Source organism: Candidatus Cloacimonadota bacterium, assembly GCA_034722995.1.
Lineage (GTDB): Bacteria > Cloacimonadota > Cloacimonadia > JGIOTU-2 > JGIOTU-2 > JAGMCF01.
The window spans coordinates 1-57,671 of sequence record JAYEOL010000032.1 but is presented as its reverse complement, the minus strand read 5'-3'; the positions used below and the strand labels follow the sequence as shown (position 1 = coordinate 57,671).

At 35.7% G+C, this 57,671-nt stretch carries 49 protein-coding genes, 3 tRNA genes, 3 rRNA genes and 2 pseudogenes (1 of these 57 running past the window's edge); 26 read left to right on the top strand and 31 right to left on the bottom strand.

Going from position 1 to position 57,671, the window contains the following annotated elements; all coding sequences use genetic code 11:
• From U9R23_04420 to sucC, 23 genes and pseudogenes are all read right to left on the bottom strand, one after another.
• Window positions 1-171, bottom strand: partial view of a hypothetical protein gene (locus tag U9R23_04420; protein ID MEA3475667.1) — the start only. The gene continues 177 nt to the left of window position 1, outside the view; the window shows 171 of its 348 coding nt (coding positions 1-171); its start codon is at window positions 169-171; its stop codon lies beyond the left edge, outside the window.
• Between the two features lie 38 nt (window positions 172-209).
• Window positions 210-2,951, bottom strand: a complete 2,742-nt coding sequence (locus U9R23_04415) for an N-6 DNA methylase (GenBank protein MEA3475666.1) — start codon at window positions 2,949-2,951, stop codon at window positions 210-212.
• 388 nt (window positions 2,952-3,339) lie between these two features.
• Window positions 3,340-3,579, bottom strand: a complete 240-nt coding sequence (locus tag U9R23_04410; GenBank protein ID MEA3475665.1) for a GIY-YIG nuclease family protein — start codon at window positions 3,577-3,579, stop codon at window positions 3,340-3,342.
• Window positions 3,580-3,760: 181 nt separating this feature from the next.
• A tRNA-Ala gene (locus tag U9R23_04405) sits at window positions 3,761-3,836 on the bottom strand.
• An 82-nt stretch (window positions 3,837-3,918) separates the two neighbouring features.
• Window positions 3,919-4,371 (bottom strand): hydrogenase maturation protease, encoded by a 453-nt coding sequence (locus tag U9R23_04400; protein MEA3475664.1) that lies wholly within the window; start codon window positions 4,369-4,371, stop codon window positions 3,919-3,921.
• A gap of 318 nt (window positions 4,372-4,689) precedes the next feature.
• Window positions 4,690-6,150: a Ni/Fe hydrogenase subunit alpha gene (locus tag U9R23_04395; protein MEA3475663.1), complete on the bottom strand. Its 1,461-nt coding sequence runs from the start codon at window positions 6,148-6,150 to the stop codon at window positions 4,690-4,692.
• 177 nt (window positions 6,151-6,327) lie between these two features.
• Window positions 6,328-7,329 (bottom strand): annotated as a pseudogene (locus U9R23_04390) (oxidoreductase).
• A gap of 113 nt (window positions 7,330-7,442) precedes the next feature.
• Window positions 7,443-7,814: pseudogene (locus tag U9R23_04385) on the bottom strand (four helix bundle protein).
• A 156-nt stretch (window positions 7,815-7,970) separates the two neighbouring features.
• On the bottom strand, window positions 7,971-9,638 hold the full coding sequence (locus U9R23_04380; GenBank protein ID MEA3475662.1) for an FAD-binding protein: 1,668 nt from the start codon (window positions 9,636-9,638) through the stop codon (window positions 7,971-7,973).
• Between the two features lie 146 nt (window positions 9,639-9,784).
• A complete protein-coding gene (locus U9R23_04375; GenBank protein ID MEA3475661.1) occupies window positions 9,785-10,477 on the bottom strand; it encodes a 4Fe-4S dicluster domain-containing protein in 693 nt (230 codons plus the stop codon).
• 81 nt (window positions 10,478-10,558) lie between these two features.
• Window positions 10,559-12,952 carry a hydrogenase iron-sulfur subunit gene (locus tag U9R23_04370; protein MEA3475660.1) on the bottom strand — a complete coding sequence of 798 codons (2,394 nt, stop codon included), beginning with the start codon at window positions 12,950-12,952 and terminating at the stop codon, window positions 10,559-10,561.
• A gap of 147 nt (window positions 12,953-13,099) precedes the next feature.
• Complete coding sequence (locus U9R23_04365) at window positions 13,100-13,543, bottom strand: GxxExxY protein (GenBank protein ID MEA3475659.1); 444 nt, start codon at window positions 13,541-13,543, stop codon at window positions 13,100-13,102.
• Between the two features lie 139 nt (window positions 13,544-13,682).
• Complete coding sequence (locus U9R23_04360; GenBank protein ID MEA3475658.1) at window positions 13,683-14,561, bottom strand: CoB--CoM heterodisulfide reductase iron-sulfur subunit B family protein; 879 nt, start codon at window positions 14,559-14,561, stop codon at window positions 13,683-13,685.
• A 155-nt stretch (window positions 14,562-14,716) separates the two neighbouring features.
• Window positions 14,717-15,124, bottom strand: a complete 408-nt coding sequence (locus U9R23_04355) for a 4Fe-4S dicluster domain-containing protein (GenBank protein MEA3475657.1) — start codon at window positions 15,122-15,124, stop codon at window positions 14,717-14,719.
• Window positions 15,125-15,126: 2 nt separating this feature from the next.
• Window positions 15,127-15,663 (bottom strand): 2-oxoacid:acceptor oxidoreductase family protein, encoded by a 537-nt coding sequence (locus tag U9R23_04350; protein MEA3475656.1) that lies wholly within the window; start codon window positions 15,661-15,663, stop codon window positions 15,127-15,129.
• A gap of 156 nt (window positions 15,664-15,819) precedes the next feature.
• Window positions 15,820-16,758, bottom strand: a complete 939-nt coding sequence (locus U9R23_04345) for a thiamine pyrophosphate-dependent enzyme (GenBank protein MEA3475655.1) — start codon at window positions 16,756-16,758, stop codon at window positions 15,820-15,822.
• The gene (locus U9R23_04340) at window positions 16,751-17,905 is read right to left on the bottom strand and encodes a 2-oxoacid:acceptor oxidoreductase subunit alpha (protein MEA3475654.1); all 1,155 of its coding nucleotides are present in this window, start codon (window positions 17,903-17,905) and stop codon (window positions 16,751-16,753) included. Before U9R23_04340 ends, U9R23_04345 begins: the two co-directional genes overlap by 8 nt.
• Entirely contained in the window at window positions 17,889-18,221 is a 333-nt protein-coding gene (locus tag U9R23_04335; protein MEA3475653.1) for a 4Fe-4S binding protein, read from the bottom strand. Before U9R23_04335 ends, U9R23_04340 begins: the two co-directional genes overlap by 17 nt.
• Window positions 18,222-18,340: 119 nt before the next feature.
• A complete protein-coding gene (locus tag U9R23_04330; GenBank protein ID MEA3475652.1) occupies window positions 18,341-18,904 on the bottom strand; it encodes a methyltransferase domain-containing protein in 564 nt (187 codons plus the stop codon).
• 209 nt (window positions 18,905-19,113) lie between these two features.
• Window positions 19,114-19,674: a Fe-S-containing hydro-lyase gene (locus U9R23_04325; protein ID MEA3475651.1), complete on the bottom strand. Its 561-nt coding sequence runs from the start codon at window positions 19,672-19,674 to the stop codon at window positions 19,114-19,116.
• Between the two features lie 202 nt (window positions 19,675-19,876).
• Window positions 19,877-20,722, bottom strand: a complete 846-nt coding sequence (locus U9R23_04320; GenBank protein MEA3475650.1) for a fumarate hydratase — start codon at window positions 20,720-20,722, stop codon at window positions 19,877-19,879.
• A gap of 115 nt (window positions 20,723-20,837) precedes the next feature.
• Window positions 20,838-21,704 carry a succinate--CoA ligase subunit alpha gene (gene sucD / locus U9R23_04315; protein ID MEA3475649.1) on the bottom strand — a complete coding sequence of 289 codons (867 nt, stop codon included), beginning with the start codon at window positions 21,702-21,704 and terminating at the stop codon, window positions 20,838-20,840.
• A gap of 9 nt (window positions 21,705-21,713) precedes the next feature.
• Window positions 21,714-22,850, bottom strand: coding sequence for an ADP-forming succinate--CoA ligase subunit beta (sucC, locus tag U9R23_04310; protein MEA3475648.1), 1,137 nt, complete (start codon window positions 22,848-22,850; stop codon window positions 21,714-21,716).
• Between the two features lie 280 nt (window positions 22,851-23,130).
• On the opposite strand from sucC, the gene U9R23_04305 reads away from it, so the two are divergent.
• The 26 genes from U9R23_04305 (at window position 23,131) to U9R23_04180 (ending at window position 49,101) form a co-directional block, all read left to right on the top strand.
• Window positions 23,131-24,108, top strand: a complete 978-nt coding sequence (locus tag U9R23_04305; GenBank protein MEA3475647.1) for an NAD(P)-dependent oxidoreductase — start codon at window positions 23,131-23,133, stop codon at window positions 24,106-24,108.
• Window positions 24,099-25,880, top strand: a complete 1,782-nt coding sequence (locus tag U9R23_04300) for a hypothetical protein (GenBank protein ID MEA3475646.1) — start codon at window positions 24,099-24,101, stop codon at window positions 25,878-25,880. Before U9R23_04305 ends, U9R23_04300 begins: the two co-directional genes overlap by 10 nt.
• A gap of 31 nt (window positions 25,881-25,911) precedes the next feature.
• A complete protein-coding gene (locus tag U9R23_04295; protein MEA3475645.1) occupies window positions 25,912-26,103 on the top strand; it encodes a DUF6485 family protein in 192 nt (63 codons plus the stop codon).
• A gap of 3 nt (window positions 26,104-26,106) precedes the next feature.
• Complete coding sequence (locus tag U9R23_04290; GenBank protein ID MEA3475644.1) at window positions 26,107-26,772, top strand: SatD family protein; 666 nt, start codon at window positions 26,107-26,109, stop codon at window positions 26,770-26,772.
• 253 nt (window positions 26,773-27,025) lie between these two features.
• On the top strand, window positions 27,026-27,754 hold the full coding sequence (locus U9R23_04285; GenBank protein ID MEA3475643.1) for a DUF3307 domain-containing protein: 729 nt from the start codon (window positions 27,026-27,028) through the stop codon (window positions 27,752-27,754).
• A gap of 2 nt (window positions 27,755-27,756) precedes the next feature.
• Window positions 27,757-28,965, top strand: a complete 1,209-nt coding sequence (locus U9R23_04280; protein ID MEA3475642.1) for a bifunctional 3,4-dihydroxy-2-butanone-4-phosphate synthase/GTP cyclohydrolase II — start codon at window positions 27,757-27,759, stop codon at window positions 28,963-28,965.
• Window positions 28,966-29,062: 97 nt separating this feature from the next.
• On the top strand, window positions 29,063-29,791 hold the full coding sequence (locus U9R23_04275) for a TPM domain-containing protein (protein ID MEA3475641.1): 729 nt from the start codon (window positions 29,063-29,065) through the stop codon (window positions 29,789-29,791).
• Complete coding sequence (locus U9R23_04270) at window positions 29,791-30,360, top strand: hypothetical protein (protein MEA3475640.1); 570 nt, start codon at window positions 29,791-29,793, stop codon at window positions 30,358-30,360. The genes U9R23_04275 and U9R23_04270 overlap by 1 nt, the downstream gene beginning before the upstream one ends.
• Before the next feature lie 164 nt (window positions 30,361-30,524).
• Window positions 30,525-31,766 (top strand): TolC family protein, encoded by a 1,242-nt coding sequence (locus U9R23_04265; protein MEA3475639.1) that lies wholly within the window; start codon window positions 30,525-30,527, stop codon window positions 31,764-31,766.
• Between the two features lie 124 nt (window positions 31,767-31,890).
• Window positions 31,891-33,027, top strand: coding sequence for an efflux RND transporter periplasmic adaptor subunit (locus U9R23_04260; GenBank protein ID MEA3475638.1), 1,137 nt, complete (start codon window positions 31,891-31,893; stop codon window positions 33,025-33,027).
• Window positions 33,028-33,089: 62 nt separating this feature from the next.
• On the top strand, window positions 33,090-35,552 hold the full coding sequence (locus U9R23_04255) for a C10 family peptidase (GenBank protein ID MEA3475637.1): 2,463 nt from the start codon (window positions 33,090-33,092) through the stop codon (window positions 35,550-35,552).
• Between the two features lie 44 nt (window positions 35,553-35,596).
• Window positions 35,597-35,782, top strand: a complete 186-nt coding sequence (locus tag U9R23_04250) for a hypothetical protein (GenBank protein ID MEA3475636.1) — start codon at window positions 35,597-35,599, stop codon at window positions 35,780-35,782.
• Window positions 35,742-36,188 (top strand): nucleotidyltransferase, encoded by a 447-nt coding sequence (locus tag U9R23_04245; GenBank protein MEA3475635.1) that lies wholly within the window; start codon window positions 35,742-35,744, stop codon window positions 36,186-36,188. The genes U9R23_04250 and U9R23_04245 overlap by 41 nt, the downstream gene beginning before the upstream one ends.
• Window positions 36,189-36,229: 41 nt before the next feature.
• Window positions 36,230-37,684, top strand: coding sequence for an NADP-dependent malic enzyme (locus tag U9R23_04240; GenBank protein MEA3475634.1), 1,455 nt, complete (start codon window positions 36,230-36,232; stop codon window positions 37,682-37,684).
• A 160-nt stretch (window positions 37,685-37,844) separates the two neighbouring features.
• The gene (locus U9R23_04235; GenBank protein ID MEA3475633.1) at window positions 37,845-38,330 is read left to right on the top strand and encodes a hypothetical protein; all 486 of its coding nucleotides are present in this window, start codon (window positions 37,845-37,847) and stop codon (window positions 38,328-38,330) included.
• Window positions 38,331-38,606: 276 nt separating this feature from the next.
• Window positions 38,607-38,921, top strand: coding sequence for a 4Fe-4S binding protein (locus U9R23_04230; GenBank protein ID MEA3475632.1), 315 nt, complete (start codon window positions 38,607-38,609; stop codon window positions 38,919-38,921).
• Entirely contained in the window at window positions 38,908-40,065 is a 1,158-nt protein-coding gene (locus tag U9R23_04225) for a 2-oxoacid:acceptor oxidoreductase subunit alpha (GenBank protein MEA3475631.1), read from the top strand. Before U9R23_04230 ends, U9R23_04225 begins: the two co-directional genes overlap by 14 nt.
• Window positions 40,062-40,946, top strand: a complete 885-nt coding sequence (locus U9R23_04220; protein ID MEA3475630.1) for a thiamine pyrophosphate-dependent enzyme — start codon at window positions 40,062-40,064, stop codon at window positions 40,944-40,946. The genes U9R23_04225 and U9R23_04220 overlap by 4 nt, the downstream gene beginning before the upstream one ends.
• A gap of 29 nt (window positions 40,947-40,975) precedes the next feature.
• Complete coding sequence (locus tag U9R23_04215; protein MEA3475629.1) at window positions 40,976-41,515, top strand: 2-oxoacid:acceptor oxidoreductase family protein; 540 nt, start codon at window positions 40,976-40,978, stop codon at window positions 41,513-41,515.
• Window positions 41,516-41,716: 201 nt separating this feature from the next.
• Window positions 41,717-42,094, top strand: coding sequence for a four helix bundle protein (locus tag U9R23_04210; GenBank protein ID MEA3475628.1), 378 nt, complete (start codon window positions 41,717-41,719; stop codon window positions 42,092-42,094).
• Window positions 42,095-42,509: 415 nt separating this feature from the next.
• Window positions 42,510-42,905: a methylmalonyl-CoA epimerase gene (gene mce / locus U9R23_04205; protein ID MEA3475627.1), complete on the top strand. Its 396-nt coding sequence runs from the start codon at window positions 42,510-42,512 to the stop codon at window positions 42,903-42,905.
• A 524-nt stretch (window positions 42,906-43,429) separates the two neighbouring features.
• The gene (locus tag U9R23_04200; protein ID MEA3475626.1) at window positions 43,430-44,980 is read left to right on the top strand and encodes a carboxyl transferase domain-containing protein; all 1,551 of its coding nucleotides are present in this window, start codon (window positions 43,430-43,432) and stop codon (window positions 44,978-44,980) included.
• Between the two features lie 6 nt (window positions 44,981-44,986).
• Complete coding sequence (locus U9R23_04195; protein ID MEA3475625.1) at window positions 44,987-45,571, top strand: OadG family protein; 585 nt, start codon at window positions 44,987-44,989, stop codon at window positions 45,569-45,571.
• Between the two features lie 25 nt (window positions 45,572-45,596).
• Entirely contained in the window at window positions 45,597-46,034 is a 438-nt protein-coding gene (locus U9R23_04190; GenBank protein MEA3475624.1) for a biotin/lipoyl-containing protein, read from the top strand.
• Window positions 46,031-47,149, top strand: a complete 1,119-nt coding sequence (locus U9R23_04185; GenBank protein MEA3475623.1) for a sodium ion-translocating decarboxylase subunit beta — start codon at window positions 46,031-46,033, stop codon at window positions 47,147-47,149. Before U9R23_04190 ends, U9R23_04185 begins: the two co-directional genes overlap by 4 nt.
• A 221-nt stretch (window positions 47,150-47,370) precedes the next feature.
• The gene (locus tag U9R23_04180) at window positions 47,371-49,101 is read left to right on the top strand and encodes an NFACT family protein (GenBank protein ID MEA3475622.1); all 1,731 of its coding nucleotides are present in this window, start codon (window positions 47,371-47,373) and stop codon (window positions 49,099-49,101) included.
• Between the two features lie 210 nt (window positions 49,102-49,311).
• On the opposite strand, the gene rrf is transcribed toward U9R23_04180, so the two are convergent.
• The 8 genes from rrf to U9R23_04140 form a co-directional block, all read right to left on the bottom strand.
• Window positions 49,312-49,428, bottom strand: a 5S ribosomal RNA gene (rrf, locus tag U9R23_04175).
• A 41-nt stretch (window positions 49,429-49,469) separates the two neighbouring features.
• A 23S ribosomal RNA gene (locus U9R23_04170) occupies window positions 49,470-52,752 on the bottom strand.
• Window positions 52,753-52,831: 79 nt separating this feature from the next.
• A tRNA-Ala gene (locus U9R23_04165) sits at window positions 52,832-52,907 on the bottom strand.
• Window positions 52,908-53,074: 167 nt separating this feature from the next.
• Window positions 53,075-53,151 (bottom strand) — tRNA-Ile (locus U9R23_04160).
• Window positions 53,152-53,197: 46 nt separating this feature from the next.
• Window positions 53,198-54,757, bottom strand: a 16S ribosomal RNA gene (locus U9R23_04155).
• Together the 16S, 23S and 5S rRNA genes with 2 tRNA genes alongside form the textbook arrangement of a ribosomal RNA operon.
• A 249-nt stretch (window positions 54,758-55,006) precedes the next feature.
• Window positions 55,007-56,680, bottom strand: a complete 1,674-nt coding sequence (locus tag U9R23_04150; protein ID MEA3475621.1) for a T9SS type A sorting domain-containing protein — start codon at window positions 56,678-56,680, stop codon at window positions 55,007-55,009.
• A 109-nt stretch (window positions 56,681-56,789) separates the two neighbouring features.
• On the bottom strand, window positions 56,790-57,437 hold the full coding sequence (locus U9R23_04145; GenBank protein ID MEA3475620.1) for a transposase: 648 nt from the start codon (window positions 57,435-57,437) through the stop codon (window positions 56,790-56,792).
• Window positions 57,434-57,671 (bottom strand): nucleotidyltransferase domain-containing protein (locus tag U9R23_04140; protein ID MEA3475619.1); only part of this gene is annotated, 238 nt, incomplete at its 5' end. The genes U9R23_04140 and U9R23_04145, both read right to left, overlap by 4 nt.

Here is a 57,671-nt window from a genome sequence, read left to right as displayed (position 1 = left end):
TAAGATTGATATTATTGGAATTAAAGGCAATAATAAACAATTTTTCGTTGGTACTTTTAATGCAAACAAAATACCAAAACAAGAAGTATAAATTGCTATGCAGGCTGATGCGAAAATAATTATTCTTTTCAATTCTTTGAATTGAGACTTTTTGGTTTCTGATTTATCCATTTATTACTTTTAATTATATTGAGAACGCAGATTTTTTTTCATCTTTCCTGCTCAATTATTTTGATTTCTTCTCTAGTAAGTCCATAAAGTTTATAAACTTCTTGGTCAATTTTTTGGTCAAGCCTTTCTATTTTCTCTTTTAGCCGATTCCACTTATCTGTATTTTCTGAAGTTGCTTGCAATTCTTTATTGAGATTAAGCATTTGTTGTGATTTCTTGGCAACTTCTTCTTGCTCGTTCTTACTGGCTTGTGGAATTGGGAATATCGCAAGCTCTTTAACTTTAAATTGAGGAAATGTTTTACGCTGGAATTTATCAAAAGTGTTTGTAAACCAAAAGGTTGTAACACGAGAGTTCAGAACTGCTAAAATAAACAAAGGCTCAACATTCACAAATTTAAAAATAATCATGCTGTTAATGTCGTTTAATAAATATTTTTCTGTATAAACGGCATTGATAGAATAAGGAGGAGGAGAAGGTATTTGTCGCACTAAAATGCGTGGAGTTGTAAACAATTCTTCTTTTCTTTGTGCTGCTAAACATTTTCCATATTTCAACCACCAACCGCTCCAACTAATCTGATAACGTTTAACATCTCGTCCCTCAAGATATTTAACATAACTTTCATCAACTTTTTCTTTGCTATGATAAATTCTATTATTTTTCATTTTATCCGTTTGAACAGGATTTCCCTTTCCTGTTTCATAGGCTTTTAACCCAGCTTTAACTGTTGAATAAAGGCTCAACTGCTTTGATTTCTTTTCAATCTTTTTCAAAATCTTCATCTTTTCTTTATTTTTAGCTAAAGAAATGTTGATAATGTGATTATTGCTCCTAAAAAGATCTGGCAAGAATTTCCCCACAATTTCAAGTTTTCCTTCTCTAAATTCACCGAGAGTAACTTTGCTTCGTCTGCCTTTCTTGAAAATCAACAAACAATTATCAACATTTGCATCTTGAAATACTTTGTCGTAAATGTTTATTATTTGAAGACTTCCAGTTTGTTCAAGCAGGAATTTTCTTAAATTTGAAAAAGTATCAATCGTCAGCCATGTATTTGGAATAATGAAGCCAAAATATCCACCATCTTTTAGCAATTTATATGACCGATTAATAAACAAAAGATAAGTATTAAGCTGATATTCAGCAAGTTCATACTGGTCATAATAGTATTTTTTTACTTGATTGGAGAAACTTTTACCGCGAGCAAATATATACGGTGGATTCCCTATTACCACATCAAAACCACCTTGTTCATCTGCCTTTGTTGAAACTTTGGTAGGTAAAAATACCTCTTTAAATTTCTCATTCCAATTAAATGGTTTTTGCTTCTGCCATTTCTCGCCAAAATACGGCTCAAGACTTTCTGCATTGCCAGATACCAGAGAGTTTCCCATACGAATATTGTGCTGCAAAGTCGGCAGTTTTGCCCTTTGAGTAAGGACTTTTAAAAGCAAATTAAGCTGGGCAATTTCTACTGCTTGCTCGTCTAAATCAACACCGTAGATGTTATCTTTCAAAATATCAAACTTGGTAAACAAACTAATTTGTGGATTTTGTTTTTCTAATGTTTCCAGAATTTTGTCATAAGCGGCAATCAAAAAAGAGCCAGAACCGCAAGCAGGGTCAAGCACCTTGATTTTCGGAATATCCTTTCTCTTTGTTTTTCGTAAAACTTCGCCCAGTGTTTGCGTAACGATGGAATCCACAATATATTTTGGCGTGTAAAAAATTCCTTGAGATTTTCGTTTTGCTCGCTTTGCCTCTGCTGCTGATTTCTTTTTTACTTTTTTCAGCACATATCCTAAATACTGCTCGTAAATGCCACCCAACACATCAGCAGAAATAGCAGAAAAATCATATCTATAGCCATCTTTTGTTTTGTAAAGTCCTTGAATAATATCAATAAACACTTTGTCATCTGCTTCCCATTTTTCACTGTAATGGGGAGCAAACAGTTTTGAGTTGTAGCCGTCATCAAATTTGTGGAAGATTTTTACAAGTTGTTTATATAGGCTTTTTTTCTTTCCAGAACTTTTCCAACCTCTTAGAAGAGAAAGCAAAATATTTGGTTCTATGTTTCGGTCTTCTGCAGTTCGGATAAAAATTAAACGGTCAATGATTCTCTGCACACCTTCGTCTAATTCTTCTTCTGTGAGTTCATTTTTCTTTTTAAACTGTTTGGTAAGGCATCCACGCCAATTAGTTAGATCTTCAAAGAGTTTTTCACCAACCTGCTTTCTTTTTATGAGTTTACCCCATTTTTCCGCTTCTTTGGAGAGTAATCCTTGCTCAAAGCTTTCTTTTGATAAAAGATAGAGTTGGTTAAATCTATCTAAATAATTTTGCCAGGAAAGTTCAAAAAAGAGGTTATCAGAAAGTCCTTTGGGTGGTATCTCCGCATTGAAAATCTTGATACCTTCAAAGTCTGTAAGCACTGCCCAGGTTACACTTTTGTTCCAACTGTAGTTAATAGCTTGTTCTGCCCATTTCCATTCATCAAGGTCAATCTTTAAAGCCTTTGCTTCTAAAAACATTACTGGAATGTTGTTTATTTTAAAGGCGAGGTCAACCCTTCCTTTTGAAACATTTTCCTCAGTGGTAACCTCGTTTTCGTATTCAAGGTTTCGCATATCCCAGCCCAAAAACTGAAAAAAAGGCTCAATAAATTCATTACGAGTTTGAGCTTCGTTATATGATTTGACCTTACCTGCTTCTAAAAGTCGTTTGTATTTATCAATTAGTTTGGCGATTTGTTGTTTTGCTGTGTTTTTGTCCATAGTTATTCTTCATTGAAAATCTTCACCGCAGACCTGCCCGCCGCACAAGGCTTTGGCAGGCGGGGACACAGAGAACACAGAGAAAATTTGATAACTCTGACTCATCCCGATAAATCGGGATTCGTTCTCCTTTGTCTCCCGATGTATCGGGGACATGTATTTTTCATTAAGTTATTATTATCAATATCTCCAAATCCTATTCTAATTATGAAGCATAAGAGATTTAAAATAAAGAAATATTTTATAGAATTTTTTGTCAATAAAAACACTGTAGGTTTATGGCAAAACCCAGATTGCTAGAAAAAGCATGAAATCAAATGCATTCCCAAATTATATGGAATGACAGCGGAGAGGCTGGTTTTAAAGGGATGTTTTATTTTAATTTCATTTAGAAATGTTTTTTTGTAAAGGCATGTCCTGAACCAGATTTAAGATACTTCTCAAATTTCATAGCTTTTTCTCTATCAATGAAAGCGATATAAGTATTAATTTTCCAGGGTTTATATTTTGATGTGAATTTACAATTTCCTGAATTGTGAGCATTTAATCGTTTCTTCAAATCAGAGGTATAGCCAATATACTTTTTAGTTGGGACTGTTTTACTTTCAATTATGTAAGTATAATACATTATTTTTAACTAATAGTGTCTTCCTCCGTCAACTTATTCTACGCTGGAGCATTGATATAGAGAATATAGACTACGGAAGACATCTTTCACCCTGAATAATTGAATTTAGACTTCAATGGAATGAATAAAAAAAATATGGCTTGCCATCTGAAGCTCATTTATGAAATAAATGTGCGAAAGATGGTGGAGCTAACGGGGCTCGAACCCGTGACCTTTTGTCTGCCAGACAAATGCTCTCCCAACTGAGCTACAGCCCCACTAAATTCCTAAAAAAATTTCTTGTTATTTTATGTCAAATTTTGCATCTATTATAAAAAATTTAAAATCAGTAATTCAGTTTTATGTCAGATTTTGCTCTTTCATAATTTGTTGAACGGTTTTTGGAATTGCAGATTCAACAAGTTCTGTGCACTTCTCAGAAAAGGTTGAGGTGTCTTCCACTTCCATAGCATAGATTTCAATTTGTGAGGGGAGTTTTACATTTTCTTTTCTCACTACTTTAAAAGCTTCAAAAAGGCTAATATCATGAGGAGTTGAAAGATGGAGAGTTTTTGCAAAATCGTTTACTAAAAATTTATGAAGAGTTCCAGGTCTTGCTTTGCCAGTTTTTATTGAATCAATAATTATTAATCTGTCATAGCCAATAATTTCATCTATAATTCTAAAACCAGCCGCACTTGCTTCAGCCACATCAACATTTTTACATTTTTCTCCAATTTCTTTTGCGATACGAATTCCGACTCCATCATCAGTAAGAATCGGATTGCCAAGTCCAAGAAATAGTGTCTTCATACAAAATTAATAATTTTTCCGCCAAAGGTGGATCCTCCTTTGGAGGATAATTTAAAGTTTAGGTTCTCTTTTCATGCCAAAGGTCATGCCGAAGGCAGATCCTCCTTCGGAGGACAGATCCGCCTCTGGCGGGCAGATCCTTCGGACAAAATATGTGGAAAAATATAGAATTGGGCTTTCGTCACGGAATGGTCCGTGACGACTCTGCCGTGCTTCGGATGGCCTGTCTCGGCTTGGCCCGAGCCAAGACGGGCTACGCCCAGACAAGTGGACAGTAAAAAGGAGCCGTCAGGGGCCATTCCCTGACAGTGGCGAATTTCAGTCTCTCCTAATAGTTTTTATTATATTCCCAGCATTATTATGTATATTCACAATAAGAGGAGTTTTACCCGGCAAAGAATGAGTAGCACAGGCAAGGCAGGGGTCATAAGCTCGGAATGCCATTTCTACCATATTAAGCAAGCCATCATTAACTTTACTATTTTTTATAAGTTTCTGAGCCGCTTTTGCAATTGACATTGACATTCCAGCTGCATTCGCAACAGTTGCAACGAGCAGATTAACGGCAGTAACAATGCCATTTTCATCGGTTTTATAATGATGGAATAGAGTTCCACGAGCTGCTTCTGTTATACCAACACCTTCATTTGGAACCCCAGTAGGAAGATTACGAATATCTGGTGAAGTAATAGTTTTATCTTTTAATAACTCAACCATATGTTCAGCAGCATAGATTACTTCAATCAATCTTGCCCAATGGAAGGCAAGTGTATTATGAGCAGGTTTTCCGCCTAATTTATCATACATTTTTTCATATTTAACTTGTGCAATAGGAGTTGCCATGCCATTAGAGGCATTCAATCTTCCAAGAGGGGCAACGCGATACACACCGCTATTTTTCCCATCAACAAATCCTTTCCAACCAATTTTTTTAAGAAATGGAAATTTCATATAACTCCAGGGCTCAACATGTTCTGCAATGTATTTTAGATAATCTTTTGCTTCAAATTTTAGAATTTCCTTGCCTTCTGGGTCTACAACCCTAACCTTCCCATCATAGAAATTAACTTTGTTGTTTTCGTCTACTAAACCCATATAATAGGTCTTATGTTTATAAATATCTCCGACAATCAAATCCAAATATTTATCATTTTTAAGAACTATATCATTAAAGATTTTAATGGATTCTTGGGCAAATTCTAATGCTTGTTTTGCATACTTTAGGAATTCTTTTCTTTTTTCTTCAATTAAATTCTTAGAAACACCGCCGGGAAGTCCTCCAACTGGATGGATAATTCTGCCAGAAAGATGAGTTACAATTTCCCTGATTTTTCTTCTTGTGGCAATAACTTTTGTGCCGATTTCTAATCCGACTTTTCCAATAACACCAAGGATATTTCTTTCTTCCGGTGGAGCAGATGGGGTTACAATAAAGTCAGGTCCCCCTAAAAAGAAGAAGTGCAATAGATGGTCTTCCATAATATAAGCATCATAAACTAAATTGCGTAATTTTACAGCAGTTGGAGTTGGTTTTATATTATATACTGCATCAACAGTTTTAGTAGATGCCATATGATGTGCCATAGGGCAAACGCCACAAATACGGGGAGTTATTCTTGGCAGTTCTTCAACGGGCCTACCAATACAAAATTGTTCAAAGCCTCGTAACTCGGGTACTTGCAGATATGCATTACTAACATTTCCGTCATCATCAAGGAAGATTTCAATCTTGCCATGTCCCTCTAATCTGGTAATTGGATTTATGGATATTTTTTTCATAATTAATTATTTCTCCTTTTTTTCATAATGACTATATGAGATATGCAAAATAGATAATTTCACTTCATTTCTGGCTACGGCTTGCTTCTCTAATCAGTCTTGTCTCCAGATATATCGGGAGACAGAATTCCAGACGGAGGGGAATTATTTATTAGACTATTTTTCGTTTTTCTTCTATCAATGTTTATCATTCCTTTTCCTCATCAACAGTGATTTTGACAAAGAAAAGCGATAGAAAGTACCAGCTGGGTCAACAACTTGGGACATTAGTTTTTCTACTTCTTCCTCGCTCATATTTTCTTCACCCTCAAGACCGAGAATAGAGGCAAGAGCAGAAATCATCTTGGCACCTACATCTTTTACCTCAGAGATTGGTCCGTAACATCCACGACAGGACATATTAGCTTTAATGCATCTGCCATCTCCCTCTTCGCTGCATCCAGAGCGAGTTACTGGTCCCATACAAATAATTCCTTGTGCAAGGAAGCATTTTTCCGGGTCTGCCTCAACAAGAGAAATTCTATTTATCTTTTCTATTGATAATTTTTCCGGCTTGGTTTCATTAAGAGAGCAAGTTTCACATAAAGCTTTATTTGGAGCAAGGACTGTGCCTTTTGGAGGTAATTCACCAGATAAAATTGTATTGATAGCTTTCATCGTTAAGTATGGGGCTGGAGAACAACCTGGAAGATAATAATCCACATCAATAACCTAGTCAGTAGTCTTTACTGTGTTATGAAAGGCAGGCAAGGTTAATTCCCCTTCAGGCACTTTTGAAACTGTCTGAGGTGTGATTCCTTCTGGATTATCAATAGAGGGACAATTCTTGCCATAAGAAGAATTAAATATGGTTTCTCTATCCCAAAAATTAGCTAATCCTGGGATTCCTCCTAATTGTGAACAAGCTCCAAAAGATACAATTATTTTTGATTTTTCTCTAAGTAGTTTTGCCATTTCTTCTTGTTCATCTGTGCGAATAGCTCCATTTATGAATGTGACATCTATTTCATCTTTTTTCATTTTTCGTACATCAGCATATTTGAAATCCATAGCGCAGGGCCAGAAGACAATATTAACTGAATCAGCTACTTTAAGTATATCTTCATTTAAGTCAATTATGGCTTCTTCACATCCACCGCAAGAAGCACACCAATAAAAAGCTATCTTCGGTTTTGGCATTTATTCCTCCAATTTACAAATTCTAAATTCTAATTTCTATCCCCGATTTAATCGGGGACTAAACAATTTCAAAATTCTAATAACCAAAATTTAAAAAGTTCTAAAACTTATTGTTATTTTGCTTTGGCAACAATAGATCCAAATATTTTCATTAATTCAGTTGCTTCACCTATTAGAAATTTTCTCTCTTTTTCTTCTGCTTCATTTTTTACTTCACATAATTTTAACCAAAATGTACTTTCTTTAGATTCTTTGCGACAAATCTTTATCCGCATTAGAAAATCTTTTTTACTTAATGATTCATTTGCTTTTCACCCCGTTAGATAATTACTCCTTGTATTAAACCACAAGTTTATATACTTATTGGCAACAATTTTATTAATCTGCTTACCCATCATTAAGTTTTATCTAACGGGGCAAGTGTAATTTGCTCCAACAGAACTAGAAGATCTTATTAACTGCTTTCCATATTCTAAATTTGACATTGTTTTTGGTATTTTCTTAACTAAATTTCTAACCCTCTTAGCAATCCGCCAACTGGCGGACGTTCTTCTAAATCATAATGTTTATTATTTTGCATTTTAGTTCACAGGGTAAATTTGAACTTATTTCGGATTTAGAATTTCGGATTTAGAAATTTGTTATCTAAGCGTTCCTTCATAGTGGGCAGTATACTGTCTCTTTTTCACTGCTTCTGGAATATAGTCAGGTAGAACCATTGGGGAGATATTTTTCCTATCAATACCAAATTTTTCTACTTCTTTTTCATATTCGTAAACATGGTCTAAATTCAATTTGCCAAGTTTTGCACCTTTTGCATATTCTGTCGCATATTTACCAGCTCTTCTGCCAAATACTATTAAATCTAATTGTGAATTGCCCATTAATCTATTTCTACCATGCACCCCGCCAGAAGCCTCGCCAGCAACATAAAGTCCAGGCAACTTTGTTTCGCAATGGTCGTTTATTTCTATTCCGCCGTTTTGATAATGCAAAGTAGGATAAACGAGCATCGGCTCTTTTGTTATGTCCACATCAAAGCGACCAAACTGTCTTAACATAGCAGGTAGATTTTCTTTAATTGCTCCTTCGCCATTTATCTGTTCAATAAGTGGAGTATCCAGCCAGATTCCTACATTTCCAGATGGAGTTTTTATTCCGTTTCCTCTCTCTGTACATTCCCGTATGAAAGATGAAGCCTCTATATCTCTTGGTTCAAGAGGATATACAAAGAGTTCACCATTTTTATTTACAGGCTGTGCACCCATTCCGCGCAATTTTTCTGTGCATAGAAATCCCATAATTTGCAGTGGATATACAGCTCCGGTTGGATGATACTGGACAGAATCCATATATAATAAGTTTGCGCCAGCCCTATAGCCCATTACCAGACCATCTGCGGTAGCGCCGTAGTGATTTGTGGTTTCAAATCCCTGTATGTGCAGTCTGCCAAACCCACCTGTAGAAAGGATTGTAGCCTTGGCTTTAACAGTAAAATATTCTTTATTTTCAAGATGATAAAGGACCGCACCTGCGACGCGTCCATCACTATCTTTTATTAGCTCCACAGCAGGTTGATGTTCAAGGATTTTAATCTTATCAGGTCTGTTATAAACCTCATCACGCAGAGTTCTGCAGATAGCTGCACCAGTATAGTCTCTGGCAGAGTGCATTCGTGGTCTGCAAGTTCCACCACCCGATTTCGTAAACATTGTTCCATCAGGATTTCTATCAAACATAACCCCCATGTCTTGCAACCATTTTATTGCATCCGGAGCATCTGAAACCAATGCGTTAACTAACTCGGGTTTATTATCAAAATGACCTCCACCAATAACATCTAAATAATGTAAAACAGGTGAATCGTCAGGTCTGACTGCAGCTTGAATGCCACCTTGAGCCATCATTGAGTTTGAATCTCCAACTCTGAGTTTAGTAACGAGAATTACATCTGCCCCATTTTCTGAAGCAAGTATAGAAGCAGAGAATCCTGCAGAACCAGCACCTATTACCAACACATCCGTCTCATAATCAGGATGGGATAAATCAAAGTCTGCTGGATTAATTCTTGAGTAGGTCTCAAGAAGTTCAGCTACTTTTGTTGTTATTCTTTCTCCTTTATTTGGACCTATTCTTATTTCCCGTCTTGCATTTGTTTTGTAATCTGGGTGAAATTTGTTTAGAACTACATCCCTTTCTTCTGCGGACATACGAGGGAATAATTGCTTTCCTGACTTTGCTAATTTTAACCTTGCAGGTCTTGTTCTCTCAACATTTTTTATTGATTCTTGCATATATTCTGGATACATAGCCTCTCCTAATTAATAATTTTTTTTAAAGATTTATAAAAATTAAAAGGTTCGTATAGATCTTAAAATTTTTGCAAAATTTAGCATTTCCAATCCTTCCCCGATGAATCGGGATCCCGACAGGTCGGGACAATCTTTCATTAAATCTATCCGAGTTTTATTTCTCTTTCATAATATAATTTTTTTATTTTTTCTTTGTCTGTTCTCATTAATTTTTCAAGTTCTTTATCAAATTTTCTTTCAGCGATTTCTTTCACACGGGGTTCAAGGTCAGGACTTTTTTTGAGGAGATACCTTCCTGTAAGGCGACGAGCTAAAATTCCGGCATTGTATTGTACAATTTCAGAGGGACATCTTAATGCACAAAGTCCACAGCGAATGCAATCAAATGACAAATCTGCTGCCTTTGCAATATCTCCTTTTATTAATGCTTGAACATAGTCCATAACCTCTATATCTTGTGGGCAGGCTTTAGTGCAAGTATTACAAGATACGCAACGGAATACAGTTGGATAAAGTGTTTTAATAGAATCAATATCAGGCGTTAGTTTTGTAATGTCATAGATAGGTTTTTCAGCAGGCACAAATGGTATCTGTGCGATATACATTCCGTCAGAAACCACAGTTTGGCAGGCAAGACCTGCCTGTAATTTATAGTCACCTTTTTCACGATATAGGGTTGCACAAGCGCCGCAAAAGCCTTCTCTACAGCCAACACCAGTTGTTAATTGAAATCCGGCATATTCCATTGCAGTAACAATAGTTGAGCCAGCAGGCACATCAAAGCCCTCGCCCAAAATATAGATTTTAACCATTTTATCTTTTTCTGACTCTGACATTATCAATCCTCCATATAAATTTTCTTTATAAAAACTCGGAAGAATTTATCAATTTCTTATCTTTGCTAACAGAAATTTATTCTAATTTAAAGTCTTCCAATTTTCTGACTGGACCGGACCCTGCTTTTTAAGATATTCAACAAATGTATCTACGAAACCAGCGAATCCTTTTGCTTGTCTTCCTGCATACCATTCTAATTTTATTCTCTCAGGATTTAGTCCTGCCTCTTTTATTTTATTTTTAAGAGCATCTACTCTTTCTTTTGTTTTCTTACTTGCTCCAGGATAAGGTGATTCACCCGGATGACTTCCGCTGATAAGCACGCCATCAGCACCATTTTTTAAAGCATATAAAATGTGCTTGTCGTCTAACATTGAAATTGAAAGAAGTCTAATTATTAAAGCATTTGGTTTATATTCCATTCTTCCAATACCAGCAAGGTCTGCGGCCTGATAAGCACCAATATTACTAAAAAAGCACACAATTTTAGGCTCAAATTCTTTACCTTTTACAATCTGCTTATCCTTCTCTAATATGCCATCTATCATATTATAGATTTGCCGGTCAGAGAGGTTCTTTTGTTCTAATGCATCCTCAGGGCATTCTGGAATACAAAAGCCACATCCTTTACATTTCATTTCATCAATTACCGCGATATTTTGAACTTTATCAATAGTAATTGCATCAAAAGGACATTTCTTAACACAATCTCCACATCCGGTACATTTTTCAACATCAACTTTCACAACAACTGGCGATTTTTCTATAGTATCATGTGCCAATAATGATAACGCTTTTGAAGCCGCCCCAGAGGCCTGTGCAACAGTTTCAGGTATATCTCTTGGCGCCTGGCATGTTCCGGCAAGGAAAAATCCAGGATTAACGGTTTCTACCGGTCTTAATTTAGGATGTGCTTCTGTCAGAAATCCAGATGTTCCTTCTGAAAGATTAAGTTTTCTTGCCAGTTCATCAGTTCCAAAACTTGGTATCATTCCTAATGCGAGAACTACCATATCCACTTTTGCTTCAATTTTCTTGCCGGAGAGAGTGTCAAAAGCATTGATAATCATCTTACCATTTTCTTTATAAATACGGGAGACCTTACCTCGGATATAAACTAACTTTTGCTCCAATTGAGCTGTTTGAATAAACTCTTCATAATCTTTTCCAGTAGCTCTAATATCAATATAAAAGATATATGACTGTCCATCCGGCACCTTATTTTTAAACATCTTTGCCTGTTTGGCTGTATACATACAGCATATTTTTGAGCAATGAGAAAGATGTCTCTCCGGGTCCCGTGATCCAGCACATTGGATAAAAGCAATTTCCTTTACCGGCTTTCCATCCGATGGTCGTAGCATTTTTCCACCTGATGGACCAACCGCAAAGATAAGTCTTTCAAACTGCAGTCCACTAACCACATCTGGATATTTTCCATAACCATATTCTCCGATATTTTCCATAGGATATAAATCATATCCAGTTGCAACAATAACTGCCCCAACATCTTTTTCAATAATTTCATCTTTTGCGTCATAATTGATAGCATCTTCCTTACAGGCATCTTTGCATTTCCCACAAGCAATAGGGTTTAATCCCAAACAATTATCAATATCCAATGTATATGTATATGGAATCACCTGTGCAAACGACATATAAACTGCTTTGCGATATGAAAGCCCTTCCTCGTATTCATCCGGAACAAGTACTGGACAAACATCTATACAATCCCCACAACCAGTGCATATATCAGGATTTATATATTGTGCTTTTCTCTTAATTTTGACCTTAAAATTACCCACAGCACCATCAATTGATTCTATTTCGCTATTAACGAAGAGGTCAATATTCTCACTCTGGTCAACTTGAACCATTTTGGGTGTTAAAATACATTGCGAGCAATCAAGAGTTGGAAAGGTTACTGATAATTGAATCATATGCCCACCAATATATGGTCTCCTTTCCACTAAAAAAACTTTATGTCCTGCATCAGCAATGTCCAATGCCGCTTGTATCCCGGCAATTCCAGCACCTATTATTAACACATTCTTATTTGTCGGTGAAGATATTGGGTATAATGATTCATTCAATTTTAGCTTTTCAATCATAGATTTTATGATAAGAATTGCTTTTTTTGTACCCTCTTCTTTGTTAGAATGAACCCAACTGCATTGCTCACGAATATTGGCTATTTCACATTGATATGGATTTAATCCGGCAGATGCGGCCGCTTTCCTAAAAGTTGCTTCATGCATTGTGGGTGAACAACTTGCTACAATTACCCCATCCAATTTTTTCTCTTTTATTGCATCTTTTATAATTTTCTGCCCGGGGTCAGAACACATAAAAGTATAATCAGTGCTATAAACAACTCCGCTATAATTGCCGATTTCTTTGGCAACCCTTTCTACATCAACAGTATCAGCAATATTTTCACCACAATGGCAAATAAAAACTCCGATTCGTTTCATTCTATCCTCTTATATATTTAGCCACTAAGAACACTAAGAAATACGAAAGGTTAAAATATTTTTTTTAGCCAACCAAGAACACTGAGAAATACGAAAAGCTGAACTGTTCTGATATATGAAAGTTATCACCAAGTTTGACAGTTTCTTTTAATCTTTTAGCGATTCTTCGCGTTCTTCGTGGCTTATATGATCCTTTTTGTTTTCAATAAATGTTCTGATGTACCTTTTCCATTCCAATTTTCCATGACTACCAAAATTAATTAATATTCCAACTTTTATTCCTGTTGCCTTTAAATAATTTATTATCTGAGCTTCTTCTACCTTTGTTAATTTAGGTATACACTTAAATTCAACTATGATTTTGTCATATCCAATGTAATCAGCTATAAACTCTTTTTTTAATTTTTGGTTTTTATAGTAAACCGATATCTTAACTTGCGTTTCGTATGGTATCTGTCTTTTGCTTGATTCAATTACCATTGCTTCTTCATAGACTGATTCTAAGAATCCCGGACCAAGTTCTTTATGTATTTCAATTGCTGCCCCTATTATTCTGTAGACTTCTTTCGCATATAACAAGTCTTTGTTCATTTTTTTAGCCTTACTTTGCGTCCTTACTTGCTTACATCAAACTTTTTCTAATAATGGTTTTGATATATTGAAGCAAGAAGCTATCACCAATTTGACCGTTTCTTTTAATCTTTTAGCGATTCTTCGCGTTCTTCGTGGCTTATATTAAACCTTTTTCTTTTAGTAATGGTTCAGGATTAACATAATGAAGTTTTGTCCAATTTTCATCCCAGCCACAGCCTAATGCAATAGACATCAATTCTGTAAAGTAAAAGACAGGGATATGTTCAAATTCTACAAATTCTTTTGCGGTTTCTTTCTGTCTTTGGTCAAGATTAAACGCACATAATGGGCAAGATGTAACTATTGCTTCGCATCCTGCCCTTCTAGCAGAATTGATTATCTCATAAGTTCGCATAGCAGTTACATCTTTTTTTGTTACAGTTTGGTAAGCACCACAGCATTCCAGACGATATGGAAATTCAATACCATCTGCACCTAATAATGTAAGCAAGTCCTCAATAATGCTTGGGTCTTCAAAATCATCTATTGCAAATTCTTTTGGCCTTACAAGAAAACATCCGTAATATCCCCCAATTTTTAGCGAGGATAACGGCTTTTTGACTTTCTCTTTTATTGCATCAAAAGTTACTCTATCACGAAGTATGCTTAAAAGATGATGAATATCAACTGTTCCTTTATAACGGATGTTTTCTTTATACATCAGGTCATTAACCTTGTTTAGATTCTCTTCATCTTCAGTAATGAATTGTTTTGCTCTTTTCAAAGTATTGTAGCACATACTACATAGAACTATCAATTCCTTCAGATTTTGTTCTTCGGCTCGTAAAAGATTGCGAATTGCACCTAATTGGAGCATCAGGTCATCACTTGTCATTGAAAATACAGTGCCACAGCAGACCCAATTTTCCATCTCTTTTAATGGATAATCTAAAACTTCCATTACTCTCATTGCAGAATCTTCAAAATTCTTTGCATTTGTTTTTAATGTGCAGCCGGGATAATAAGGTAGATTCATAATTTTTTCCTTGTAGTTATGTTTGCCACGGAGACACAGAGGCACAGAGAATTATTTAAAATTAATATTCAATATTTCCACAATGCTTATTTTTCTTAAAATGGAGCATATTTAATTATCTTACTCTGTGTTCTCCGTGCATCTGTGGCGTTTCTTTATCCTGTCATTTTTCTAAATGCACCAACCAAAGCAATCGGAGGCAGTTCTTTTAGGTCTTTCTCGGCAATTTCATCAGGATTTAATGGTGCCAGTCTTTTTCGCAAATTTATTGTGCGGAAAGCTTCCATAACTTTTGCAACATCAATTCCTTTTGGACATCGGGTTGAGCACTGCAGACAAGCAGAACATATCCATATTGTTTCACAGTTTAAGATTTCCTCAGTTGCTCCTAACTGAGCAAGGCGCATAATTTGATGTGGAGCAATATCCATATAATCAACAACAGGGCAACCTGCCGAACAGTTTCCGCATTGATAGCATTCAAATACATTTTGTCCGGATATTTCCTCAACCTTTTCCACTATATCATCTTTTATATTTTTTCCTGTAATTTTATATGCCATAGTTAATCCACTTTATATTCCAATCCAATCTGAAATGCCGTTAAATTCAAATCAACAAATTTTTGCGGAACGGATTCTTTTATGGATTTTTTCATTGCTTCAGGTGTAGCAATTTTGGCTTGAGTAGTTGCAAAGCCAAGCATCACAATGTTAGCCACGATAGTTTTGCCTAAATTTTCTGCTATTCTTGTGGCTGGTATTGGTTTTGGTATTACCTTTGTATTAGATTTAAGATGTGTGACTAAGTCTGAGTCGTAAAGTAAAATTCCATCTTTTTTTAAAATTGGGAAGAATGTATCATATCCTTCTTGGGATAGAGCAATTAATACATCTGCGGTATCTACAAGCGGATAGTCAATTTCATAAGAAGATATAACCACTTGAGAACTACAAGCACCACCTCTTGCCTCGGGTCCATAGGCTTGTGTCATAGAAGCATGCTTACCATCATAGATTGAAGCAGCTTTACCCACAATATATGCAGAAAGAATAATACCTTGTCCACCAAAGCCAGATATTTTTACTTTAAGTTCATTCATAAATTACTCCTAATCTGAATAAGCAAGAGCCAATCCTGATATATCGTGATGAAATTATTTAGAGATGACATCATTTTTAATATAGATGCAGGATACCACAATTTTATTGGTATGGAACTAAATACTCAATATTTTTATAGAACGTTTGTTGAGCCTTTATTCCATAGATTTGCTTTTTTTGGTTACTTTTTGTCTCAATTTTCTTTGCATCTCTTCCCATTCTACCTCTTTTTCTACTTTACTTTTGATTCCACTTTGGACATTTTCCCAGAATGTTGGTTTATCTTCATTTATAAATTCACCACAGATAATCTTACCGTCCATATCTATTGGGATTTTAGTTGGATCAGCAGAGTGATCAATAATTGATCTTTTCTGGAATTCTTTAAGTAAATCCAGTCCTGTTCCGCCCATATTTCTTCTTGCGAATACCGTTGCACAAGGTGATACAATTTCAATAAAGCAAAATCCTTTCTTGTTTGCAGCTTCGGCGATAGAATCCGTTAATCTTCTTAAATGTAATGCGGTCCATCTGGCGACATAGGATGCACCCGAGGCAGCAGCAACTCCAACTAAATTGAATGGTTGCTCATAATTTCCATAAGGAGCTGTGGAACTATATGCCTTTAATGGAGTTGTCGGTGCATTCTGTCCACCAGTCATTCCATAGATAAAATTGTTTACACAAATTACATTAATGTCTACATTTCTTCTTGCAGCATGAATGAGATGGTTGCCACCAATAGCAAATAAATCACCATCTCCGGAAAAAACAACAACAGTTAAATCTCTATTTGCTAATTTCATGCCTGTTGCAAAAGGGATTGCTCTACCATGCGTAGTGTGATAGGAATCAAGTTTAATATATCCGGCTACTCTTCCTGTGCAGCCAATACCAGAAACGACTGCAACCTTATCAAAATTGACATCAGCTTTAATTAATCCTTCTACAAATGCAGTTAAACAGGAGCCAAGTCCACATCCAGGGCACCAGATATGTGGCATTCTATCCATTCTGAGCAGGTCTTCCATTGGATGGTGCTGTTCTTCATCGGAAGGTCGTTCTACTATTGCTTGCATATTTTCATTATTCATAAGCCACCTCTTCAATAGCCTTGATTATATCATTGAAATTGTGAATCCCTCCACCAGGATGTGTTATTGATTTAGTAGTTACATATTTTGCAGCACAACGCTCAACTTCCAGAACAATCTGTCCTAAATTTATCTCAGGCACGACAAACCCTTTCACCTTTTGTGCTAATTTCCTTATTCTTTTTTCAGGGAATGGCCAGACTGTTATAAGTCGTAATAATCCAACTTTTATACCTTTCTTCTTTGCTTTTTCAATAGCTGGAACAACTGTTCGCGCAGTGATTCCATAAGCAACAACAACTACATCAGCGTCATCAATATCTCTTTCTTCAAGCATGATAATTTCATCTGCATGTTTCTTTATTTTTTCAACAAGGCGGGTAACACATATTTTTTGGCATTCTTCTGTCATAACAGGGTAACCTCGTTCATCATGCGTAAGCCCAGTTGTATGATAACGATATCCATCACCTGCCTTTGCGAACTCTGGAATTAAATCTTCCACAACTTCATAAGGGAGGTAATCCTTGGGCTTTTTCTTGGTGTATTTTCTTTCAACCAGTTTAATTTCTTCAACGGGAGGAATAACCACTTTTTCTGTCATATGACCGACAATAGCATCTGACAATATAAAAACAGGGAGACGATATTTTTCAGCATAGTTGAATGCAACAATAGTCAAATCAAAAAATTCTTGTGGTGATTTTGGACAAAGTGAGATACTTCCATAATCACCATGAGAGCCCCAACGAGCCTGCATCATATCTGCTTGCCCCCAGGATGTAGGCAATCCAGTAGAAGGCGAGCCCCGTTGAACATTTACCACAACGCAAGGAACTTCCATCATCATACCAAGCCCGATGTTTTCTAACATAAGAGAAACTCCAGGTCCAGAAGTAGCAGTCATTGATTTTACACCTGCCCAGGATGCACCAAGAATAGAAGACATTGATGCGATTTCATCTTCAAATTGGATAAAAACGCCATCTAAGAGTGGTAAACGGAATGCCATTCGTTCAGCAATTTCAGAAGCTGGGGTAATAGGATATCCGCCAAAAAAGCGACATCCTACAGAAAGTGCTCCTTCTGCACAAGCGATATCACCCTGCATAAAAAATTCACCGTATAGTTTACTTTGCTTGAACAATTTTTTCCTCCTTTCCACCAAAAGTACCTGGCTGAAGTGGATGGTCCCCAGTCGGAGTTTCTTTTAATTCAGTAACAAAAATCGCAAAGTCAGGACAGATTAGTTCGCAAAGCCCACAAAAGGTACACATCTCAGGTTTTGCAACTTTTGGTGGATGATATCCTTTTTCATTAAATTCTTCTGAGACTTCTAATACATCTCTTGGGCAATATTCAATACAAAAGTTACAGCCTTTGCATCTCTCTTTGATGATATGGATTTCACCTGAAACGATTTTTGGCTTTTCTTTACCAAACGGTTTTTCCCAATATTTCATTAAAAACTCCTAACAATTTGATACTTGTCCCGATTTCAATCCCGATTTCAATCGGGACAAGGTCGGGAAAACTTGATACTTGAATAAAATATGTATTTGTTGATTTAATTTATTTTTCATTACTTTGAATAAATAGTAAAGTGCTGTTCTGGTAAAAAATCAAATTCCTTTTCCAATGAATATCCTGCGTCTTTCGTTTCCTGTATAATAGTTTTCTTAAGGACATAATGCCCAAACATTCCACGAAAAGTGAAAAATTTACCCTCCTTATATTCTATAATAATTATCTTGCCACCTGGTTTTAGAAAATCTTTTAAATTTGTAAAATACTTTATTCTATTTGGTATATGATGGGTGACATTACGCATAAATATAAAATCTAAACTTTTTTCAGGTAAATTTAACCTATCTTCTATGGAAAGAGTTGGTATAATATTATTTAATCCCTTTTCTTTAGCAGCATTCTTAATAAACTCTAAAAATTCTGGGTTTGTATCGGCTGTGTAAACTTTACCTTTTTCTCCTACTAATTCGGCAAATCTTAGAGAAAAGTAGCCTCCACCCGCTCCAATATCAGCAATATTCAGCCCGGGTTTTAGTGCTATAGCTTCTATAATTTGATCGGACTTGCTTTTGGGCTTAGAAGCTTTTCTATTAAACATCTTTGCCTGAAAGTTTTTCATTTTTTCACCTCGCAAATTAACATATTTAAGTCAATTGCGTATAACTCTTTCATCTTTCTACTTATATTCAAAATTATTCATCAAGTATTCCGCCTTCGCTATGCTTCCACCCTCCGTCCCGAAAAAAGTCGGGACTGCGGAGGACGGGTCGGTGGACAGGCAAGTTTCAAGTTTTCCCGACCTTGTCGGGATCCCGATTGAAATCGGGACTAATTTCTAATTTCATATTTAGCTACACCTTCCTTATATAAATCATTTCCATAGATATCATTTGCAACGATGCAGGGAAAATCTTCAACTTCTAATTTTCTAATAGCTTCTGCACCCAAATCTTCATAAGCGATAATTTCTGCTTTTTTGATAGATTTTGCGATGAGTGCTGCTGCACCGCCAACCGCAGCGAGATATACAGCTTTATTTTTCTCCATAGAATCAATCACATTTTGTCCTCTTGGTCCTTTGCCAATTGAAGCCTTAAGTCCTCTTTCTAATAACTGAGTAGTTAATGAGTCCATACGATAACTTGTTGTAGGTCCCGCTGAACCAATCGGTTTACCTGGCGGTGCTGGTGCAGGACCGACATAATACATTACCTGTCCCTTCAATTCAATTGGCAATTCCTTACCCTGTTCAATCAAATCCACCAATCGCTTATGAGCTGCATCTCTGCCTGTATATATTATTCCTGAAAGCAAAACCGTATCACCAATATTTAATTTGCTTACATCCTCATCGGTTAAAGGTGTTGTTAATTTTACAGTTTTTGGCATTTTTCCTCCATGGATTCTAATAAATATGAGATCTGCAAAATACCTTTTTCTTGTCATTCCTTACTTGATGCGGAATCTGATATCCTTTATTTAAATGGATTCCCGTTTTCACGGGAATGACAAATGAAGTGAATTTATCTATTTTGCATAACTCATTCTAATAAATAATTAATTTTTATCTTTTTCTTTTACCTTTTTACTTTTAAATAATCGCTTCTTTATGCCGACAGCAATGGCATTGGATGTTGATTGCAACAGGCATTGTAGCGATATGACAGGGATATGTTTCTATATGCACATCAAGAGCAGTGACTCTGCCGCCCAGGCCCATAGGTCCGACACCAGTTTTGTTTATCCGTTCTAACAATTCTTTTTCAACTTCAGAATATTTTGGATTAGGATTCCGTGAACCTATTGGACGCAGTAAAGCTTTTTTAGCAATTTGAGCAACCTTATCAAATGTTCCACCTAATCCAATACCCACGATTGTTGGTGGACAAGGATTACCCCCGGCATTTTTTACAAAATCTACAACAAAGTCTTTTACACCCTCAATGCCATCAGCAGCTTTCAGCATCTTGACTGTACTCATATTCTCTGAACCGCCACCTTTTGGTGCAAATGTAATTTTGACTTTATCTCCAGGAACAATGTCTGTATAAATTACTGCAGGAGTATTATCTTTTGTGTTAATCCTATCAATCACCGGGTCATCAACGATAGATTTTCTGAGATAGCCTTCCTTATATCCCTGACGAACTCCATCATTAATTGCATCTACAAAATTTCCGCCAATAATGTGGACTTCCTGTCCCAACTCGATGAAAAAAACAGCAAAACCGGTATCCTGGCAGAGAGGTAATTTCTCGCTCTCAGAAATTTCAATATTTTGCAGAATCATATCAAATACATCTTTTCCAGTCTGAGATTCTTCTTTTTCTTTTGCTTGCTTTATTGTGTCTATTACATCTTCCGGCAGATAGAAATTAGCATCCATACAGAGTTTTTTCACAATTTCTGTAATTTGATTTGCTTTTATTTCTCGCATTCCAGCCTCTTTTCCTAAAATTATTCTTTCAGCATTTTGCCTTTTGCAGTTTCTTAATATATCTCAATACATTTTTTCTTCCGATACATCGGAATTACTTTATCATTTTCTTTAGTCATAATTTTGATTTCAACAAAGTTGCAACTTCGGATGGCTGATTTGCAACAGGGATACCAGCCTCTTCCAATGCATCAATCTTTTCTGAAGCAGTTCCAGAGCCACCAGAAATAATTGCACCTGCGTGTCCCATTCTCTTTCCAGGAGGAGCTGTTTTACCTACAATAAATCCTACTACAGGTTTGGTCATATATTCTTTTACATATTGAGTTGCTAATTCTTCAGCATTACCCCCAATTTCACCAATTAACGCAACTGCCTCTGTTTCCGGGTCTTTTTCAAATAGCTTCAAGCAATCAATAAAATTCATACCAATAATTGGGTCACCACCGATTCCAATACAGGTAGATTCGCCAAGTCCTGATTTTGTAATATGGTCTACAATTTCATAGGTTAAAGTTCCACTACGAGAAATTAGACCTACTTTCCCTTTTTTGAAAATCTGTGCCGGTAATATTCCAACCTTTGATTTTCCTGGGGAAATTAATCCAGGACTATTTGGACCGATTAGATGAATATTTTTTCGTTCCAAATATTCAGTAATTTTTATCATATCAATTATGGGAATGCCTTCAGAAATAGTAACAATCAATTTTACATCTGAATCTGCAGCTTCATAGATAGCATCCACTGCAAATTTTGCTGGCACAAATATTATTGAGGTATTTGCGCGGGTTTCATCTACTGCTTGTTTCATTGAATTGTATACAGGAATTCCATCAATTTCTTGTCCACCTTTGCCTGGAGAAACTCCTGCAACAACATTTGTTCCATACTGTTTCATCTGTTTGGCATGAAAGCTTCCGTCCCGTCCTGTTATACCTTGAACAATAACCTTTGTTTTTTCGTCAATTAAGATGCTCATTTTAATATTTTAATTTTTCGTAAGATTGATTGCTGTTTGTGCTGCTTCTGCCATTGAACTTGCAAGAATCAATTTGCTTTCTTTAAGGATATTATGAGCAGCTTCTTCATTAGTGCCTGTTAACCGAATTACAATAGGAATATCAACCTTCAGTGTATTTAGAGCTTTAACCAATCCTTTTGCCACATCGTCACAACGAGTAATTCCCCCAAAAATATTTATCATTACAGCTTTAACATTTTTATCGCTGAGCAAAATATTCATAGCATCAATAACTTTTTGTGGATTTGAACTGCCACCAATATCTAAGAAATTTGCAGGTTCTCCGCCATAAAGTTTTATCAAATCCATTGTAGCCATTGCCAGTCCCGCACCGTTTACCATACATCCAATATTACCATTCAGACGAATATAGCTTAATCCTTTTGATTTTGCTTCCATCTCTTTTTCTTCATCGGGTAGAATTTCTCTCATTTTTTTTATTTCAGGATGTCTATAAAGGGCATTATCATCAAAATTGATTTTTGCATCAAGAGCCAGAACATTGCCTTTTTTGTCTAACACCAATGGATTGATTTCTGCTAATGAAGCGTCATTTTCAATGTAACATCTATATAGATTTTGAATGATTTTTGAGACTTGTCTAACTATTTTTATATCGTCAAATATTTTGAAGGCAAGATTCCGAGCCTGAAAGTCAAATAATCCTCCATCAAATGGGTTAACATAAAGTTTAAAAATTTTTTCCGGTGTTGATTTAGCCATTTCTTCTATATCAATTCCTCCTGCGGAACTTACCATAAAAACGATACTCTTTGAATTTCTGTCATTAGTAATTCCAACATAGTATTCGCTTTCAATGTCTATTGCTTCAGAGACAAGAACTTTTTCAACTGTTAACCCTTTGATTTCCATACCTAAAATTTGTTTGCCAATCTTTTCTGCTTCATCAGGATTTTTTGCAAGTTTAACACCGCCAGCTTTACCTCTTCCGCCAACTTGAACCTGAGCTTTAATGATTACATTTTCGTTAGATTTTAAGGCTGCTTGTTTTATTTCTTGAGGGGTATAACATAGAATTTCAGTTGGTGTAGGTATATTGTATTTTGAAAAAATTTCTTTTGCCTGATACTCATGAATTTTCATTTTTACTGTTAGCTTTTTGAAAATTTAGTGGGGAGTTACAAAGTCTTAAAATTACTTGTCAAGTGAAATCTTCATTTTAAAATTTTTTTGTTAAGTTATGTAATAAATATGAATTTTTTAGAAAATCCGTTCTTTTTTATGTGTAGGTATTCAAATTTCTAACTTTTTAATTCTTGTTTATATCTGGATTTATCTTAAGTATCACACATTTTTTATAATCAGCAATAATTAAATTCTTTTTCAATTGACAAAAATTTTCTTTATTCCTGTTTAAGACAAAATGAAATCAAGAGCAATTGTAACTGGGCCAAATGGCTTTATTGGTAGTAATCTTGTAAGGGCATTACTGTCTAAAAATTATGATGTAACATGCTTGATAAGGAAAACATCAAATTTAGAATCCATAAAAAATCTTCCAGTAAGATTCGCATATGGTGATTGTAATGATATTGAATCATTGAGAAAAGCGTGTGAAGGTAAGGATTATGTTTTCCATTTAGCGGCAAAAGTAAAAGAAAAATCCAAGAAGAAATATTTTGAAGTAAATCTTAATGGCACAAAAAATCTTTTAACAGCAATTAAGGATTTTAAGGTAAAGAAGTTTGTATTTCTTAGTTCTCAGGCTGCTGCAGGACCTTCGGAGAACAAAATTCCAAAAACTGAGGAAGAATCTGAAAATCCTATCTCTTACTATGGCAAGAGTAAGTTGGCAGCAGAAGAATATGTTAGAAAGTATGCGAAAATTCCATGGACTATTATCAGACCTTCAAGCGTATTTGGACCTTATGATAAGGATTTCTACATCTATTTTAAATTAGTAAAAAGGGGCTTTGCACCTTTAGTTGGGTTTGGTGAAAAGTTTATTAGCTTGGTTTATATTGAAGACCTTACAAATTTAATTATCAAAGCAGCAGAAAAACCCGAGGCGAATCAGCAAACTTTTTTCGCATGTGATGGAAATATATATTCATGGAATGATTTTATAGAGATATTAAAGAATGTTATGAAAAAAAAAGCAATTACACTTAAGGTTCCTATGTCTTTTGCTTATGCCACAGCCTTGTTTAATGAATGCACAAAATATTTACACAAAAAACAAGCAATCCTAAATCTACAAAAAGTAAAAGAGATGAAAATTAAATATTGGCTATGCAGTTCAGAGAAAGCAAGAAAGTTATTAAATTTTTCAGCTAAATTTTCTTTAGATGAAGCTTTACAAAAAACATATAATTGGTATAAAGAAAATAAATGGTTGTAAAAAGAATTTGCTTTTTTCTTATTTTTTTACTATTTTCAGCATCAACTGAAGCCCAAGATATTCAAGTCCAGAAAGTTATTCAGCCTGATTCCTTATTTCATTCTGAAGAGGATTCTTTGGATATTGATTCACTAAGACTGCCTATTATCCCTGATAGTTCAAAAATAAAGACTTATACACTAAAAGAAGTAGAACAGCAAGTTCGGTCAATAGAAGACACATTCTTTAATTTTAGCAATAAAACATTTGTAAGCAATTCAATATATAGATTTGGTAATAATTTTTATTTTCCGCCATACGAACAAATAGATTATAGTATTTACAATCTAAAACTGAACAATCTTTTTTTTGATTCAAATGATATACAAGGTTTATTATTTTATTATAACTTGGATAGAAAAGAAAATAATGAATATGAATTTTCATGTTTAGAAACGGATTTTGAGCCAACTTTATCAGCCGTCCGGTTTGCATCCGGTTCCTTTAGTTTGGAAGATAGATATTTAAATTTTCAGAAGAATAGCTTTTTTAACTTTTGTAACGCAAAACTGTTTGTTCACAGCGGAAAGGATAAAAGCCCCTGGAACAATAAAAACTATTTTGACAACACAGCTTTTCAAACTGAAAAGAATTTCTCATCCTACAAAATGACATATAATTTTTTGAAACTATTTTCGAAAAACGACAGATATAATTTTGCAAATCCAATAAATGGCATAGAAATTGGCGACAATTATTCACAAAAAAGACGAACTATTTATCATATTTTGGATGTTTCACTTTTTGAAAATTTCATTGACTTTTCATATTTACATCAAAGAGGATATGAGAAAATTTATGGTGACACATCTATCAAAAATAATTTTTATCGTAATCAGATAAATCTGGGTTTTCATTTGCCGATTGAGGAGTACGAAACTGATATCTACTTAAAAGCTGATATAAACGATTATAACTATATTGATTATAAGGGAATTGTGAAGGATTATTATATCGTGCTAAAAATGAATTCACCTGGGATTTTTTATGATTTTTATACAATAAAACTTAGGAATGAGATTTATTTTTCTGGTCTGGATGATACTACTTATTTTTATCCGCAACTGATATTTGATATTCCTATTATTAGACAATTTACTACCAATTTTTTCATAGGTGTAAAAGGTGAACAAAACGATTTCCAAACTTTTGATTCTGGACTTAGACACAATAGAATCAAGGTAGTTTTTGCTGATTTGATACTTAATTATAAACTAAACCAATATGATTTTACACTAAAACCATTTATTCGGCAAGTGCAGAATGATGCCCAATATATTTTGCTCTCTGGCAATGGCGATGCCCCAGATTATGAAAAAATTAAGGATTATACTACCTATGGATTTACCGCAATAGGAGAAGCATGTTTTGATTACTTTACGATTCACAATAGATTAAGATTAAATTTTGACTTTAAAAAAAGACCAAGCACTCTTGTTTATCGTCCAAATATCGCATTAAAATTATTATGGGAAGTCAGGCAGGATCTTAAGCACAATAATTTTATTTATGCTAAGTCCGAGCTTTCATATTTGAAGGATTTCAGAAATATTGAACTTGAAAAAGAGAAGAATGAGATTTTTCTTGATATTAAATGTGGTATAAATATTAATAGGTTTAGAATTTCTGTTCTTTTCAAGAATATTCTAAATCAAGATTATTTTATGGATGAGCATAATCTTATTAACGGTTATGGAACCTATTTGCAGGTTCATTGGAATTTTATAAATTAAGAGAGATTGTATAAAATTTGTAGGAAGTAAGATGGAATGTAAGATAAAAGAAAACATCAAACAATGCAACTGTACATATCCTTGTGACAAGAAAGGGAAATGTTGTGAATGTATCGCTTATCACAGAAGATTGGGTGAGCTACCTGCTTGTTATTTTACAGAAAGTGAGGAGCGAACTTATGACCGCAGTATTGAATATTTTGTCCGTTTACATATGAGATAACAGATGGGAAAGAAGGAGTACTTTGTAATCACAGGTGATGTTGTTGGCTCATCTCTTTTCAAAGGAGAGGAGAGGAAAAATCTCCATAATGCGTTAGTAGAAAGTTTGCAGTTTATTAAGAAAGAATATGCTGATAATTTTCTTTATGATTTTGATATTTTCCGAGGTGATTCCTTTCAAAATGTCCTGAAATCTGGTTCCCCTGTCTTTTCTATTTGCCTGAAATTAAGATTGAAACTTGCAATTATGATGCATCCACAATCTATTGATTTAAGAATCTCTATTGGGTATGGCACAATTGATATGCTGCCAGAACAAAGAACCTCCATTGGAGATGGCGAGGCATACAGATTTTCTGGAGAAATGCTGGAAAATCTTTCAAAGAATAAGTATAGAAGAATAGCAATGAAAATTTCTGATGCCCATTTAAATAATCTTTTAGAAGGATATTGCATACTTTTTGATAAAGCAACGGTTGGCTGGAGTTTTGAACAAAAGGAAGCTGTGTTCTGGAAAATGCAGGGATTGACAGAAGTGGAAATAGCACAAAAAGTAGAAGGTAAACCAATTGCTCAACAAAATGTTGCAAAACGATTAAAATCTGCCGATTGGAAACAAATTGTAAAGCCTGCTCTGAATAAAGCAGAAGATTTTTTGAAAAATATATAAATAAGGAATTTAGTCAGCAGAATCACCTTTGGCTTGAAATGTATTATGATAATAAAACCACCTGCCTAATACCCCTTAAGGGGTATATTTATAAAATATACCCTAAACGGGGTATATCCTTGTTTTACAATCAATCTGGGTTGTACTCCTATTTTACATCCCATTTAGGTTGTATTTCACATTTACACCCAATTTGGGATGTATTCTACATTTACACCCTATTGGCGGTGTATTATTTGTCTTTAATTAAAAAATGATTATTTTTTTAAATTTGCTTCTTGCACACTTCATAGCTGATTTTCTTCTGCAGAATAGGCAATTAGCAGAGACAAAAAAGTATTCTGCATCGCCTATATTACTTCATAGTCTTATTGTAGGTGTAGTATCATTTATTTTTGTTAGAATGCCTGCACTTGCAGTTTTTATTTTCATTTCACATTTTATCATTGGTTTTGCTAAAAATAGAACCACAAAGCATATTGCAAAAAGTTCAAGTAAAAACCAATTTTATATAACCGAGATTTTACTTTTTATAATAGACCAAACTCTTCATATTGCTGTAATTATATTTTTACTTTCCATTTTTAAAGAACGAATTTTGTATATCTCTTATTTACAAATTCCCGAAAATTTTTCAATAATTGGTATAGCTTACCTCATTACTATATGGGTTGCCGGCATCTTAATAGGTTTTCTTAAAAAGCCCCACGAGATGCAAATAAAAACAGATAATGAATGTGGACTTACAAGCGGTGGGAAAATTATTGGCAAGTTGGAAAGATTCATTATTTTGACAATGATTCTTACTGATAATCCAATTGGTATCGGGTTTGTTTTAGCTGCAAAATCTATTTTCAGATTTGAAAGTTTGAAAAGGAGAAAATTGGCAGAATATATTTTAATTGGAACTTTATATAGCTTTGTTTTCGCCATTAGTATTGGCTATTTAACGAAGTATTTACTAAAAGTGATGGTTAGATAACTATGAAAAACAAAACCTTTGCAAGCATTGAAGATGCTGTTAATGAAATAAAGAATGGCAAGATGGTTATTGTTGTTGATGATGAGAATCGTGAGAATGAAGGAGACCTGATAATGGCAGCAGAAAAAATAAATGCAAAAAGTATAAATTTTATGATAACTCACGCTCGTGGTTTGATTTGTGTTCCTATGATTGAAGAAGATTTGCAGAGACTAAATATCTCTTTGATGACAGCTGAAAACACAGAAAGGCATCGGACTCAGTTTACTGTCTCTGTGGATGCTAAAGAGAATACAACTACAGGCATCTCTGCTTATGACCGTGCAGAGACTATCAAAGTTTTAGCCAATTCAAATTCCAGACCAGAGTACTTACAAAGGCCGGGGCATATTTTCCCACTTAAAGCCCAACCTGGCGGAGTCCTGAAAAGAGCAGGTCACACTGAAGCAGCAGTAGATTTAGCAAAAATTGCAGGCTTAAAACCAGTTGGTGTAATATGTGAAATCATTAAGGATGATGGTGATATGGCTCGGTTAGATGACCTTAAAGTATTCGCAGAAAAGCATAATTTGTCAATAATTACAATTCAGGATTTGATAAAATATCGCCAGAAAAAAGAAAAGCTTATATTCCGCGTTGCTGAAGCAGATCTACCAACGAAGTTTGGTCACTTCAAAATTATTGGCTATGAAAGTCCAATTACAGATGAGCATCATGTTGCACTCGTCAAGGGTGATGTAGCTGGTAAAAAGAACATTCTGGTTAGAGTTCATTCAAAATGCTTGACAGGTGATACCTTTCATTCACTCCGTTGTGATTGTGGAGAGCAGTTAGAAAATTCAATGTTGGCTATTGAAGAAGAAGGATTAGGTGTTCTCGTATATATGCATCAAGAAGGCAGAGGTATTGGCTTAATTAATAAAATAAAGGCGTATCATTTGCAAGATACGGGTAAAGATACAGTGCAAGCTAATGAAGAATTAGGGTTCAAAAACGACCTAAGAGATTATGGATTAGGAGCACAAATTCTAAAAGACCTTGGACTAACAACTATAAGAATTCTAACTAATAATCCTAAAAAGATTATAGGACTACGAGGATATGGAATAGAAATTGTAGAAAGGATACCTATTAATACAATACCAAATAAAAAAAATATAGATTATTTAAGAACTAAAAAAGATAAAATGGGACATCTATTGGATGTGTAACTAAAAGAGTCATAAATAGGCAAAAAGTCAATAAACTCAAAAATTATTAAATAAGATAAATATGATGAAAATTAGAAATAAGACATTATTTATTTTTTTGATTTCGATATTATTGGTTACATCTCTCATCAATGCAAAGGTTTCTTATCCGAAACCTAAATCACCTGACTTCTCCTGCTTTGATTTTGCAGGTGTTTTATCCTCTGAAGCATTACAAAAAGTAAATAACATAGCTATAGAATTGAAACAGAAAACCGGCTTTGAACTATCCTTAGCAATTGTAGAAGATATGCAAGGAGAAGACTATTATACTTATGCTACTAAACTGTATGAAAATTGGGGCATTGGAGGCAAAGGTGATGCTGGTGCCTTGCTTTTTATTGCAGTTAAAGAAAGGAAAATGAAGATTGAAACTGGGTATGGAGCTGAAGGCTTTCTGCCAGATGGGTTGTGTGGAGAAATAGCAGATAAAGATATTGTTCCATATTTAAGTAAAAATGATTATAATTCTGGAGTGGTAAATGGAATAGCTGTAATCGCTTCAGTTACTGCTGATCATTATGGCGTTCAACTCACTGGAATTCCTGAAGGTTATGGCAGAACAAGAGCTTCTGGAATAAATATTATTAGACTTATAATTGGATTTGTGATTATAGCACTTTTCCTTGGTGGTAGAATAGGTCTTTTTCCGTTTCTTTTATTGAGTGGTTTTGGTGGTTTAAGGGGTGGATGGGGTACTGGCTCAGGCGGATTTGGTGGATTTGGAGGTTTTGGCGGATTTGGTGGTGGACTTAGTGGAGGGGGTGGTGTTGGGAGGAGTTTCTGATGCCCTGGTATTTCATCATTTTAATTTTCTTTCTTAATATTCTTTTTGGAATTGGATTATTTTACTTACTGCTTATCATAATTTTTCATCCAAAAAGGAAAAAGCATTTTCTATGTATTCAGCTACCAATTGGAATCATCTATAAATTAAAAAATAAACTCACGGACTATATCGCAAAACAGTTTGAAATATATTTAGAATCCAATCCTGATGAGTTGCATAAATCCAAGCCGAAAGAGTTCGCAGAAAATATCTCCCGAAAGATTACAGATAGACTTTCTCACAATAAATGGTTCAAACACCTTCCAAATTTTCTTGCTAACCCAATATTGAAATTGGTAAAAGAATTATCCTATTACTTCTTTGAAGAATTACTTTGCAGTTTTATACCCAGTTTGGCTCAGAAATATAAGATTAAAGAGAAAATTTTTGATCTGCTCTCAGACGAAAACATCCACTTTATTGAATTAAAAACGAAATTCTATCTTACAAAACCGCTTGTAATAATTGGTGCAATTTTTGGATTTATATTTGGAGTTTTTAATATGATATTGATGTTTGTGTTTTGACCTTACCCTGTCGGTTTTCGACTCATAAGCAAAGCAGCGAGTAGAGTTAAAATATCTTATTTCATACTGCTTCGAGTCGTCGCAAGCTCCTATGATAGAATAAATTATCCACAGGGTAAACTTACGACTCGAAAAGAGGCCATGGGTTGAGGTAAAAAAGTATAATGAAAAAAATCTTAATATCCATAATAATTTTGTCGTTACCAACATCTATTCCTGCTAAAACTTTTGATATTCATCAAGTTATCTCAATTGGATTGAAAAATTCATATGATATAAGTTGTCAAAACTATAATCTTCAGACTTCTAAGCAGAATCTATATTCCTCTTATTTAACAATTCTTCCTTCTGTAAAATATTCAATTTCAAGTATAGAATCAAAAAATAGTTCAATTAAATCTGGTAATATTTCACTCTCTGAATCTATTTCGCTAAATGATTGGAGATATTTTGATATTAAAAAAGGCACATCGGCTTTAAAGCAAAGAGAAATTGAATTACAACTCACCAGAAGAAATTTTATTTATAATATTATTCAGTATTATATTGATGTTCTACAGAATAAAAAATTGCTTGAATTAGCCGCGCAGGAAGTAAAAATTGCTAAAAGAAATCTTGAAGAAACCAAAATTCTTTTGGACCACGGTAAAGTTTCCGAATTGGAATTGCAACAAGTAGAAATAAGTCTATCACGCACACTCATTGATTCGCTTAAAGCCTGGAATAATCTTATAAATAGTAAAATGGAGCTATGCTTTGCTATAAATATTGAATATAACAATATTTATGATTTTACTGAATTTGATTATGAATTTTTCACCCCGGAGGATTTTATGTTTTCTGAAGGTAAAATACTTAGCATAGCCTATGAGAAGGAGAATTCCAAGCAAGCCAGGAGAGATTATAATCAAAATAAGTTGTCTTTTTTGCCTACCCTTTCTTTCTCAGTTAATAAAGACTTAGGCTGGGAAGAAAAAAGTATTTTTGATTTTGAGAGGTCATCTAATCCGATTAAATATTCTTTGTCTCTATCATATCCTTTACTAAGTCCAATTACAAATCTTCCAACTCATAAAAAACATAAGTATCAGTTAAATAAAGCTGTACTTCAGTTGAATAATACAATAAAGGAAAATAAGAAGGATTTTAATTTTGCACTAATGAATTTTAAGCAGTCAAAAGAATATTTTTCGTTGTCAAAAAAGCAGGAGGAACTGGAGAAAATTCATTTTGAGATAGTAAATGAAAGATACAGATTGGGACAATCGGATTTAACCGAACTGGAAAATGCCAGAAAAGAGTTGTTTCAAATCAAAAATGAAAAAATTCAAAGTTATTATAATTTAATCCTTTTTCAAGAACAGCTAAATCTAATATGTAATAATAAAATGTTAAAAGAATATTAATTAATGTCTGTTCGTAAACCCGGTTAGATGTTTATTATCTCACGGGGTAAACTCAAAACCTTGCGATTCCGACACATTAGGACGCAATGGTTAATTTCAATGATAGAAACAGTGTAGGAGAACTATGAAGAAATTTGTTTGGGTTGTAGTTATTATAGTTGTAGTTGTTATTTTGATTTTAGTGCTTTCAAGTGGGAAGAAGAAAGAAATATCAAAAAACAAGTTTGATGGTAATAATACAGTGATTGCCAAACTTGGTGATATTTCTATAATTCTTGATGAAGTTGGTGAAATAATGCCAATAAAAGAGGTAAATGTTAAATCAAAAATTAGTGGAAAGATTAAAAAATTGTATGTTGAAGAAGGCGAGCTAATTCATGAAGGTGCTATCATTGCAGAGGTTGAACCTGATATGCAGCAAGCACAAACTTTATCCAGAATTAAAAGTAATCTTCAGATAGCACAGATTGAATTGGAAACTGCGCAGAAAAATTTTAACTCTGATAAAAAATTGTATGAAAAGAATTTTATATCAGACAATGAATGGCTTGAATCTCAGAATGCTCTAAAGAGAGCAAAGATAAACTATCAATCCGCATTAGAGCAATATCAATTAATACAAGAGATTGGCATTACAGAAGAAAATCTAAAAATTACTGCCCCGGTTTCAGGAACCATTATCAGCAAAAATGTAGAAGAAGGCGAGATGGTGGTTTCCAGTGAATCTTATTCTGGTGGAACAGTGATATTGACCATTGCTGATTTATCAAAAATGATTATTCTTGCTGAAATTAACGAGATTGATATTGGTAAAATATCTATAAGCCAACCCGTTGATATTTCAATAGAGGCTTTCTCTGATGCTGATTACAAAGGAAAGATAACTCATATTGCGCCAATGGCTAAGATTGGAAATAATAATATCCGTGTGTTTGAGATTAAAATTTCTATAGAAAATTTAACTCCAAATCTCAGGCCTGGTATGAGTGCGAATGTTACAATAATTGGCAGAACAAGTAAAGATGTTGTTACAGTTCCGATTCAGGCAATCTTCCAGGATGAGAATGGAAACAATATCGTATATAAAGTAAAATCAGATACATTGATTACTCCGCAAATTGTAAAAACCGGTATTAATGACCTTGAAAAAGTAGAAATAATTGAAGGAATTGCAGTTGGTGATACTATATCGTTAAAAGAAAAACCGAAAACAGATTCTGAAAATGATAAAAGAAGAAGAGGGAGAATAAAGGTAAAATAAAAGATTAGCCTTGCGAAGGTTCAGAACCTTCGCAAGGTTGAACAAGGTTGAAAGAAGGGAAAATGAAAAAGATATATTACATATTTCTGTTTTTAATACTCTTGCCGATTTGTTTATCAGCAAATCCAGTCACAGATGATGATGTTGAACAGGCTGTAAAAACGCAGCTTGCTTATAAAAATAAATCGGTTGAATATTCAATCGCAGAAATTTCTGTTATTGAAGACGAAAATAATCAGACAAAACTGTGTTTTATCGCAGACCTCCAGCCTAAAGGGTTTATTGCTCTTTCTTCAGACACCGATATTACTCCAATTATTGCATATTCATTCAGGACAGATTTAGTCAAAGACGATGAAAATCTTCTTTATTATATGATAAAAAAAGATATGGAATTCAGATTAAAAGCAAAGTCCCAATTCACTTCTGAGAAGATAGCCACCAATAATATGCTTTGGAATAATTATATTTCTGAAAATATTGAAGAGCTAAAGACCAAAGACTTCCAACAGTGGCCTGAGCCAGGAAGTACTTCCACAAGCGGTTGGATTGAAACTACATGGAACCAAAGCTATCCATACAATATGTTCTGTCCAATTGATCCAAATACTGGTAGCAGATGCGTCGTGGGCTGTGTCGCAACTGCTATGTCTATGCTAATAAATTATCATAAATATGTTGGCGATGTGAGCTTTAATTACTCCGCAGACAATTATTGGACTAATGGGATACATATAGATTCTGATAGTACTCTTTATGACTTTCCAAGTTTTAATGCCTTAAATATATATCTTGATACATTAAAAATACATTATCAGCATAATATTCCTCTAACAGATGAAGATACAGCAGCTTTATGTTTTGGTTGTGGAATATCAGTTCATATGTGGTATAGTTCTTCTGGTTCCGGAGCAAACACCAGTAATGTAGATGATGCATTACTTGATAAATTTGGTTACGATTCTGCAATGTGGAAGGATTCATGGGAGCCATTTTTCTATGATTCGTTAAGTACTAATATGATGACCGCAAAACCAGCAGAATTAGCGATATACCAATCAGGGGGTGCTGGCGGACATGCTATAAATTGTGATGGATACAATACAGATGATTATTACCATCTAAATTTCGGATGGGGTTCAAGTAATCCTGGAGGACCAAATACAATCAATGCCTGGTACTCTTTACCCCAAGGTATGCCAGTAGGATATTGTATTGTTGGTGGCGCTGTCCTTGATGTTGAAGGTGGAGATAGACCTGTAACCGTATCAGGAACAATCTATTCAGATGGAGTAAATCCAATTGGCACACACATTACTTTTCAAGGCGATTATAGTTATTCAACTACTGTTGAAGATTCAAATGGTTTTTATCAAATACCTATAGTATTTCCAGGATATTACACTGCAAGTGCACTTTTGGGAAGACTATATTATCAAACAAAAGAAGTTTATATTGATTCAATCCATACAGTAGTTGACTTTAATTTGTTTAATTATGAAAGTGTTACAGGTGTGGTTTCTGTAGAAGGTGGCGCTGACCCAACTGGCACAATCATAAATTTTGTTGGCGATTACAATTACTCTACAGTAGTTGATAGTTCTAATGGAGAATATGAAATCTTAGATGTTATGCCAGGACATTATACCGCTACGGCAAACCTTAATAGGATTTATTATCAAACAAAAGAGGTTGATATTGATAGTACCAATATGATAATTGATTTTGATTTGGCAAATTACAACTACCAATCAGTATTGAAGTATTGTGGAGACCCATCTATTTTACTTGAGCTGCCGTATGAATATACTTTGCAAATTGCTGTTAGATTTACCGACGAGGAACTCGGAGATAATGTTGGAGATATAATTGGCAAGGTTTCATTTTATTCTCCAACAGCATCTGATTTTTGCGTAATTACTATTAAAATTTATGAAGGAGGGTCACCTGATAACCCACCAGGGGAATTAGTATATGAAGCACCTATGGGAGTTTTTCCTGCTAATACATGGGTAGAGCATTTTCTTGATATTCCAATTGAGATTAAACCGCAAACTGAATATTGGGTAGGGTATGAGATTTATACTTTAAATGGCAAAGTTGGGTGGATGGATGAAGGACCTATGGAACCTGATAAAGGAGCTTGGATATGTCCATCTGGTTGGATGTGCTTGTCAGTAAATCCTGAATTGGATAGAAATTGGCTTATTGAAATGACATTATTTTCAACCACATCCGTAGATTCACATCCATCAAGTATTTCTAATGAGTTTATTATGCAGAATTATCCTAATCCATTCAGCAGTTCCACCGCTATATCTTTTTTAGCCACAGATTTACACAGATCGGCACAGATAAGAATTTATAATATTAAAGGGCAACTTGTAAAAAAATTAAAAATTGGCGAAGCTATCTGGGATGGGAAAGATGAGACTGGTAAACAAGTTTTAAGTGGAATCTATTTTTATCAAGCGTCCATTGGAGAAGTTAAATCTCAATTAAAAAAAATGTTGCTATTGAGATAACAAAAAATTAGAAAAACTTGATAAAATTAAGATACGAAGAAAAAATGAATAATATTTATAAATCAAGCATTAATGATGAACAAAAAGAAATGGAATTTGAACTGGATTATTTACTTTCTCTTACTGTTGAAGAAAGATTCCAAATGATGTTTGAAAAATCCAGAATTACCAAAAATATATTGGTTAGAAATGGATACCGAAAAGCTTTTGAAATTATTAAAAGAAAATAAAGCTGATTTTGTCATTATCGGAGCTACTGCTTTCCCTGTTTATGGCTATTCAAGAGCAACTCTTGATTTGGATATTTTCATCAGACCTACAAGGGAGAATGTGGAAAGAGTTATGAAAAGTCTTGAAGAGTTTGGATACGATATATCTGATGTAAGTGTTAAGGACTTTTTGGAAAAGAAAATTTTAATAAGACAATATATTTTGGAAACAGATATTCATCCATTTGTAGCAGGTGTAGAATTTGAAGATGTTTGGAAAACTAAAGTAAAGGATAAAATTGGAAATGTTGAGGTATATTTTGCATCATTGGATAATTTGATTAAAATGAAAAAATCTGCAGGAAGAGCAAAAGATATTGAAGATTTAAAATATTTAGAGAGAATTAAAGAACTAAAACATAAATAAAATGAAATACGATAGGATATAACAAAATTGGAGGAATAAAAATGGCAAAACTAAAGTTAAGCCTAAAAAATCTGGATGAGGTGTTCCCACCTGATTTCACGCAGGAGCAAATGGCTAAAGCAAAAACGCTTTTTCTGAAAAGATTGGCTGAGAAGTCTCATAGTTACTATGGCGGAAAGATTCAGACTGCACCCAAAGCATCAGTCTTTGGATTCAACTGGTTCAATGTCTGGTATACACCCGGGGTTTCAAAAATATCAACAACAATACGAGATGATAATGACACCTCTTTTGAGCTTACCAACAGAGGAAATTTAGTTGCAGTTGTAAGCGATTCTACCCGTGTGCTTGGCGATGGAGATTGCACACCTCCAGGCGGAATGGGAGTGATGGAAGGGAAAGCATTCTTAATGAAATATCTAGGTGGCGTTGATGCTGTTGCTCTGTGTGTGGATAGCTATAATGAAAAAGGTGAACATGACCCAGACAAGATAATTGAATTTGTGAAAATGGTTCAACCTAGCTTTGGTGCCATTAATCTTGAGGATATTTCTCAACCTAATTGCTACAAAGTTCTTGATACTTTGCGAGAAGAGTGTACTATTCCTGTCTGGCATGATGATGCGCAGGGAACCGCGTGCGTTACACTTGCAGGTTTGGTAAATGCACTTAAACTTGTAAGCAAAAAATTATCTGATGTAAGGATTGTTCACTTTGGAGCCGGTGCTGCAAATACAACTATAGCCAGAATAGAGATATCAGCAGGAGCAAATCCTGAAAATATCATTATGTTTGATTCAAAAGGTGGGTTACACAAAAATCGGGAAGATTTAAAGGCAGACCCGAGATTCTATCGCAAATGGGATCTTTGCCAGATAACAAATCCTAAATGTGTAAGTGATTTCCCCGATGCGATAAAAAATGCAGATGTTTTAATTGCTGTTTCAACTCCAGGACCTGATATAATTAAGCAAGAATGGATTAAATCTATGGAAGAAAAACCTATTGTCTTTGCCTGTGCAAATCCTGTTCCAGAAATTTATCCTTATGCTGCAAAAGATGCGGGAGCATATATTGTTGCAACCGGACGAGGTGATTTCTCTAATCAGGTTAATAATTCCCTCGGATTTCCTGGCATTCTTAAAGGTGCTTTGATGGTTAGGGCAAGAAAAGTGACAGATAAAATGGCTATTGCAGCTGCCCATTCTCTTGCAAATTATGCTGAAAAAAGAGGAATAAATCCTGATAATATCATACCAAAGATGGATGAGCCTGGAGTATTCCCTCATGAAGCTGCGGATGTTGCAATGCAAGCTATTAAAGATGGTGTTGCCAGAATTGAAATTACAAGGGAACAAGCTTATGCAAAAGCAGAAACAGATATAAAGTATGCCAGAGGGATGACGGATATGTTGACGGGCAAAGGCTTTATTAAACCGCCACCTGAAGAGATGCTTCAAGAAGCACTTGATTGGGCTGTAAATGAGGTTAAATGACATATTAATGAGTTCACTTTATTGTAGAGGCATTCCCGCGAAGGCGAAAAGAATAAACCACTATTTAGCTATCATTCCCGCGATCCCCGATTAAATCGGGGAGGGAATCAAGTGTCTATTATTAAGCAGTTATGTGAAATAATTGACATTTTTAAATAATATGGATAAATATAAAGAGTTTTTAAGAATAGCTAAGTGCTTAAACACCGAATTAGATATAACCCCCGTACTGTATGGTTCGCTTGGATTATCAAGGCTTATCAAAAAAGACTTGGATTCAAAAGATATAGACATTCTTGTACCTCAAAAATATATTACTACAGATTGGAGCGAATTACAAAAAACTCTTTCAAAAATTGACTATCAATTAGTCGATGAAAAAGAGCATGAATTTATTTACTTAAATAATAAAATTGGTATAGCATTTGAAGAAGATCTTTTTTCTTTTGCAAAAGTTGATCACAAAAAATTAAAAATAGTTTCTGATAATGGCGTAAACTATAAAATATTAGATCTAAATCAATATCGGATGGTTTACGAAGTTTCAAAAAATGATTCATACCGATCTCAAAAAAATAACAAAAAAGATCTTAAAAAAATTAAACTAATTGATAGTTATATAAAGAATGTCAATTACATCACATAACAGCGAGTACCCGGCTTCGCTCCGCTCAAATTGGCTTCCGTTGGTCGCCAACTTCGGGTAATCGCAAACTGTTATATTGATATCTTAAAATTTGATAAACCAAAAGCAAATAGACCCCGGACAAACTAAATGCAGGGGTTTTCTTTCTGTATTTAAAAAATTAATATGATAGCATTTCAACACTAAAAATTGTAAAAATAATATAATATCTTTATTCTTAAATTAAAATAATTGTTTTGTTTGACAATTTATTCTTTACTCACTGCAGAAGACAATATGAAAAAGAATTCTCAAGGAAAGATTATTAAAGAGAGCGATACTCTTGAAATAGTGAAAGTTAAAGAGTCTAAGGTAGATGATGCGGGTGATTTTCAGGAATCCCCGGTTTTTATTTATTATGAATGGTGCAAGAAATGTGGAATCTGCGTTGCTTTTTGTCCTACTGGAACATTGGCAAACCGAGAAGACGGAGCACCTTATGTGAAGTATCCTGAAAAATGTATTCATTGTGAAAGATGTGATATGCTTTGTCCTGATTATGCAATAACTGGAGCTGCTAAAGGTGAGAGGAGAGCTAATGTCAAAAGGTAGAAAGCCAAAAAGTAAGCCTGTATTAATGCAAGGAAATGCAGCTGTTGCTTTTGGAGCATTGGATGCTGGAATGCGGTTCTTTGGTGGATATCCCATTACTCCCTCAACCGAGATTGCAGAAATCCTTTCAGCAGAATTGCCTAAATATGGAGGCAAGTTTATTCAGATGGAGGATGAACTCGCAAGTATGGCTTGTATTCTTGGCGCAAGTATTGCTGGGATGAAATCGATGACTGCTACCAGCGGACCAGGTTTCTCTCTTATGCAAGAGAATATTGGTTATGGTATGATTGCAGAAATTCCTTGTGTGGTGGTTAATGTGCAGAGAGGTGGTCCGAGCACAGGTTTGCCTACAAGCCCAGCTCAAGGTGATATTATGCAAGCACGATGGGGCACACATGGAGATCATCCTGTAATTGCTCTTTACCCTAATTCAGTTCTGGAATGTTATGAGCTCACTATCCGGGCATTTAATCTTGCTGAAAAGTATCGCACACCTGTAATTCTTTTATTGGATGAAGTTTTAGCTCACATGCGGGAATCTGTTATCCTCCCTCCAAAAGAAAAATTAAGAATAATAAATCGTATTAAACCTAATGTGCCTCCAGAATGGTATAAGCATTACAAAAATGAACCAAAATATATTTCACCTCTTGCAAACTTTGGTGAAGGTTATCGTTTTCATATTACAGGACTTGCTCATGATGAAAATGGTTTCCCAACTCAAGTGCCCCGGGAAGTTGAAGCAATGATGAACCGCCTATTAAAAAAAATAACTGATAATCTTGATGATATTATTCAGATTGAGGCATTTGAAATGGAAGACGCCGAGATAGCCATCTTTGCTGCAGGTATTGTTGCTCGTTCAGCTAAAGAAGCTATTATAAAAGCAAGAGAAAAAGGTATCAAAGTGGGTTTGATTAGACCCCTTACTATCTGGCCCTTTCCAGACTTAGATGTTGAAATGATGTTAGAAAATACTAAAGCTGTTATTATTGCTGAGATGAATCAAGGACAGCTAATTAACGAAATTAAAAGGGTTACGAAATACGAGCACCATTCAAAGTTTATTAAATTGCAAAAATATAATGGATTGATTATTACACCAGATGAAATTTTAGATAAAATTGCAGAGGTTAAATGAAAAATATTCCGCAGAAAGTTATTCATCAGTATCTCAGACATCGTAAAAAGTTTCCTCATGTCTGGTGTCAAGGATGTGGAAATGGAACAATTCTTGGTGACCTTCTACGAGCAATCTACAATTTAGGAATTGAAAAGGATAATATTGCTATGGTCTCTGGAATTGGATGCTCAAGCAGAATGCCAGTATATGTTGATTTTAATACACTTCATACTACGCATGGGAGAGCAATTGCATTTGCCACTGGAATAAAACTATCAAAACCCGAGATGAATGTAATAGTTATTACTGGAGATGGAGATGCTGCAGCCATTGGAGGGAATCATCTAATTCATGCTGCAAGAAGAAATATTAACCTGACAATAATCATTATCAATAATAATATTTATGGAATGACAGGTGGGCAATGTTCTCCGACAACGCCTTCGGGAAAATATGCTTCCACAGCTCCCTATGGTGCACTTGAACCGACTTTTGATCTTTGTGATCTGGCTCGTAGTGCCGGTGCAAGTTTCGTAGCACGAACTACTGCATATCATACAACAGAGGCAAGAGAAATTTTTGAAAAGGCAATTCTAAAGAAAGGTTGTTCCATCGTTGATGTTATTTCTCAATGTCCAATATCATATGGAAAGTTAAATAATTTTGGTTCTGCAGTTGAAATGTTAAAATGGCAGCGAGATAATACAATTCCAATAAGTGCAGTTTCAAAACTTTCCCCCGAAAAAATAAAAGGAAAAATTGTCAGAGGAATTCTTTATGATACTGATAAACCAGAGTTTACTGAAGAGTATGATAAATTGATAACTCACTTAGCCGGCGAATTAAATATTTCTAATAACAAAAGTATTAATAAGAAAGTTACTGGCAAGGCGAATTAAAGAAGTAAAAGCAAATTTTAATAGCGAAAATGAAAACACAAATTAGATTAAGTGGTAGTGGGGGACAGGGATTAATTCTTGGTGGAATACTTTTGGCCGAGGCAGCTATTCTGGATAGAAAACATGCTTTGCAATCCCAAAGCTATGGACCTGAATCCAGAGGAGGTTCAAGCCGTGCTGATGTTATTATAAGTGATGAAATAATCTATTTCCCAAGAGCTGTTAGTCTGGATATTCTGCTATGCCTTTCTCAAGAAGCTGCTGATAAGTTTATAGATAAGTTAAAACCTACAGGAACTTTTATTTACGATTCATCACGAATCAGCATCAATCCTATTGAAGGCAAAGCTATTGGGATTCCATTTACTGAATTGGCAATCAAAAAATTTAAAACTGCAATTGTTACAAATATTATTGTATTAGCATTTACCTGTAAAATTACTAATGTTGTTTCGCTAAATGCTCTTAAGAAAGCCTTGAAAAAAAGAATTAGACCAAAATATGTTCAATTGAATCTTAAGGCTGTTCGGTTAGCCGTTAAACTTGCTGAGAAGTATTTAGGCTCATAAAAAAGTATAACAATTAAACACCAGATTTTTCAAAAGATTAGGTTGAAAATAAAACTATGATAAATTAATAACTCAAATTTCGTATGCGATATTAAAAAGGTAACTATAATTTATTCAGTAATATTCAGGTCTACGAAACTGGTTAACTAAATTACAAAATCCTAATTTCTAATATCAAGTGATCCTCCATCTGGTGGACAAATGGCAAATAAAAAGAAATTCGATTTAAAGGAGAGAACTGCAAAATTTGGTGAGGATATTATTGGATTCGCTAAAAAAATCCCCAATCCCCGATTTAATCGGGGACCGATAATTCTACCTCTAATTACTCAATTAGTTAAAGCGGGTACAAGTGTTGGTGCTAATTATTGCGAAGCTGATTGTGCTGAATCAAAAAAGGATTTTGAGCATAAAATAGGAATTTGCAAAAAAGAATCAAAAGAATCAAAATATTGGTTTAGAGTGATTGCAAAAGCAGTTCTACAGCTAAAAGATAAGGCAAAAATATATTGGAAAGAAGCTATTGAACTTAATTTAATTTTCTCATCAATTATCATTAAATCAAAGCAGAAAAAATAATTTTGATATTTAAGTTTTGGCATTTTATTTGACATTAGAAATTCGGATTTAGAAATTAAATTAATCTTACTCAAGCTTCGCATGAGATATTATAAAAAGTTAAAATGGTTATTCCTTTAAATCAGCAAAATAATTTTATACATATATATTCAAGATATGTTTCTGCTATCGTCAGGGAGTGGTCCCTGACGGCTCCTTTTGCCGCATACAGAGTCGCCACGGACCATTCCGTGACGAACACCCCAATTCACATAAATTTATCCGCCAGACCCGATTTATCCCCGATACATCGGGGTATCGGAGCTTGCGGATTAAAAGGTATAGTCATTACAGTTAAATATGATTTATTCATTGAGTCCCACTTCTGTGAAACTTGAGTTAATAATAAGATGTTAATTTCTACGAGGTAGAAAGAATGAAAAAAATTGACCATGTTGGCATCGCTGTAAAAAATCTTGACGAAGCAATAAACACTTATAAAAAGTTAGGTTTTACAGTTTCAGATATTGAGGAAGTTCCTTCTCAAAAGGTGCGGGTAGCGTTTATGAAAATTGGAAACAGCAGAATTGAGTTACTTGAACCGAGCAGGACAGATAGTCCAATTTCAAAATTCCTTCAAAAACATGGACAAGGAATACATCATTTGGCTATAGAAGTTGAAGATATTGAGAAAAAGATAGAATCTTTAGAAAGTTCTAGAGTCAATTTGATATACAAGATTCCAAGACAAGGTGCTCATGGGGTCAAAATGACATTTGTTCATCCAAAATCTACGAATGGCGTCTTGCTTGAACTGTGTCAATATCTGTAGAACGACCTTTCCATCTGGGCGCCTGTATAGGCTTGGCCTAGCCAAGACTGGCCAGACTGACCAAGGTCGTTAATGTAAATAAGCTCTATATGTGCCATAAGAAAACGAGTTCACCCTTCATCCTGATTTCATCGGGACTATGAAGAACCGGCTAAGAACCTCGTTCTACATTTACAAACAGACGGTAATTAGTGTCTGTCAGTAAAGTGCTGTTTCGAGTTGTAAGGAGTTTGCGACGATCCCGACAAGTCGGGAAGGTGGCTTGAATACACACTTTATATCGACTCGTCGTTCCCCCGATATGGTTTACCCCGTTGGATTTTTTTATCCAACTGGGGTCATTCTTCCCTACGGGGTAAACTTACGAGTCGAAAAATCCGAGTTTACAAATAGACACTAATTAGATGAAATTCTTGATTTAAAAAATGTTTATAAATTTCTTTGCAAGAAACAAAGACTTTATTATTAAAATTATAAAGTCATAAAATTTATGAAATGTTTTCATATTAATTTTGAGGATTAAAATGAACAGAGCAGAAAGATTAGCAACATTAAGAGCAAAGAGAGCTAAGGCTTTATTAGGTGGTGGAGAGAAAAGGATAGTAGCCCAACACAAAAAAGGAAAACTAACAGCACGGGAAAGAATCAAATTATTACTTGATTCAGACAGTTTTGAAGAATTTGATATGTTTGTTCAACACCATTGTACAGATTTTGAAATGGAAAAGCAGAAATATCTTGGTGATGGTGTTGTTACAGGATGTGGAACGATTGATGGTCGTTTGGTTTATGTTTTCGCACAGGATTTCACAATTATTGGAGGGTCACTTTCAAAAATGGTCTCTGAGAAAATCTGTAAAGTTATGGGTATGGCAATGAAAATGGGCGCTCCGATTATCGGTCTTAATGATTCTGGAGGAGCAAGAATTCAGGAAGGTGTTGATTCACTTGCAGGGTATGCTGATATATTTTTGAAGAATGTGATGGCTTCAGGAGTTGTTCCACAAATATCTGCTATCGTAGGACCTTGTGCTGGCGGAGCTGTCTATTCACCAGCTATTACCGATTTTATCATAATGGATAAAAAGAATAGTTATATGTTTGTTACGGGACCTAAAGTAGTAAAAACAGTTACTAGTGAGGATGTAAGTACAGAAATGCTGGGCGGTGCAATGGTTCATGCACAAAAAAGTGGTGTTTGCCATTTTGTTACTGAAAGTGAAGAGGAAACATATAAGTTAATACGAAATCTTCTTAGGTACATTCCTAATAATAATCTTGAAGACCCACCTGTTGAAGTTTGTTCTGACCCGGTTGATAGATATTGTGAAAATTTAAATAGTATTGTTCCGGATGACCCCAGTAAGCCATACGATATAATTGATATTATAAAAAGCGTTTTTGATAATGGAGAGTTTTTGGAAGTTGCAAGGTACTTTGCCCCGAACATTGTTATTGGTTTCGCACATTTGAATGGACATTCTATTGGCATTGTTGCAAATCAACCAAAGTATTTAGCCGGTTGTTTGGACATAAATGCATCAAAAAAAGGAGCAAGATTTATCCGCTTTTGCGATGCATTTAATATTCCATTAATTTGTTTTGAAGATGTGCCAGGCTTCCTTCCCGGTTTAAAACAAGAACATGGTGGAGTTATTAAAGAAGGTGCTAAAATACTTTACGCATTTGCTGAGGCAACAGTTCCTAAAATTACAGTTATTGTTAGAAAAGCTTATGGAGGCGCATATTGTGTTTTTAATAGTCGTCACTTAAGAGCTGATTTGATGTATTCATGGCCAACAGGAGAGATTGCGGTTATGGGTCCCAAAGGTGCAGTTGAGATTATATTCAGAAAAGAAGCAAAGAAAGCTGATAATGCAGAAAAATATTTACAGAAAATAGAGGAGGAGTATAGAGAAAAATTTGCTACTCCTTATCAGGCTGCACAAAAGGGTTATATTGATGATATTATTGAGCCTGCAAAAACCAGAGCACGACTTATAAGAGCAATGGAAATGATTGCTTCCAAAAGAGATTCTAACCCACCCAAAAAACATGGTAATATCCCACTTTAATTCTATATGAAAAAAATTGTTGATATTTTACTGCTTATAGCAATTATTTTATATCTGTTTAGTTTGTATGATAATCTGATTTGCACAAACTTTGTGTATGGCTCAGAAAAGCAAACAGAATCTATAAAATTAGATACAAAATCCAACCAGCCCCCATTTGAAAACAAGATGTCTGAAAAATTTCAATCAAAAGAAAAAAATACTCAACTTGTTTTTAACATAGTTCTGGTTGGAATGATTATTGTATTTGCAAGTTTATCAATTATAGCATTAATAATAAAACTTTTTGGTTATTTTAAAACCAAAGAGAATCCAATTGAAAAGTCAACCAAATCTATCTCCAAAAAACTTATTTCAATTTCTCAGATATCTAAAAAGCTTACATCCCCGCCCATAGACCATAACATAAAGGCTGCAGCAATTACAATAATCTTTTTATATGAGAATGAAGTTGAGACTCAGAGCAAAATGCTTCTAACTATGAAGAGAACAAAGGCAAGCCAATGGCAGCAAGTATCAAAATTATTGATGTCAAATTATGTATATTGGAGAAATATAAAGAGCAGACCAACAAGATACTTTAAAAAGTAACTTAAATTGATAAACGGGAATATTTATGAAAACCTATAAGCTGGAAATCAATGGTGAAAAATTTGAAGGCAGAGTCGTTGAGTATGATGGTATAAATGCTAAAATTGAGATAAATGGAATAATTTATAAAGTTAAAATGGAGTCTGAATTTGGAAAACTTGCCGAGCATTTTGAAAGGTCAAAAAAGGTATTGACAATACCTCCAACCCTTAGTGGGAAAAGCGATTCAGTTTTTATTAAACCAGGTCAGGTTAAATCTCCTTTGCCAGGTATTATTGTTGATGTCTTTGTTAAAGAAGGTGATGAGATTTCTGCCGGTGATGTTGTAGTAATTCTTGAAGCAATGAAAATGGAGTCGGAAATAGCTGCAACTGTAAATGGAATTATTAATAAGGTAAATATTAAAAAGGGGGAATCTGTTCTGGAAGATCAAGTATTGGTAGATATTAAGGAAAACAAATGACCGAGTTATTTAGTTTTTTCAAAACCACTGCTTTTGCACATTTCCATTATACAAATGCGATAATGCTTGCGATAGGAGTATTCTTTATTACACTTGGTATCGTAAAAAAGTATGAACCTCTTCTTCTTATTCCAATTGGATTTGGTATTATCTTAGGTAATATGCCGGGAACTTTTGGTGGTGTTTATGATAAAGGTTCAGTTCTTAGTTATATCTACTTTGGGGTAAAGACAGGGATTTTTCCTCCTTTGATTTTTTTAGGGATTGGTGCAATGACAGATTTTAGCACACTTATAGCCAATCCGAAGCTAATCTTATTAGGAGCTGCTGCACAGTTTGGGATATTTGCAACTTTTGTTGGTGCGGTACTATTAGGATTCTCTTTGCCAGAAGCCGGTTCTATCGGCATTATAGGTGGGGCTGACGGTCCAACTTCCATTTTTCTGTCTTCTCAATTAGCACCACATCTGCTGGGACCCATTGCAATTGCTGCTTATTCATATATGGCATTAGTGCCAATTATCCAACCGCCAATTATGGGATTACTGACTACCAGACGAGAAAAAGTGATTCAAATGAAATCCCCAAGAATCGTAAGTAAGAAAGAAAAAATTATCTTTCCCATCATATCCTTCTTAATTACAGTCAGCATTGCACCAAGAGCTGTTGCACTTTTAGGAATGCTGTTTTTTGGAAATTTGTTAAAGGAATGTGGAGTAACTGAAAGATTGGCAAGTGTATCCAGAAATACAATAATTGATGTTGTTACTGTACTGCTCGGAATAGCAGTAGGAGCCAGCACTCAAGCAAATGTGTTCTTGACTAATAAGGCATTAAAAATTTTTGTTTTGGGCGCCTTGTCATTTTGTATTGCAACTGCGACAGGAGTGTTATTTGCAAAACTTATGAACCTATTTTTAAAACAGAAAATCAATCCTTTGATTGGTGCATCCGGGGTCTCTGCAGTGCCAGATTCTGCCCGTGTGGTTCAAAATGAAGGGCAAAGATACAACAAGAAGAACTATCTTTTGATGCATGCAATGGCTCCCAATGTGGCAGGAGTTATTGGCTCTGCTGTTGCTGCTGGCGTGCTCTGGGGAATATTAGGGAAGTGAAAATTTAGCAACAATCCCCGCGTCCGCGGGGACACTAAGATTATTAGAGGTTATAGTTTTTTGTCAACTCTAGTTAGTTTGTGTATAAACATAGATATTATTAATACTATTTTATCAGGATTTATTCATTTCTTAACATTTTTAAAGTATATGTTCTTCTTTGTGACTTTGTGACTTTGTGTCTTTGTGGCTAAAAGATACTTTGAGGTGTTAGTAATAAGATGGATTTTTTATTTCTAAAATTATGGGTAGATGAAACTTCCAAACAAATTATAAATAGCCGATTCAAAAATGTTTTTTGGGATGGGGAAAAATACATTTTAGAATTTAACAACAGCTATCTTAATATCTCTTTATTTTCAGGAGAGCCTCTCTGCTTCTTTTCAGATAAAGAAATAAACCAAAAAATTGAAACCACATTTACAAACCTTATTTCAAAGCATCTTTACAAAAGTATAATAGAAAAAATTTCTATCGCTAAAAATGATAAAATAATATCAATTTACTTTCAAAAGAAGGATATTGATGGGGAAAAAATAAGATATAAACTTATTATAGAGTTGATAAATCGCTATGAAAATATGATATTTACAAGACAGGATGAGAATGAGAAATGGATTATATTAGATTCTCATAAAAGAATAGGTTTTTCAGAAAGTAGGTTTAGACAAATTCTTCCTGGACTTGAATATCAACCTCCACCCCAGGTTAAGAAATCTTATATTTTAGAATTAGAAAAAAAAGAGTTTTATAATTTGATAGGGGATAGGCTTCCAGAAGAATGGGAAAAATTTATTCAGCTTTTCAGCAATGTGCCAAAATTTCTTAAAGATGAGTTTATTTCTGAAATGCCTGCAGAAGATTTTTGGAAGATCATCTCTCAAATAAAAAATAAGGTAAAAGCTTTGGAGCCCGATTCTCCAGAATCGGATAAATTAGATAATATTTTCAATAATACCTGTTCAGGAGAACAGGACTCCAAAATGGATGACAAACATATTATATTTTACAATTCAGAAGAAAAATATTTATCCTTAATAGAAACGGAAAATTCGCAAGGATTTTCAACTATCAATGATGCCTTTCAGTTTTATTATCAAGAAAAATGCAGGAAGATAATATTTACTCAGCTGAAGAATACAATTCTACATAATTTGCAAAAACAGGTAAACGGGATAGAAAAAGTCATTGCAAAGGAATCAGTTGAATTGCACGAGATGAAGAAAGTGGAAAAATGGAAAAAATTCGGAGAACTTCTTAAAGTAAATTTTAGTAAAATCAAAAGGGGACAGAAAGAGATTGAGGTAACTGATTATTTTGAAGAAAACGCACCACAAATCGTTATTCCCTTAAATGAAGAATTAAGTCCGAAAAAGAATATGGAGTATTATTTCAAAAGATATAAGAAAGCAAAATCAGGGACAGTAAAATTGCAAGCACAAATTGAGGTAAATAAGAAGAAGCTCCAAAATATTTTAGATAAAATAGCTTATGTAGAAAGATGTGAAAACTTTGAAGAATTGTGTCAATTACAAGAAGAAAAGAGGGCAAGAAAGAAAAAAGCCTTTGAGAAACGATTATTCCGCAGGTTTTCAGTTGAGGCAGAAGGAAGGAAATGGGAAATTTTCGTTGGCAGAAGCAATCGTGAAAATGATGAACTCACAACCAAATTTGCAAAATTAGATGATTGGTTCTTTCATAGCAGGATTTATCATGGTGCACATCTGATTGTTCGTAATCCAGAAAGGTTAAGAGATATACCTCCGAAAGTTAAAAATTTTGCTGCAGGTATTGCTGCATATTTTAGCAAAGCAAAGCATTCCACTAAAGTTCCCGTGGATTTTACAAAGATTAGATATGTTTCCAAACCAAGAAAAAGCCCACCTGGATTTGTTGTTTATAGAAAACAGAAGACTTTGTTTGTGGACCCGATTGATCCGAGAAAATATTAATGTAAGATTTTCGTTAGTTTGATTAAATCCTTTTTCTATCTATTTTTTTTGCCTTTAACAGTTGAACCGTGAATTTTGGATGCTAACTTTTCTAAAGATCGATGAATACACGGTTTCTTATTTTCTATGGTGAATATTCTTTCAAATTGTAGGAATTGAATTCTTAATAAGTATTATAAATTTTTTCTGATACAAAAAGGGCAGTGAAAAAACTGGCTGCGACCTACTCTTCCACACCGTTACCAGTGCAGTAGCATCAGCGTAAGCGTGCTTAACTACTGTGTTCGGAATGGGAACAGGTGTTTCCACGCTGCTATAACAACCAAAGTTTCACTGCCCAAAAGTTGTAGTGATTAAAGTAAAAGGGAAAGAATAAGGCTTTGACCAATTAGTATTACTCGGCTAAATTCATTACTGAACTTACACCTGTAACCTATCAACCTTGTAGTCTCCAAGGGGTCTTAAAGATGTCTAATCTTAGAGTTGGCTTCCCGCTTATATGCTTTCAGCAGTTATCCATTCCAGACTTAGCTATCCGGCGATGCAACTGGCGTCACAACCGGTTCACCAGAGGTCTGTCCTCATCGGTCCTCTCGTACTAAATGAGGCTCTCTTCAAACATCTACCGCCCACGAAGGATAGGGACCGAACTGTCTCTCGACGTTCTGAACCCAGCTCGCGTACCGCTTTAAATGGCGAACAGCCATACCCTTGGGACCTTTTCCAGCCCCAGGATGCGATGAGCCGACATCGAGGTGCCAAACAGCTTCGTCGATATGAACTCTCGGAAGCTATGAGCCTGTTATCCCCGGAGTACCTTTTATCCGTTAAGCTATCCCCCTTCCATACAGAGAGATAGGATCACTAAGACCTGGTTTCCCATCTGTTCGACCCGTTGGTCTCACAGTTAAGCTCCCTTATGCCTTTACACTCTATGCGTGGTTACCAATCACGCTGAGGGAACCTTTGTGCGCCTCCGTTACTTTTTAGGAGGCGACCGCCCCAGTCAAACTGCCCTCCTGACACTGTACTCATACCTCATAAAGGCAGGAGTTAGTATCTCAATATTATAAGGGTGGTATTTCAAGGATGGCTCCATTCCGACTTGCGTCGGAACTTCACAGCCTCCCACCTATCCTACACATATAGTACCAAAATACAATATCAAAATGCAGTAAAGGTTCACGGGGTCTTTCCGTCCTTTCGCGGGTAGGCGGCATCTTCACCGCCACTGCAATTTCACCGAGTCCCTGGTTGAGACAGCGCCCAAGTCGTTACACCATTCGTGCAGGTCGGAACTTACCCGACAAGGAATTTCGCTACCTTAGGACAATTATAGTTATTGCCGCCGTTTACCGGGGCTTCATTTCTGACCTTTGCGAAGATATCGCTATCCCCACTAAGCCATCCATTTAACCTTCCGGCACCGGGCAGGTGTCAGTCTATATACATGGTATTACTACTTTGCATAGACCTGTGTTTTTGATAAACAGTCGCTTGGGCCTATTTACTGCGACCATCAAAAGCTCTGAGTGCGAAACTCTTCACCTTTAATGGTACCCCTTCTTCCGAAGTTACGGGGTAATTTTGCCTAATTCCTTAACCAGAGTTAACTCGAACACCTTAGGATACTCTCCTCGTCTACCTGTGTCGGTTTGCGGTACGGACCGATATAGACTAATCGTTTAGAGAGTATTTCTTGGCAGCTTTATAAAGGGACTTCTGCCACTTATGTGACTCGTATTAGCTTCTCAGTAATAGATGAGTGTATTTTCCTGCTCATCCTACCTACCAGCTTAAATCTGGATTTCCAACACCAGACTCCCTCGCATTACTGCGTCATCCCATCACTATCTATATCGGGTAGCAGAATTTTAACTGCTTTCCCATCAAATACGCCTTTCGGCCTCTTCTTAGGGTCCGACTAACCCTGAGCAGATTAACTTTACTCAGGAAACCTTAGACTTTTGGTGGACCGATTTCTCATCGGTCTTATCACTACTCATGCCGGCATAATCTCTTCTGATAGCTCCAGCATACCTTTCAGTACGCCTTTACAGCCTTACAGAATGCTCTCCTACCACCCCGAATTAACTTCGGGATCCACAGCTTCGGTAATACACTTAGTCCCGATCATCTTTGGTGCAAAACCACTCGACCAGTGAGCTATTACGCACTCTTTAAATGAATGGCTGCTTCTAAGCCAACATCCTGGCTGTTTTTGCAATTTAACATCCTTAATCACTTAGTGTATATTTTGGGACCTTAGCTGATGGTCTGGGGTGTTTCCCTTTTGCCTATGGAGCTTATCCCCCACAGACTGTCTCCTATACATCAATTAACGGCATTCTTAGTTTGAATGGGTTTGGTAATCTTTTGGGATCCCTAGTCCAATCAGTGCTTTACCTCCGTTAATCTAATATAAGGCCCTGCCTAAACAGGTTTCGGAGAGAACCAGATATCTCCGAGTTTGTTTGGCCTTTCACCCCTACCCACATCTCATCCTCTGGATTTTTAACTCCAGTAGGTTCGGTCCTCCATCCCGATATTATCGGGACTTCAACCTGGACATAGGTAGATCACTCGGTTTCGGGTCTACTCAAAACAACTTTACGCCCTATTCAGACTCGCTTTCGCTTTGGCTTCATCCGTATCGGACTGAACCTTGCTGTTCAAAGTAACTCGCCGGCTCATTATACAAAAGGCACGCCGTTATCCTATAGATTTGCAAGCAAATCCACAAAACTTCGACTGATTTTATGCAAACGGTTTCAGGTACTATTTCACTCCCCTCCCGGGGTGCTTTTCACCTTTCCCTCACGGTACTTGTTCACTATCGGTAGTTAGATCATATTTAGCCTTACCAGATGGTCCTGGCAGATTCAGACAGGATTCCAAGTGTCCCATCCTACTTGGGATTCCTAAAATCTCGCTATCATTATTTCGTTTACAGGGTTATCACCTTCTTTGACCTAGCTTTCCAGCAAAGTTCAACTATAAATTCAGCGAAATATATCTTAGGTCCCGCTACCCCCGACACTTATTTAATATGTTCTTATTACTTTATCCCGATATTATCGGGACTTTATTCTTCCTATTAAAGATCTCTTACTATTTCGATTATGTTTTAGTTTTCTCCCTGCCTAACGGCAGACAGGTCTCTTTCTCTTGCATCCTCTTCTGATAGATATGCTTCATAATAAATCAGTCTCCACTTCCCTCTACCAGTATATCCTTTATTGCTTTCATTATGTTCTTTCAATCTTCTCTTTAAATCCGAGGTATATCCTACATAAGTTTTGGTATTCAATTCATTCTATAATACATACACATAATACACTTACACCTCCATAAACATATTAAATAAGTGTCGGGTTTGGGCTGTTCCCTTTTCGTTCGCCACTACTCAGGGAATCGTTGTTACTTTCTTTTCCTGCAGATACTAAGATGTTTCAGTTCTCTGCGTTTGACTCATATATCCTATTTTATTCAGATATATGATGAACCCGTATTAACAGGAACGGGTTACCCCATTCGGAAATCTCCGGATCTATGCTTACTTACAGCTCCCCGAAGCTTATCGCAGCTGGTCACGTCCTTCATCTCAATCTAACTCCAAGGCATCCACCGAATGCACTTAATGCCTTACTCTATTCTTCTACTTTAATTCACTACTATATATCTTTCAAATAACCGATAAATAAAAAAATTCAAAAACTATATCTTAAAATGGTGGAGGATGACGGGTTCGAACCGACGACCTCCGCCGTGCAAGAGCGGCGCTCTCCCAACTGAGCTAATCCCCCAGGAATTTATACATATCAAATACAGAAACATCAACCAATTACAAAATGGCAGAACTCCGTATGGTCGCCGAACCGATGACCTTCCCGATTGCATCGGGACGCTATCCCAACTGAGTTAATCCCACGAGAAACAATAACAGGTATATGATATTTCGCTCTTCTAAGAATGGTGGGCCTGGGTGGACTCGAACCACCGACCCCCGCCTTATCAGAGCGGTGCTCCAACCAACTGAGCTACAAGCCCTAAGCTGCTATATAAAAGGGTGCATACGAATTTATTTTCTCCTTAGAAAGGAGGTGATCCAGCCGCACCTTCCGGTACGGCTACCTTGTTACGACTTAGTCTCCCTTATTGACCATACCTTTGTTGGCTGCTATCCGTAAGGATTTGCTCACCATCTTTGGGTACAGTCAACTCGGCTGACTTGACGGGCGGTGTGTACAAGACCCGGGAACGTATTCACCGCGACCTGCTGATTCGCGATTACTAGCGATTCCAACTTCATGGAGTCGAGTTGCAGACTCCAATCCGAACTGAGGCCGGTTTTTTGGGATTTGCACCACATTACTGCTTCGCTGCCCTTTGTGCCGGCCATTGTAGCACGTTTGTAGCCCTGGACATAAGGACCATGATGACTTGACGTCGTCCCCACCTTCCTCCAAGTTGTCACCTTGGCAGTCCCCTTAGAGTCCCTAACTTAATATTGGTAACTAAGGGTAGGGGTTGCGCTCGTTGCGGGACTTAACCCAACATTTCACAACACGAGCTGACGACAGCCATGCAGCACCTGTTTTCAGGGTCCCCGAAGGGACACTCCTTTATTTCTAAAGGATTCCATCAATGTCAAGTCCAGGTAAGGTTCTTCGCGTTGCATCGAATTGAACAACATGCTCCACCGCTTGTGCGGGTCCCCGTCAATTCCTTTGAGTTTCAACCTTGCGGTCGTACTCCCCAGGCGGATCACTTAATGCGTTAGCTGCGGTACTGAAGCCGTTTTATCGGCACCAACACCTAGTGATCATCGTTTACTGTGTGGACTACCAGGGTATCTAAGCCTGTTTGCTCCCCACACCTTCGCTATTCAGCGTCAGTTACTGCCCAGAAGGCTGCCTTCGCTTTTGGTGTTCTTCCTGATATCTGCGCATTCCACCGCTACTCCAGGAATTCCGCCTTCCTCTACAGCACTCTATCTAACCAGTATTATATGCTGGACTACGGTTAAGCCGTAGGATTTAACATATAACTTAATTAGCCACCTACTAGCCCTTTACGCCTAGTAATTCCGGACAACGCTCGCTCCTTCCGTATTACCGCGGCTGCTGGCACGGAGTTAGCCGGAGCTTATTCCTATGATAATATCATACTTTGTAAGCTATTTACCTACTGAGTTTTTTTCTCATAGAAAAATATTTTACATCCCGAAGGACTTCTTCATATACACGGCGTCGCACTATCAGGGTTTCCCCCATTGTAGACTATTCTCGACTGCTGCCTCCCGTAGGAGTCTGGGCCGTATCTCAATCCCAGTGTGGCCGGTCACCCGTTAAGGTCGGCTACACATCATCGCTTTGGTGAGCCATTACCCCACCAACAAGCTAATATGACGCAGGCTCATCTTATAGCGGCAGCTTATAAATAGAGGCCACCTTTGCACCGATAAAAATCGGGACACATCCGGTATTACCCCCGATTTCTCAGGGCTATCCCAGTCTATTAGGTAGATACCTACGCGTTACTCACCCATTCGCCACTTTACTCCTCCGACCGAGGTCGGAGTTTCTCGTTCAACTTGCATGCCTAATCCACGCCGTCAGCGTTCGTCCTGAGCCAGGATCAAACTCTCCATTATATCTCTTTTTTGTGTTGTTGTTTCGTATACACCCTATTTTTCTTTCTCAAAGAACTAAATAACAAATTACTCTTTTCTTTAATTTGATGTCAAGTAATTTTATATAAATATAATAAAAAAATTTTAAAAAATGTAAATAATTTTTTACTAAACTTTATATATTTATAATTTATTTCAGAATTTCAACATTTATTGTAAAACCCGACTCGGGTCATTGACTCGAGTCGAGTTTCTTTGTCAAAATTTTACTTATTTAAAAACTAAAATTTTCTTAGTTGAACAGTAACTACTATTTTCCAAATGGCAGAAATAAATGCCACTTGGGACTGGTTTACCATTGGCATCTCTTCCATCCCATACAATTTGTTGATCTGAAGATTTGTTGATTTGGAGATTTGGGAAGGTTTTAATTTTTTGTCCTTTGAGATTAAAGATTGAGATTGAGAATTGTTGATTGTTGATTCCTCCCGCCTGCGCCGAGGCTTCGGTGGGCAGGGATTGTTGATTGGAAAAAGATATTGTGGTTGAGGTGCGGAAAGGGTTGGGGTAGATTAAGATTTCGGTTTCAACGGGGTTGACTGATGGGTCAGTTGCATGCCCAGTGATAGTGATTATTAATGGCTGGCTCCAGTTGGAAAGGGAGTTATGAGTTTCTGGATTTTGAAAATACCATTGGTCGGCGGATTGAGCGCGAACTTGGTATTGTCCTGGTTCAGTCCAAGAATGAGAAAGTTCAAAAGTAGTTCCAGATGGTTGAAGTTCAGTCCATTCACTAATTTCGTCATCGCCCCAGTCAATGCGAACGGCAAGGCTGTCATTATCAGGGTCTGTGGCAGTAATCGAGAAACTTAAAGTTTCTCCAACTGTAGCCTCATTTGGACCAGCAAGATTCACGGTGGGTGTGTAATTCCATGTGTAGATTTCGCACCAACTGCGAATTGCCAACACTCGTTCGTCTTTAAGTATTTCAGAAGAGAAATTGCCGTATGAATGATATAATGAAGCTGCAATTTGCCATTGATTGGTTGTAGGGTTATAAATTTCGCATGAATGACCGGATCCACTTCCGGTTTCGCCTTGCCCGCCCATTACTAGAATTTTGTTGTTGAGAAGTTTTTCTGAGCAGTGATTTGTGCGACCGATTTCTAAAGAATCAGCATAAGTCCATTGTTGTGTTTGGAAATCATAGATTTCGCAGGAAGAACGGTATGGTTCAGGCCCGCCGGCTATAGCCATAACATTACCATTAGGAAGTAAATGAGATGTATGATTATATCTGGATTCATTAAGAGATGCAATTTCAGTCCAAAGTTCAGTGTTTGGGTCGTAAATCTCGCAATGTTCATAACTAGAATTTCCGCCGCCAATTGCCATTACTTGTCCGTCGGGTAATAATTCTAAAGTATGCCAAAGTTTTGGATGAGAACAAAAGCCAGTTAATGTCCATTCATTGGTTTGAGGATTATAGATTTCGCAACCTTTGTAGTCATTAGCACTATCACCACCAACAGCTAATACTCTGCTGTTTTGCAACAGAACAGCGCTGTGATGATGTCTAGAGAAATTCAATGTTGCTATTTCACTCCATGTTTCTGTTTCAGGGTCAAATATTTCTGAAGACATGCCATATACGGCTAAAATTTTTCCGTCAGGTAATTTTGTAAGGGAAAAATTAGCGACAGCATAACTCATTGAGTCGGTTGGTGACCATTGGCCAGTTTCCGGATCATAGATTTCACAGGAAGAATTTTCATAACAACCGATAATACCACCTGCAACTAATATTTGACCATCATCAAGAAGTACTGAAGGGAACTCAGAACGGCCTTGGTTTAAAGAACCGGTTAAATTCCACTCTCCTGCCAAACAAGGAGTGGAGAGTAGAAGAAAAAATACGGTTAAAGAAAAAAATATCTTTTTCATTTTTTTACTCCTTTTTGGAGTAGCCGAGTCTCTCGGCTTTATTATCTTACGGCGACAGAGTCACCGACTCCACATAATACGGCGAGGGACTCGCCGACTCCAAATAAAATTATGGTTCTTTTACTTTTACTTTATCAAATGGGTATTTTTTCATTGTAAAAATCATTCCATTTTCATCTTTTTCAAAATAATTTTTATAACTGCAAAATTTGTAATCTTCACTATTTTTTACATAACCATGTTTTACGGGATTATAATGAATATAATTAAATCTGGCATAAAATGAATTTTCCGAAGTTATCACTGTATCCCAGTATTGATACCAAACCTGCCTGCCAATAAGGTTATCCATCTTATTAATAGTAATTGCTGTAAAGCGATGAATATCAGCAATAATTTTTGATAATTTTCCAGCATTATTTCCTGAATTCATAAGTAAATGATAATGATTATCCGCCACAAAATAGGCAATCATTTTCCAATCGTTTCGATTAATGAAATTCATAAAAATTGAGTCAAGCAAAATCCCCTTTCTTTCATCATCATAAAACGGTCTTAAGTTTTTTAATGTATGAGCAGTTATAATATAATACGCATTATTCAGGAAAAGATGTGCAGGAGAATGCTTGTAATTTGTAAACTCTTTAAAATTCTTATTAATGTCGAAGAACATTTTATTTCCTTTTTTGGAGTAGCCGACTCCGTCGGCTTTGATTTTTACGGTGACAGAGTCACCGACTCCAAAACATTTCGTCATATTATGATACCTTCGTTAAATATATTACGATACAGGGCATATTCATTTGCAAGCAATTCGTTTTTCTCTAAAAAGAACAAATTTATAACGCAGTTGTTTTCTAAACTGATTCTTGCCCGAATCTTACTACAGCGTTCTCTTTCCTTGTATCTACTAGCAAGACCATCAAGGACTACTGCAATATCTATATCAGAATCTTCATTTGCTTCATTCCTTGCATAAGAACCAAAAAGA

Bases quoted from the DNA above. Each gene is read 5' to 3' on its own strand.
- U9R23_04305 (MEA3475647.1), top strand. From the start codon at position 23,131: ATGAAATCAAGAGCAATTGTAACTGGGCCAAATGGCTTTATTGGTAGT.
- U9R23_04145 (MEA3475620.1), bottom strand. From the start codon at position 57,437: ATGACGAAATGTTTTGGAGTCGGTGACTCTGTCACCGTAAAAATCAAA.
- U9R23_04240 (MEA3475634.1), top strand. From the start codon at position 36,230: ATGGCAAAACTAAAGTTAAGCCTAAAAAATCTGGATGAGGTGTTCCCA.
- U9R23_04180 (MEA3475622.1), top strand. From the start codon at position 47,371: ATGGATTTTTTATTTCTAAAATTATGGGTAGATGAAACTTCCAAACAA.
- U9R23_04320 (MEA3475650.1), bottom strand. From the start codon at position 20,722: ATGCGAGAAATAAAAGCAAATCAAATTACAGAAATTGTGAAAAAACTC.
- U9R23_04225 (MEA3475631.1), top strand. From the start codon at position 38,908: ATGTCAAAAGGTAGAAAGCCAAAAAGTAAGCCTGTATTAATGCAAGGA.
- U9R23_04370 (MEA3475660.1), bottom strand. From the start codon at position 12,952: ATGAAACGAATCGGAGTTTTTATTTGCCATTGTGGTGAAAATATTGCT.
- U9R23_04260 (MEA3475638.1), top strand. From the start codon at position 31,891: ATGAAGAAATTTGTTTGGGTTGTAGTTATTATAGTTGTAGTTGTTATT.
- U9R23_04295 (MEA3475645.1), top strand. From the start codon at position 25,912: ATGGAATGTAAGATAAAAGAAAACATCAAACAATGCAACTGTACATAT.
- U9R23_04250 (MEA3475636.1), top strand. From the start codon at position 35,597: ATGAATAATATTTATAAATCAAGCATTAATGATGAACAAAAAGAAATG.
- U9R23_04325 (MEA3475651.1), bottom strand. From the start codon at position 19,674: ATGCCAAAAACTGTAAAATTAACAACACCTTTAACCGATGAGGATGTA.
- U9R23_04215 (MEA3475629.1), top strand. From the start codon at position 40,976: ATGAAAACACAAATTAGATTAAGTGGTAGTGGGGGACAGGGATTAATT.
- U9R23_04195 (MEA3475625.1), top strand. From the start codon at position 44,987: ATGAAAAAAATTGTTGATATTTTACTGCTTATAGCAATTATTTTATAT.
- U9R23_04330 (MEA3475652.1), bottom strand. From the start codon at position 18,904: ATGAAAAACTTTCAGGCAAAGATGTTTAATAGAAAAGCTTCTAAGCCC.
- U9R23_04335 (MEA3475653.1), bottom strand. From the start codon at position 18,221: ATGAAATATTGGGAAAAACCGTTTGGTAAAGAAAAGCCAAAAATCGTT.
- U9R23_04365 (MEA3475659.1), bottom strand. From the start codon at position 13,543: ATGAACAAAGACTTGTTATATGCGAAAGAAGTCTACAGAATAATAGGG.
- U9R23_04300 (MEA3475646.1), top strand. From the start codon at position 24,099: ATGGTTGTAAAAAGAATTTGCTTTTTTCTTATTTTTTTACTATTTTCA.
- U9R23_04415 (MEA3475666.1), bottom strand. From the start codon at position 2,951: ATGGACAAAAACACAGCAAAACAACAAATCGCCAAACTAATTGATAAA.
- U9R23_04245 (MEA3475635.1), top strand. From the start codon at position 35,742: ATGGATACCGAAAAGCTTTTGAAATTATTAAAAGAAAATAAAGCTGAT.
- sucC (MEA3475648.1), bottom strand. From the start codon at position 22,850: ATGAAAATTCATGAGTATCAGGCAAAAGAAATTTTTTCAAAATACAAT.
- U9R23_04345 (MEA3475655.1), bottom strand. From the start codon at position 16,758: ATGAATAATGAAAATATGCAAGCAATAGTAGAACGACCTTCCGATGAA.
- U9R23_04280 (MEA3475642.1), top strand. From the start codon at position 27,757: ATGAAAAACAAAACCTTTGCAAGCATTGAAGATGCTGTTAATGAAATA.
- U9R23_04285 (MEA3475643.1), top strand. From the start codon at position 27,026: ATGATTATTTTTTTAAATTTGCTTCTTGCACACTTCATAGCTGATTTT.
- U9R23_04360 (MEA3475658.1), bottom strand. From the start codon at position 14,561: ATGAATCTACCTTATTATCCCGGCTGCACATTAAAAACAAATGCAAAG.
- U9R23_04235 (MEA3475633.1), top strand. From the start codon at position 37,845: ATGGATAAATATAAAGAGTTTTTAAGAATAGCTAAGTGCTTAAACACC.
- U9R23_04350 (MEA3475656.1), bottom strand. From the start codon at position 15,663: ATGAATGAACTTAAAGTAAAAATATCTGGCTTTGGTGGACAAGGTATT.
- U9R23_04355 (MEA3475657.1), bottom strand. From the start codon at position 15,124: ATGGCATATAAAATTACAGGAAAAAATATAAAAGATGATATAGTGGAA.
- U9R23_04255 (MEA3475637.1), top strand. From the start codon at position 33,090: ATGAAAAAGATATATTACATATTTCTGTTTTTAATACTCTTGCCGATT.
- U9R23_04395 (MEA3475663.1), bottom strand. From the start codon at position 6,150: ATGAAAAAAATATCCATAAATCCAATTACCAGATTAGAGGGACATGGC.
- U9R23_04270 (MEA3475640.1), top strand. From the start codon at position 29,791: ATGCCCTGGTATTTCATCATTTTAATTTTCTTTCTTAATATTCTTTTT.
- U9R23_04220 (MEA3475630.1), top strand. From the start codon at position 40,062: ATGAAAAATATTCCGCAGAAAGTTATTCATCAGTATCTCAGACATCGT.
- U9R23_04380 (MEA3475662.1), bottom strand. From the start codon at position 9,638: ATGTATCCAGAATATATGCAAGAATCAATAAAAAATGTTGAGAGAACA.
- U9R23_04375 (MEA3475661.1), bottom strand. From the start codon at position 10,477: ATGTCAGAGTCAGAAAAAGATAAAATGGTTAAAATCTATATTTTGGGC.
- U9R23_04410 (MEA3475665.1), bottom strand. From the start codon at position 3,579: ATGTATTATACTTACATAATTGAAAGTAAAACAGTCCCAACTAAAAAG.
- U9R23_04200 (MEA3475626.1), top strand. From the start codon at position 43,430: ATGAACAGAGCAGAAAGATTAGCAACATTAAGAGCAAAGAGAGCTAAG.
- U9R23_04400 (MEA3475664.1), bottom strand. From the start codon at position 4,371: ATGAAGACACTATTTCTTGGACTTGGCAATCCGATTCTTACTGATGAT.
- mce (MEA3475627.1), top strand. From the start codon at position 42,510: ATGAAAAAAATTGACCATGTTGGCATCGCTGTAAAAAATCTTGACGAA.
- U9R23_04230 (MEA3475632.1), top strand. From the start codon at position 38,607: ATGAAAAAGAATTCTCAAGGAAAGATTATTAAAGAGAGCGATACTCTT.
- U9R23_04185 (MEA3475623.1), top strand. From the start codon at position 46,031: ATGACCGAGTTATTTAGTTTTTTCAAAACCACTGCTTTTGCACATTTC.
- U9R23_04190 (MEA3475624.1), top strand. From the start codon at position 45,597: ATGAAAACCTATAAGCTGGAAATCAATGGTGAAAAATTTGAAGGCAGA.
- sucD (MEA3475649.1), bottom strand. From the start codon at position 21,704: ATGAGCATCTTAATTGACGAAAAAACAAAGGTTATTGTTCAAGGTATA.
- U9R23_04210 (MEA3475628.1), top strand. From the start codon at position 41,717: ATGGCAAATAAAAAGAAATTCGATTTAAAGGAGAGAACTGCAAAATTT.
- U9R23_04265 (MEA3475639.1), top strand. From the start codon at position 30,525: ATGAAAAAAATCTTAATATCCATAATAATTTTGTCGTTACCAACATCT.
- U9R23_04290 (MEA3475644.1), top strand. From the start codon at position 26,107: ATGGGAAAGAAGGAGTACTTTGTAATCACAGGTGATGTTGTTGGCTCA.
- U9R23_04150 (MEA3475621.1), bottom strand. From the start codon at position 56,680: ATGAAAAAGATATTTTTTTCTTTAACCGTATTTTTTCTTCTACTCTCC.